Origin of the sequence: Ensifer sp. ENS11, assembly GCF_014851895.1 — a bacterium.
Lineage (GTDB): Bacteria > Pseudomonadota > Alphaproteobacteria > Rhizobiales > Rhizobiaceae > Ensifer > Ensifer canadensis.
Window position 1 is genome coordinate 1 of the sequence record NZ_JACVAN010000035.1, and the last position, 41,382, is coordinate 41,382.

The following is a 41,382-nucleotide window of genomic DNA, read 5'->3' on the forward strand; positions in this document are numbered from 1 at the left end:
GCCAAGGCGGCGGAAATGGCCGATGCCGCCGAGCGATCGGGGCTGGTGACCATGGTCAACCTGACCTATCGCAATGTCGCGCCGCTGCAGAAGGCGCGGGCGATGGTGCTGGCCGGCGACGTCGGCAAACTGCGTCATCTGGAGGCGTCCTATCTGCAGAGCTGGCTCGTCTCCAAGGCGTGGGGCGACTGGGCGACGGAATCGCAATGGCTCTGGCGGCTGTCGACCAAACACGGCTCGAACGGTGTGCTGGGCGATGTCGGCATCCATATCCTCGATTTTGCCGGTTATGGCGCCGGCACCGAGGCCGAGCGGATCTTCGCGCGGCTGAAGACCTTCGACAAGGCGCCGGGAAACCGCATCGGCGAATATGACCTCGACGCCAATGACAGCTTCGTCATGACGGCCGAGTTCGGCAACGGCGCCATGGGCGTGATCCATGCCAGCCGCTGGGCCACCGGCCATCTCAACGAGCTGCGGCTGCGGCTGCATGGCGACAAGGGGGCGCTCGAAGTGGTTCATACGCCCGATGGCTCGACGCTTCGCGCCTGCCTCGGCACGGATGTTGAAACGGCAACCTGGCGTGATGTCGATGCCGGCACGGTGCCGACCAACTACCAGCGCTTCGTCGCCGCGGTTCGGGATGCCAAGACGGTCGAGCCCGGCTTCCGCCATGCGGCAAACCTGCAGAAGGTGCTCGATCTGGCGATGGAGACCGAGGCGGAAAGGCGCGAACTCTCGGTCTGATAAACGCCTCAGCCGGCCGGCGGGGCGGTGGAGTTGCGCATGACCAGCTCCACCGGCCAGACCTCGTTGAGGTCGGCGGCCGGCGTGCCCTGAAGCAGATCCAGAACCATTTCGGCGATCCGCGTTCCCGCAGCGCGGATTGACGAGCGTGTGGTGGTGAGCGTTGGGATCAGGTTCTCGGGGCTGAGATACGGAAAGACGTCGTCGTGGGCGATCAGCGAGATATGTTCGCCGACCGTCATTCCGGCGCTGCGGATTGCCCGCATGGCGCCGAGTGCCGACATCATCGAGCCGGCCAGCACCGCCGTCGGCCGGTTCTCCTGAGCCAGAAACCCCTGCATCAGGCGAAAGCCCATCTCGTCGGTGAAATCGCCGTTGCCGAGCAGGTTGGGATCGATGCCGATGCCGCGAGCGCCAAGCGCCGCCGCATAGCCATCCTGGCGGTGTTCGGTAAAGGTATAGCCGCGATGGCCGTTGACGAGCGCGATGCGGCGATGACCGAGCGCGGTCAGTAGGTCGGTTGCCTGGCGGATCGCGCCGTAATTGTCGATGTCGAGAAAGGCGAAATTGCCTGCCGTCTCGGTTCGTCCGTGCAGGACGAAGGGCAGCCGCAGGTCTGTCAGCAGAGCGATGCGGGGATCGTCGACCGCGGGCGAATGCAGGATCACCGCATCGACGCGCTTGCTGGCTGCAAGCCGGCGATAGGTCGCAAGCTCCGCTTCCCGACTGTCGACGGTTGAAAGCAGGATATCGACGTCGGCCTGTTGCAGCCGGCTACCGAGCCCACCCATGAACTCGCTGGTGTGCGGGCCGAAATCGCCGCCGCCGCGAAAGACGATGCCGATGGTGCCGACGCGTCCGGTCGCAAGCCCAAGCGCGCTGGTGTTCGGTCGGTAACCAAGTTCGGCCGCCGCCTTCAGCACCCGTTCGCGCGTCGCCTTCTTGACTTCCGGATAGCCGCTGAGCGCGCGGCTGACCGTCGTTTGAGATAGCCCCAGCCGGCCTGCGAACTCCTTGAGATTCATTTCATTTTCCCGTTGCCGTGGAGATCATAGCCTACCGGGCTTTGCCCGTGCAACAAGGCATGGCGTCAGGGGGCAACAGTCGAGCCGACGGTATTTTCCACTGATTGGCCAAGACGACGGACCTGATTGCCGTAGTTGGCGCGGGTACGCGGGTCGAAGATCATGATCGGCGTGGACACCGCGATGCTGGCAGCACTGCCGACGGTCTGGGCGGTGCCCAGCGCCACCGCGCCGACGCGTTCGCCGAGGCCGACATCGGAATCGGTCACCGTCTGCCCGGCGATCAGCCGGTTGCCGAGCAGTTGCACAACCTCAGGGCTTTCGGCGAATTTTCCATGATTCAGCTTGTCGCCGCCCTTGAGTGCCGTCAGGTCGAGAACGGTGATACCGGCCTGTTCCAGCTGGGTGCGATAAGGCTCGACCGTCGGGTCGATCTGCCCGAGCCGATCGATATTGCCGGAGATCCGGCGCGAGAGGTTGAGCGCGCGGTCGTCGCGTGACACGAACAGCGTGAATTTCGGCCGTGCCTTGCCCATCGCCTGGATCTGCTTGCCGAACACGTCGACGTCGAGATCCGGCGAGGCGAGAATGACGTCGGTAATCTTCGGTGCAATGCGGCCGTCGCGGATTGCCATCTGTCTGAGCGCCTCGACCGTGACCCAGGATCCCATCGAGTGGGCCATGACGGTGATTTCGCCGACCTTCGGGTCGCGGGAAGCGCGGCGCAGCAAATCTTCCAGCGCATCGCGGGAATAGTTGGTGCTTTCCTTGTCGTAATTGTAGTCGAAGACGCTGGCGCGCGACGGCCAGGTGAAGATCACCGGCGCGACGTCCGTTCCTGAATCGTGGACGATCTGGGCATAACGATAGACCGCATCCTCATAACGGTTGTTGAAACCGTGAACGAAGATCAGCACGCGCCGGCTTTTCGGCAGGTTGCCCTTCAGCCAGGACTGCGCATCATCCTTGCCCTTGAGCGGCGTTACGCTGACCGTTGAAAACTCGCGTTCGGGATTGGCAGGCAGTTTCTTCGGCCATTGAACCTGACCGACCTCGCGGTTCTTGCCCGGCGGGATCGAGACGACGATTTCCGTCAATGAGAGTTCGTCCGAGCGCTCACCGCTGAAAAGCACGCCCGGCTCAGTAGAGGGCGCGCGGGTGGTGGCGACCAGCAGGTCGACCTCCGAAGCGCCGCCGGCCGTTCCCGAGGGAACGAGCACGCCGACGGGCCGGCTGGCGCAGGCTGCGAGAAAGGATGCCAGGAACAATATGCTGGCGACGCGGCTGATTTGGCCCGGTCGGCCAGCCAGAGAGAACAAACGCAGCAACAAAACCCCCAATGCCGCATCATGCGGCGTGCCGATCCGTCATCGGGACCAGGCAATTCTCTTGCCTGAGAAATGGCAGGATTTCTGCCCTCGGAATAGCTTTTCGGCCTGTTCGGGACCTTTCTGGCGTCGCACGTGCGGCAAACATGCAACATTTCGCGACAGGCGGCCCTGGGTAAAACCCCTCGATATTCATTGAAAAGGGTTTGACCTTTCAATAGCATCCGATCTTCCTTCTTTCGGTGCGGCATCGCATGCCTCATCTGATCTCCCTGAAAACATAAGGAAATCCGGAATGCAGGCGGTTTTCGATGGCCATAATGACGTGCTTCTGCGGCTGTGGCAGAACGCACGCAAGGGAAGCGACTCCGTTGCCGAGTTCGTCGAGGGTACCGATAAGGGGCATATCGATGCGCCACGTTCGAAAGCCGGCGGTCTCATTGGCGGTCTCTGCGCCATCTACGTGCCCTCCGGCGATCTGGTGCTGGCGGGGCCGGACGAGAACGGCCACTATGTCACGCCGCTCTCGGCACCGCTCGAGCATTTGCCGTCGCTCGGCGTTGCCGTCGAGATGGCCGATATTGCGGTTCGTCTCGACCGCGCCGGTGCCTGGAAGCTTTGCCGGTCGACGGCGGAGATCCGCGATGCAGCCGGGCAGGGCACTTTTGCATCCGTTCTGCACATGGAAGGCTGCGAAGCCATTGGTGCCGATCTGTCCGCACTCGAAACCTTCTACGCCGCTGGCCTGCGTTCGCTTGGACCGGTGTGGAGCCGCCACAACGTCTTTGCCCACGGCGTGCCCTTTGCCTTCCCGATGTCGCCCGATACGGCGCCTGGCCTGACCGAGGCCGGCTTCGAACTGGTGAAGGCGTGCAACCGCTTGGGCATCCTGATCGATCTCGCCCACATCACCGAGAAGGGCTTCTGGGATGTCGCCAAGACGAGCGACCAGCCGCTGGTTGTCAGCCATTCGAACGCCCATGCACTGACGGCGGTTGCGCGTAATCTCACAGACAAGCAGCTGGATGCCGTCAGCGAGAGCAAGGGGCTCGTCGGCCTCAACTACGCAACCACGATGCTGCGCGCCGACGCGCAGGAAAATGCGGCGACACCGCTTTCCGATATGGTCCGCCACATCGACTACATGGTCGAGCGCATGGGCATCGACTGCGTCGGGCTCGGTTCGGACTTCGACGGCGCGACGATACCGGAAGACATCGCCGACGCTGCGGGCAGCCAGAAGCTCGTTGCCGCGCTTAGTGGCGCCGGATATGGTGACGCCGAACTGGCAAAGATATGCCGGGAGAACTGGCTGAGAGTTCTGGGGCAGGCTTGGCACGAGGCCGCCTGATCCATGAAGAAGAGCCCCCAAAGGGCACAAACGAGGGAACTGCAAAAAAATGATGCACAAGCTCAATGGACGTCTTCGTCTTCTGACCGCTTCGGCAGCGCTGGCCATGGTGATGGCCGCGACCGCACCGGCCTTTGCCGAAACGCCGAAGGACACGCTGGTCGAAGCCTTTGCGATCGACGACGTTATTTCCATGGATCCGGGCGAAGCCTTCGAGCTGACCGCGGCCGAAATCACCGGCAACACCTACAGCATGCTGGTGCGCCTCGACATCAACGACACCACCAAGATTGTCGGCGATCTCGCCGACAGCTGGACGGTTTCCGATGATGGTCTGACCTATACGTTCAAGCTGAAGTCCGGCCTGAAGTTCGCCTCCGGCAACCCGGTAACCGCTGCTGATGTCGCCTGGTCGTTCGAGCGCGCTGTCAAGCTCGACAAGAGCCCCGCCTTCATCCTCACCCAGTTCGGCCTTACCGGCGACAACGTGACGGAAAAGGCCAAGGCCGTAGACGATACGACCTTCGTCTTCACCGTCGACCAACCCTATGCGCCGAGCTTTGTCTTGAACTGCCTGACGGCGACCGTTGGTGCCGTGCTCGACAAGAAGCTGGTGCTCGAAAACGTCAAGCCGGTCACGCCAACGGATGACTACAAGTACGACAACGACTTCGGCAACGAATGGCTGAAGACCGGCTATGCCGGTTCGGGTCCGTTCAAGCTGCGCGAATGGCGCGCCAACGAAGTCATCGTTCTCGAGCGCAACGACAACTACTATGGCGAACAGGCCAAGCTCGCCCGCGTCATCTATCGTCACATGAAGGAAAGCTCGGGCCAGCGCCTGGCGCTGGAAGCCGGCGACATCGACATCGCGCGCAACCTGGAGCCGGGCGATTTCGACGCCGTTGCGAAGAATGCCGACCTCGGCACGACCAATGCGCCGAAGGGCACGGTCTATTACATCAGCCTCAACCAGAAGAATGCCAACCTTGCCAAGCCCGAGGTGCGCGAGGCCTTCAAGTATCTGGTCGATTACGATGCGATCGGCTCGACGATCATCAAGGGCATCGGCGAGATCCACCAGAGCTTCCTGCCGAAGGGCGTGCTGGGTGCCCTCGACGAGAACCCCTACAAGTTCGACGTCGCCAAGGCGAAGGAACTCTTGGCCAAGGCCGGTCTCGCTGACGGCTTCACCGTCACCATGGACGTGCGCAACGGCCAGCCGGTCACCGGCATTGCCGAATCCTTCCAGCAGACACTCGGCCAGGCCGGCGTGAAGCTGGAGATCATCCCCGGCGACGGCAAGCAGACGCTGACGAAGTACCGTGCCCGCAACCACGACATGTATATCGGTCAGTGGGGCATGGACTATTTCGACCCGAACTCGAATGCCGAAACCTTCACCAGCAACCCGGACAACTCCGACGAAGGCAAGAACAAGACGCTTGCCTGGCGCAATGCCTGGGACGTTCCGGAACTGACGAAGAAGACCAAGGATGCCCTGCTCGAGCGTGACAGCGCCAAGCGTGCGGAAACCTACAAGGAACTGCAGAAGACCGTTCTCGGCGAAAGCCCGTTCGTGATCATCTTCCAGCAGACCGAAGTTGCCGGCTACCGCGGCAACGTCAAGGGCCTGAAGCTCGGCCCGAGCTTCGACACCAACTTCGTTGCTGGCATCTCGAAGGAATAACCCGAAAGGATAGTTCCCTTGAGCATGAGCGGAACAGAACGGATGGGCGGGCGCCGACGCGCCCGTCCGGCGAAGATCATGGGCGCCGTGTTGCGCTTCCTCGTGATCGTCGTCACCACCTATCTCGGCCTTCTGGCCGTGACCTTCTTCATCGGCCGGGTGATCCCGATCGACCCGGTGCTCGCCGTCCTCGGCGACCGGGCGCCGACGCATGTCGTCGAAAGGACGCGCGAGGCGATGGGGCTGAACCTGCCCCTGTACCAACAATTCTTGATCTATGTGCGCCAGGCGCTGACCGGCGACTTCGGTATTTCAGTGCTGACGACCAACCCTGTGATGACCGATATCCGCCGCGTGTTCCCGGCGACCATGGAGCTTGCGACGCTCGGCACCCTGCTCGGCGCCATCTTCGGCGTGCCGCTCGGTGTTCTCGCTGCCGTCAAGCGCGGCAGCATCGCCGACCAGATCGTGCGCATTATCGGCCTTGTCGGCTATTCCGTGCCGATCTTCTGGCTGGCGCTGCTGTCGCTCCTCGTGTTCTACGCCCGGCTGAAGTGGGTCGCCTATCCCGGCCGTATCGATATCGTTTTCGAATACACCTTCACGCCGATCACCGGCTTCTACCTGTTCGACGCGCTCTGGCAACGTCAGTGGGATGTGCTGTGGGACGTCTTCCGCCACATCATCCTGCCGGCATCGCTGCTCGGTTATTTCTCGCTGGCCTATATCAGCCGCATGACGCGCAGCTTCATGCTCAATGAGTTGCAGCAGGAATACATCGTTGCCGCCCGCGCCAAGGGGCTCTCGGAATCCCGCATCATCTGGGGCCATGCGCTGCGAAATGCCGCCGTGCCGCTCGTGACCGTGATTGCGCTTTCCTATGCCGGGCTGCTCGAAGGTTCGGTCTTGACCGAAACCGTCTTCGCCTGGCCGGGCCTTGGCCTCTACATCACCAATTCGCTGCAGAATGCCGACATGAATGCCGTTCTCGGTGGCACCATCGTCATCGGTTCGGTCTTCATCGGCATCAATCTGCTGTCCGATCTTCTCTATCGGACGCTTGACCCAAGGACGCGCCAGCGATGAGCACCGTCACTGAAACACGCCCGATGACACGCCGCGAATGGCTGTTGTCCGACCGGCCGCAATCGCGCACCCAGGCGCGCCTCGGCCGCGCCTACATGACCTGGCAGCGCTTTTCCGCCAACAAGCTGGCCGTTCTCGGCCTGTTGATCCTGCTGGCATTGGTGTTCGTCGCCGCTTTCGCCAACGTGCTGGCACCGCATTCGCCCTATATCGGCGACCTCGCCAATGCCCGCTTGCTGCCGCCCGGCACCCAGGGTTATCTGCTCGGCACCGATGATCTCGGAAGAGACATTCTCTCTCGGCTCATCCACGGCTCGCGGCTGACGCTTGCCGTCGTGCTTTTGGTCGCGATCATCGCCGCACCCGTCGGCCTCATCGTCGGCGCGGTCGCTGGCTATGCCGGCGGATGGGTCGATGCGGTGCTGATGCGCATCACCGATATCTTCCTCGCCTTTCCGAAGCTGGTTCTGGCTCTCGCTTTCGTGGCAGCGCTTGGCCCGGGCATCGAGAATGCCGTCATCGCCATCGCCATTACCTCCTGGCCACCCTATGCCCGCATTGCGCGCGCCGAGACGCTGACGGTGCGCAATTCCGACTACATCGCCGCGGTGCAACTGATGGGCGCGTCGCCGACCCGCATCGTCTTCCGGCATGTGATGCCGATGTGCATGTCGTCGCTGATCGTGCGCGTCACACTCGACATGGCCGGCATCATCCTGACGGCCGCGGGCCTCGGCTTCCTCGGCCTCGGCGCACAGCCGCCGCTGCCGGAATGGGGCGCGATGATCGCATCCGGTCGCCGCTTCATCCTCGACCAGTGGTGGGTTGCCACCATGCCCGGCGTCGCGATCCTGATCGTCAGCCTCGGCTTCAACTTGCTTGGCGACGGCCTGCGCGACGCGCTCGACCCGCGGGAGAGCGGACAATGAACCCGCTTCTGACCGTTGACGACCTGAAGGTCTCGTTTCCAACCCGCACAGGGGTGGTTGAGGCCGTGCGCGGGGTCTCGTTCACGCTCGGCCGCGAGCGCCTCGGCATTGTCGGCGAGAGCGGCTCCGGCAAGTCGCAGACGGGGCGGGCGATCATGGGTCTGACGCCGGCGCATGCGCGGGTCACGGCCAAGACGCTTTCCTTCGAAGGCATCGACCTGCTTTCGGCCGCGCCGAAGGTGCGTCGGGATTTGCGCGGCAAGCGCATCGCCATGATCCTGCAGGACCCGAAATACTCGCTGAACCCGGTGATGAGCATCGGCCGGCAGATTGTCGAGACCCTCAAACGCCATGAGAGCGTCAGCCGCGCGGAAGCGCGTGAGCGGGCGCTTGACATGCTGGAGGCCGTGCAGATCCGTGATCCCGGGCGCGTCTATGATCTCTACCCGCACGAAGTCTCGGGTGGCATGGGGCAGCGCGCGATGATCGCGATGATGCTGGTGGCTGGCCCGGAACTTCTGATCGCCGACGAACCGACTTCGGCGCTCGACGTGACGGTCCAGCTCGAAGTGTTGTCGATCCTCGACAAGCTGGTCGCCGATCGCGGCATGGGCCTGATCTTTGTTTCGCACGACCTGCGGCTGGTGTCGTCGTTCTGCGACCGCGTCATCGTCATGTATGCCGGAAAGATCGTCGAGGAACTGGCCGCTTCCGACCTCGCAAACGCCAAACATCCCTATACCCAGGGCCTGTTGAACTGCATGCCGGCCATCGGTTCCGATCGCCATCCCCTGCCGGTTCTTGATCGCAAACCGGAGTGGGCCCTATGACGACCGCCACCGTATCCGTCGAAAATCTTGTCGTCACCTATGACGAGTTCAAGGCGCTGGACGACGTCAGCATCGACGTCGCGCCCGGTGAATCCTTCGGGCTCGTCGGTGAATCCGGTTCGGGCAAGTCGACCTTGCTTCGCGCGGTCGCCGGCCTTGCGCCGGTGACGTCAGGCAAGGTCCGCGTGCATGACCGGGTTCTGATCGGCAACCGCCGGGACAAGGCGTTTTATCGCGACGTGCAGATGGTGTTCCAGGACCCCTATGGTTCGCTGCATCCGCGCCAGACGATCGACCGCCAATTGCTCGAACCTCTCGCCATTCACGGCGTTGCCGATGGCGAACGCCGCATTCTGAAGGCGCTCGATGAAGTCGGCCTCGGCTCGGGCTTCCGCTTCCGCTACCCGCATCAGCTGTCCGGCGGCCAGCGCCAGCGCATTGCCATTGCCCGGGCGCTGATCCTCGAGCCCTCGATCCTGCTTCTCGATGAGCCGACTTCGGCGCTCGACGCCTCCGTGCAGGCCGAGGTCCTGAACCTGCTCGAACAGGTTCGACGCGACCGAAAGCTCACCTTCATCATGGTCAGCCACGACCTCGGCGTCGTCACGCACATGTGCGACCGCCTGGCGGTGATGCAGAACGGACGGGTGGTCGAACGCCTGTCCTCGGCGGATCTTGTCGCCGGGCGGATCGGCGAAGAGTACACGCGCAACCTGATGGTTGCGAGCAAGGGCTTCCAGCGCAAGGGTGCCGCTGCCTGACTTCAAGGGTTGCACAGTTGGGCCTGACAGGGCCCGACTGTGGTCCAAGGACCCTGGAATAGTTGGGCCTCTCGTTGAGGCGCGCAGCGCGCGACGAGGAGCGCGCGTCACATATGGACGCCATGGCGCCTTTAAGCACGTGGCATTGATTTCTCCCGCAACCGATTCCGATTTTGGAAGAAAAATAAGGCGTTAGCTTGCCTTCTCCCAGATCGATGTGGCGTTGGCAATGACCTTGCGGATGTTGCGCTGCTCGCGCCACTCGCGTCCCATGTCGCGAATGACCGGCTTTCTTTCCGGCGAGAAGATGTAGTTGCGGTAGCCTGCGACGTAGCCTTCCAATGCCGGGTTGACGCCGGAATAGAACTGCTTCTCCGGGTCGCGCGACAAGTCCATCATCTCGGCGCAGCGGCGCGCGAACGTCCCGCGCAGGATAGATGGGGAGGTCGTGAATTTCGGGAAGGTGCGGAAGAGCGGGATCTTGATCCCAAGCAGGCGGCCATACTCGTTTCGCTGATGGAAGTGCCCTTTTCGGCGGATATCCCAGTTCTGATCGGCGGTGTGAAACGACACCTGCATGATCGACGGATCGGCAAAGGGGGCCAGCAGATCCTCGCCCACGTCGCGCAGCGCGACCCAGTCGTCTTCCAGATGGAAGACATAGTCCGACGTGGTCGCGGCCCATACTCTTGCGACTGCGGCGCAAAAACCCGGATGCTGCGGTTCGGAGATCGTCGCGTCGGGGAAATGGCCGCGAACGATGTCGACGCAGGCGGCATGATCCTCCGGCGAGCCGAAGACGGGATCGAGATTGAGATGGGCGATCCCCACATCAAAACGGCATAGGACCTTTTCACGGAAGCTGTTCAGCGTTGCTGAAAGCAACTCCGGTCGCCTGGTTGCGACAATGCAAAGATCGATCCTGGACATTGTGCTCCTGCCCGATGCCGTTTCCTTCGCCGTTATCGCGGATTTTGATGAAGAGTTGGCCTAAATCAAGCGGACGAATGGTATGGCGACGACGAAACGACCGCCCCAGGCGCGGATGGTGGCATTGTCAGCGACGATTTCGTCGGTCAGGTTCCAGGGAAGGATAACGAGATAGTCCGGCTTGGCCACCTCCAGGTGGCTCGGCGCATGCACCGGGATGTGGGTGCCGGGCAAAAGCTTGCCCTGCTTGAGGTCGTTGCGATCGACCGCAAAGGCGATCTCGCCGGGCTTCACGCCGCAGACATTGAGGAAGGTATTGCCCTTCGCGGCTGCACCATAGGCAGCGACCGTCTTGCCCTCGGATTTGGCGAGAGCGAGGAAGTCACGGAATCCCTGGCAGACAGCGGCGATGCGCGTATCGAATTTCGCGTAGGTCTCCATCTGCGTGAGGCCAGCGGCCTCTTCGCTCGCACGTATCGATGCCAGGCGCTCCGTCGCCGGGCGCGTGCCGGTTTCGGTCTGGGCGAAAACCCGTAGCGAGCCGCCGTGGGTCGGCAACTCTTCCACATCGAAGACCTTCAGGCCGGATGCTGCAAAAATGCGTTCAACCGCCGCCAGTGAGAGATAGGAATAGTGTTCGTGATAGATCGTGTCGAACTGGACGCCTTCCATCAGGCGCAGCAGATGCGGAAACTCGAATGTTGCGACGCCATCCGGCTTCAGCAGAATTGCAAAGCCGGCGACGAAATCGGCGATGTCGGGCACGTGCGCCAGCACATTGTTGGCGGCAGTCAGGTCCGCACGGATGCCGCGGGCAACCAGGTCCGTTGCCGTCTTCCGGCCGAAAAAGGCGACCTCGGTCGGAACGTTGCGGGTCTCGGCGATCTTGGCCGCGTTGGCTGCGGGCTCGATGCCCAGAACCGGAATATCCTTGGCGACGAAATATTGCAGCAGGTAGCCGTCATTGGACGCGATCTCCACCACCTGCGAGGCTCCATCGAGCTGGAAGCGCTCGGTCATGGCATCGGCGTAGCGACGGGCGTGATCGAGCCAGCTGCTCGAAAAGGAGGAGAGATAGGCATAGCCATCGGTGAAGATTTCATCGGCCGGCACGGTTTCCGTCGTCTGAACGAGCAGGCACTCGGAACAGACCATTGCCTTTAGCGGGAAGGCGCGTTCACGCGCGATCGCTTCCTCGGTCGGCTCCAGGAAGGAGTTGGACCAGGGGGTCGATCCCAGATCGGCGACGACGGTCTTAAGCGGGGTCGAGCAGAAGCGGCAGTTGTGGGACATTGGGTCGTCAGCCTTTCATGAATGCGTCGATCTGGTCGAGCGTCAGAGCGCGAGCGTCGCCGCCCTTGCGCCAACCGTCGTACCAGTTTGCCGTCCACGCGATCGCTTCGTCTTGCGAAAGTCGGGAGGCCCAAGAGAGAGTCATGGCGGCAAGCGCCGGATCGAGCCCGAGCGTCTGCATTTCCCGCGGCTGGTCGGTCGAGGAAACATCGCGCCATTGCGGCGGCAGGCCCATCGCGGCCTGGACCGCTGAGGCGACGTCACGGACGGGGATCTGACGCTCGGCAGGCGAGGGGCCGAAGTTCAGGGCATCAACGGCAGTCTCGCCGGCATAGAGCGCTTCGGCATAGACGAAATAGCCGTTGAGGCAGTCAAGCACATGCTGCCACGGCCTCGTCGCCATGGGGCTGCGAATATCGAGCGCCTTGCCGGACAGAGCAGCGCGGACAATGTCGGGCACCAGTCGGTCGGTCGAAAAATCGCCGCCACCGAGCACGTTGCCGCCGCGTGCTGTCGCTACCCGGATGCCGCGCTCACGCAGGAAGGCATCACGCCAGGTCGAGACGACCAGTTCACAGGCGGCCTTGGAGCCGGAATAGGGATCGTGCCCGCCGAGCGTCGCATCTTCGGGAAAGTGCCTTCCGCTTTCGTCGTTGCGGTAGACCTTGTCGGTCGTGACCACGACGATTGCCTTCAATGCCGGAGCAATGCGTGCTGCCTCGAGCAGGCGCACGGTGCCCATGACATTGACATCGAATGTTTCGGCAGGGGTTCTGTAGCTTTCTCGCACCAGCGGCTGTGCCGCCATGTGCAGGATGATCTCGGGATTGCTCTTTTGCACCGCGGCCGCGAGCGCATCGGCGTTGCGGATGTCGCCGAGATGCTCCTTGCCGTCAGCCTGTCGCAAAAGGGTGTGCAACGACGGCTCGGCGAGCGGCGCCAGCGCATAGCCGGTGACGTCGGCACCCATTTGCCTGAGCCACAGCTGCGCCCAGCTTCCCTTGAACCCGGTATGCCCGGTTAGAAAGATGCGCTTGCCCGCCCAGAAGTTCCGGTTTGCCAGGCGGCTCATGCCCAGATTTTCCACGGCGCCGAGCCCTGCTGCCAGAGCTCTTCGAGTTGGGTCTTGTCGCGCAGGGTATCCATCGGTCGCCAGAAGCCATCGTGGGGGAAGGCCATCAGTTGCCGGTCTCTGGCAAGGCCCTCCAGTGGCTTGCCCTCGAAGGACGTGCTGTCGCCCTCGATGCGATCGAGAACGCTTCGGTTCAGCACGAAGAAGCCGCCATTGATGCGGCCGTTGTCGCCGGCCGGCTTTTCCGTGAAGCTTCGCACCTCGCCGTCATGGGTCGCCAGCGCACCGTAACGCCCCGGCGGCATGACGCTGGTAACCGTTGCTTCTCTGCCGTGGCGAAGATGAAAGTCGGTCAGCGCCTTGATATCGACATCGGCAACGCCGTCCCCATAGGTCAGGCAGAACGTATCACCCAAGTGGTCCGCCACGCGCTTCAGCCGTCCACCGGTCATCGATTCCGTGCCCGTATCTACCAGTGTCACGCGCCAAGGTTCAGCCTTGTTGGAGTGAAACAGCGTTTCACCCGTCGCCATGTCATAGGTCACGTCGGATGAGTGGAGGATGTAGTTGGAGAAGTACTCCTTGATCATATAGCCACGGTAACCGAGGCAGATGACGAAGTCCGAGAAGCCATAGTGGCTATAGATCTTCATGATGTGCCAGAGGATCGGCCGCCCGCCGATCTCGATCATCGGCTTCGGGCGCAGATGGCTCTCTTCCGAGATGCGGGTCCCGTAGCCACCCGCAAGAATGACAACTTTCATACGACTGCCCCTTGACGCAGTTTACGATATAATACCGTGAAGGATTGCTCCAATAGCGCTATCTGCCGCGGACGGCCCCTCTATATCAGCAGCCGCTTGCCCGATCTACATCTGCAATCGCTTACGCAATTTCGGTTTATTGGCAGCGAGAAATCGCTTTTTTTGACGCACACTTTCGATCGATACGCTGACGAGTGGGTTCTCCAACGGGCTGCTAGGCCCTGAGAAGAAAGCCCTCCGGAGCCACGGTCACCAGAAGCTTGCCGTCAATTTCGCCATTGACGCTGAATTCGGGATGGTCCGCCAGATAGGCGCGCACGGCCGTCTTGGGGTTGTCGCCGACGTTCCACGGACGGTCATTGAAGAAGTCCCGTGGGAGGTCCTCGACGAATGTATCGAACACCACGCAGTAGCATCCCGAGGTGACGAGGGGGGCATAGGCTTCCAGTTCGGCGAGCACGTGATCGTGCGTGTGCATGGAGTCGAGGCACACCATTACCCGTTCGTATCCCTGCGCCGCCTGTTGAACCTGGTCAACGACGTCCTTGGCGATCGAGGAACCTTCGATCAGCTGGATTCTCGACGCCATTGGATGCTCTTCAATGGCCTTGCGATTGTGCTTGCGGATGTCGATATCGATGCCGATCACCTTGCGGTTCGAGACCTTCGGATCGATCGTGACGCCTTTTTCGATCGCATCGCACATATCCAGCATCGCCAGCAGCGAGGCGCTCAGAACGATCGAGCCGCCATGCGCGATACCGGTCTCGATGATCAGGTCCGGCTTTGTCGCCCAGACCAGTTCCTGCATCGCCTGGATGTCCTGCGGATACTGGATGATCGGGCGCCCCATCCAGTCGAAATTGTAGACGTAGCGTTTGTCCATGGACATCTGCCGCCATTGCGACGACAGCGCGGTGAACGCCTCGTCGGTGCCGTAGCCGGCAATGGCAGCCATGCGCTCTGCGGAGAATTGCTTGATCGGGTCCATCCGAAGTCCTTTCGGTCGATGCTGAGGATCGCCAGCGTGTTTTAAGGGGCAAACGAGAGTATGTCCGCAATTCTGTCGATAACGCGCTCTGGTTTAAACGCGAACTCGGCCCGTATGCGGTCGATGTCTATCGGTGGGAATGTGATTGTCGGAGCATGGTCGGCGACGTCAACCCGGCAGCCCGTGTGGCGAGCGAGCCCAGTCACCCAGTCAGCATTGCTGGTCTGTTGACCGCTCGCCACGTTGTAGATCGTTTCCTGTCCATTTTCGGCAATTTGCGTCAAGAGTTTAACCGCGTCGTCGATCCAGATATAGTCCTTGGCCGACGCCATACTGCTCCGCAGCGTGATGTGACCGGCCGCTGCTTCCCGACAGAGATCGCCGATGAAACTCTCCGATGTGGCCGATGCCGGCCCGACGACGTTGGACAGGCGGGCGATGCGCACATTCGGCCTGCCGGACGCATTGCAGATTGCCTCACCTGAAAGCTTGGAGAGATTGTACAGATCCGATGGGTTGCCGGGGCGAACGGTCAAAGCTGCCAATTCGTCCGTGTTCGTGCTGCCGGCATAGACCCGCGTCGACGACAAATAGAGAAACGACGTGAAGTCGCAGTCTCGCAGCAGTTCGGCGGCCAAGCTGACATGCGCCTCGATCGTATCGAAAGGTCTCTGCCGAAAGTCGGCCGTAAGCCCTATGGCGTAGATCACATGCGTGCCATGGCAGGCCTCGGTCAGGCGGGCGTCGCGTGCAGGGGCGATCACTTCGTGGCCGAGTGACGTCAGATAGGTCAACAGGTGGCGCCCGACAAAGCCGCGGGCGCCGAGCAGGGTAAATCTCAAGATCGATATCCCAGGGTTCTCAATGGATTCCCGCCGGTGATCGAATAGGCCTCGACCGTGCCGCGCACGATGCTGCCTGCCGCGATCACGCAGCCCTTGCGCAGGATAGTTCCATCGAGAAGCACACAATTGGCCCCAAGCCAGACATCGTCCTCGATGACGATACCGCCTCTGCTTTCCTGGAAGCCCTGCTCACGTATCGGGCGGCTCTTGTCGCGGAATTCGTGATTGACGGGTGCAAGCGTACAATTCGCGGCGATCAAGACATTGTCGCCGATGGTGATGCCGTGACCGCTGTAGAAAACGCATCCACTGTTGATCGTGCAGTTGCGGCCGATCACGATGTCGCCACTGCCGCCGGCCGGCTTGAACTTCACGAAACTGTCGATGACCGAGTTCTCGCCGATCACGTATTTCGAACCGCGCACGGAGGCTTCCAAATCAGCCAGGTCGCTTATCCGCGCCGTGAGGTGTGCCTCGATCATTGTTCAAGCCGTTCGCTGTGCACGGCCTGCACCAGTCGCACCCTGCAGGGTCACACTACGCTTGTCCGTGCTTGCATTTCCGCGCGTCTTATGTCCTGAGAATTTGTTGGCCGTCAATATCTGCGGGCTGGAACACGACCCTTGTTCTGCCCACCGACCCGTTCCACGAGAAAGCCGATGTCGCGTTTCAATCGTATCGCCACACCTATCCCCGATCTTTTGGTCATCGAGCGTCAGCGCTTTGGCGACGAGCGCGGGTTCCTCTCGCGCTTCTTTTGCCGCGAAGAGCTTGCCGATTTCGGCGCCGATGGCACGATCGCCCAGATCAACCACACGATGACGCACCTCAAGGGCACGATCCGTGGGATGCATTTTCAGCGTGCGCCGCATGACGAGGCCAAGTTCGTGTCCTGTCTCGCCGGCTCCGTCTTCGATGTCGCCGTCGATCTGCGCCCGGGTTCGCCCACCTACCTGCAATGGCACGGCGAGGTTCTGAGCGCAGAGAACGCGCGATCGATGATGATCCCCGGTGGATTTGCGCATGGATTTCAGACGCTCTGCGAAGACTGCGAACTGATCTACCTGCATGACAAACCCTATGCGCCGGAGGCGGAGGGCGGGCTCAATGCGTTCGATCCGAAGCTGGCGATCGGCTGGCCGTTGCCTGTCGCCCAGATGTCGGCGCGCGACCAGGCATTCACCTATATATGAAGCGATTGCTAAAATAGCGTCTGCTGCCTGATCCCTTGCATTGTGCTATCCTCTCGCGCTGGCGGCCGAGTGTCGGCGAGGCGATGGAGATGCAGCGCAAGCTGGTTGCGATCATGGTGGCGGATTTCGTCGGGTCGACCGCGGCGATGGAATCCCATGAGGAAGAAGCCGTCGAATGCGTCTCTGCGTGCCTGAAGGCCGTGGGCGACACGGTCGCGCGCCATGATGGCCGGGTCTTCAACACCGCCGGCGATGCCGTGCTTGCGGAGTTCACGAGCCCGGTCAACGCCCTTCGCGCAGCCATGGAGGCGCGCAGCTCGCTTGCGGCCATCCCCGATGCCACGCCCAACCACATGCGCTTCGGGTTGCATCTTGCCGATGTGCTTGCCGTCGGCGACGACCTCAGGGGCAACGGTGTCAATCTCGCCGCCAGGCTGCAATCGAGTGCTGCCGCCGGCGAAATCGAAGTTTCCCAAGCTCTGTACGAGCAGGTGCGGCGGGTCTCGCCCTGCGCCTTCGAAGAGATCGGCGAGCGTCGCTTCAAGGGTGTCAGCGAGCCGATGCGTGTCTATCGGGTCGGGACGACGATCGACAGGCATCGGTTTCTCTCGGCGCCGACGCGCGAGGCGCCGCCGGCCGCGATGCGGCCCAATTCGGTGATCGTCACGCCCTTCGTCGCCTTCGCTGCCGGTCAAGACGACCAGTCCTTCCTGACGGAGGGGCTGACCGACGACCTCACGCTGGAGCTCGGCCGGCTGAAGAGCCTGTTCGTCAGCTCGCGGTCGGCCTCCGTGGTCCTTGCCATCCGTGATCCCGTCGAGGTGGGGAGGGCACTGGGGGTGCGCTATGTCGTTTCGGGCTCCGTGCGCAAACTGGGTAGCCTCGTGCGGCTCAACGTGTCGCTGTGCGAGACGACCCACGGGCATCTGGTCTGGTCCGACCGGATCGAGCGGCCGTTCGAGGAGCTGCTTGCCATCATCGACGAGGTGACCGCCCGCATCGCCGCAACAGTGGCAGGACGGATAGAGCAGGCGGAGCTGGTCGCCGCGCGGCTGAAGCGGCCGGACAACATGTCGGCCTACGAGTACTACCTGCTTGGCCTCGACCACCATCGCCTGATCGGTGTCGCCGATCGGCATATCGGCGAAGCCATGCACTGGTTCGAGCGCTCGATGGATGCGGATCCAACCTTCGGACGGCCGGTCGCCATGCATGTGTGCGCCTGGAGCAACCTGCCCGATTTCGACCTTTCGGCCGGCGAGCAGCAGGTCGCACACGCGCTCGATCTCGATCCTACCGACCCGGACTCCCATCGCATCATGGGTGCGATCAAGTGCATGGAAGGCGACTTCGCGGCATCGCGGCATCATCACGAGCGGGCGATAGACCTGGCGCCCAACGATGCCTACATCGCGGGCCGTTGTGCGGCTTTCTACACCTATGCGAACGAGGCGGAGCGGGCGCTCGAGCTGCTCGACCGGGCGGAGATGCTGGACCCGTTTCTACCGGTGTGGATTGTAGAGGAGCGCGTCGCCTCGCTCTATGTGCTCGGCCGGCATGACGAGCTTTTTGCCGTGGCGCGGGCGCTTCCCTATCAGACCCGGCGCACGCTGATCTATCGTATCGCCGCGCGGATGGCGCGCGGCGATATTGACCGGGCGCGCCAGTTGGTGGCGCAGATCCAGGCGCTCGATCCAAAACTGACGGCCGGCTATATCCGCACCCAGGAGTTCTTTAGGGATCGGACGATCACCGAAGCGCTTGTCGATCGCGTGCATGCCGCGGGCTTGCCATTGGCCTGATGGCGCTGTCGGCGGATGACGCCGCCCTCGGTTTCAGCTCGCGCGCGCCAAAGCCACGGCGTCGGCCCCCGCCGGGAAATGCAGCTGTTCCGACGTATCATTTGCAGCGCGCCATACCGCGTCCGCCACATCGCTCTCCGTGGTAATCAGGGCCGGGTTTGCAAAAGCGGCAAAGATCGGCTGCGCGAAGGCCGCATAGGTTTCAGGGATCAGATCTTCGATGCGCACGCCGACATTTTGCGAAAACCGCGTGCTCGGAGCGTAGCCGGGCTCGACCAGTTTGGCGCGCACGCCGAAGGCGCGAAGCTCGTGGGTAAGCGACCCGGTAAACCCCTCGATTGCCGTCTTGCTGGCGGTATAGGCGGCGGCAAGAGGCATGGCGGCGAGCGTCACGCTTGATGTCACATTGACCACGACGCCGGACCGCCTGCGGCGCAATTGCGGGATCACCGCCTGTGTCATTGCCATGACGCCGAACGTGTTGGTCTCGAAGATCTTCCGCACATGAGCCATCGGCGTTGCCTCGAAAGCCCCGACCACGCCGATACCGGCATTGTTGACGAGCGCATCAATCGGACCGCTTACCTCCAGTGCCACCGAAATGCTGTCGGGGTCGGTGACGTCAAGCTGCACGATACGCATGCGCTCCGACCGGGGCAGGATATCCTCGCGCGGCGTGCGCATGGTCGCGACCACGTTCCAGCCGTTGGCGTGAAAGAGGCGGGCGGTTTCGAGGCCGTAGCCGGACGAGCAGCCAGTGATCAATACGGTTTTCATGACAATTTCCTTGTTCGGTTCAGATGGTGTCATGATACCGAGCGAAAACCGGACGATATATAATTGAAAGTCCGTATTTGATTTGCGATAGTCCGGAAATGATCGATCCACTCTCGGAAATCATCACGCTGCTGCGACCCCGCGCAGTGTTTACGAAAAGCATCAGCGGTGCCGGCCGCTGGGGCGTGCGTTATTCCGATTTCGGTCATCCCGGCTTCTGCACCGTTCTCGAAGGTGCCTGCCGTCTGGCGGTCGACGGTCAGGACGTGCTGGCGCTTGAGGCGGGCGATTTCGTCCTGCTGCCGACAACGCCGGGCTTCACCATGTCGGGCTTCGAGCCGGTTACCCCTGAATTCATCGACCCGAAGGCAACACCTGATCCGGGCGACGAGGTTCGCCACGGCGACCTCGATGGACCGCCAAGCGTGCGGCTGCTCGGCGGCTACTTCGTCTTTGCAACGGAGGATGCGGGATTGCTGGTGTCGCTGCTGCCGGCGCAGGTGCATGTGCGCGGCGCCGAGCGACTTTCGATCCTGGTTCGGCTGTTGACAGAAGAAGCCGCCGAACAGCGCGCCGGTCGCGATCTGGTGCTGGCGCGCCTGGTCGAAGTGCTGCTCATCGAGGCGCTGCGGCTGACCCAGCGGCCGGACGCTCCGCCGGGATTGTTGCGCGGGCTCGCCGATCAACGGCTGGCGGAAGCGATCAGGGTGATGCACGGCAACCCGGCGCGCTCCTGGACAGTGGCCGAGCTTGCGAAGGCGGCCGGGCTCTCTCGTTCGGCGTTCTTCGAAAGGTTCACGCGCAATGTTGGCCTGGCGCCGATGGAATACCTGCTCGCCTGGCGCATGGCGATGGCAAAGGACCTGCTGCGCAGCCACAACGCCGAAATCGCCGATGTCGCCGAACGGGTCGGCTACGGCTCGGCCAGCACCTTCAGCACCGCCTTCAGCCGGCACGTTGGACAGGCGCCGGGACGGTATGCGCGGGCGGGTGCAGAGGGGTAGTCGCTCGGCGCCAGCCGATATGCTGTGCCAATCTCCCGATGCGTATCGATAGATTTGTTCTGCCCTTGAGTGTTTTGGCTCGCTATAGCCTTGGGTGTCGTGCAGCGCGGCTCAGTGTCGGAGTAATCGGGACGGCAGAAGGGATTTGGTTTCCAACGTTACTTGGAAATCAACTCGTTGCGCGCTTCCTGGTGTCCTGCTGACCATGGCCACGATGATCTCAAAGAGTTCGTCTTGCGCCTGCTGAGCGGTGATTTCTGCTGTCGCTGCGGCATGGGACAAGGCGTCGGCGGCGCCCAGCATCGCCCAGAAGCTGGACTGCATGATACCTCTAGGCTGAAAGCGTCGGATGCCCGGTGCTTTCTCCCGCGCAGAAAGAAGATCTCGTAGAACTTTCCCACGGCGAACGCTCTGTTTTAACACCGCCATGACGCGACAGGGCAAGCCCTTTAAGGCGCAGGCGACACACATCGCGCTAACACGATGAGGGGGCTCTTTCGCCCATTCCTGAAAACGTACACGCTAACCAGTGGTCGCTGAGCCAAAGTACGCTCCACCCTCAGTCGTCCAGAGCATTCATGATACTCCGGCCCCGCAGGACGATGGGCCGCCAAGGAGGGGGCGAACGCCGTAAGTTACCGTAACGTACTTGCTACTACGGAGCTTTGCGAAAAGGCTGCCTCGGGCGGGCATCACCCACGTGAGCCGTTAAATAAAGCAACGGGAGAACACCATGAACAGGCACGTGATCGGTCTGTCCCTAGGACTAGTTTTAGGGCAGTCAGCGATGGCTCAGGCCGCGCAGCCCGCTCTTACCGAGGCAGAGGCGCACTCTATTGCCGTGGACGCCTATGTGTATTTCTACCCGCTGTTGTCCATGGACATCAGCCGAAAGACATTCACCAACGTCGAACCCGGCAAGGAATTCGGGAAGGGTCCGATGAACGTCTTCACCAACGTTCCCGAGTATCCTCCGGCGGATTTCAAGGGTGTGGTCCGCCCAAACTTCGACACGCTGTATTCCTCCGCGTGGCTCGACATGACGAAGGAGCCCGTAGTCATCAGTGCTCCGGATACCGACGGACGCTATTACCTGCTTCCGATGCTGGACATGTGGACGGATGTTTTTGCGTCGCCGGGTTGGCGGACCACGGGCACAACCGCAGGGACATTCCTTGTCACGCCGCCGGGCTGGAGACCCGACTTGCGCGACAAGTTCATTGAGGAGTTCAAGCTCCCCGAGAACACCCAGCGAATTGAAGCGCCGACGACGCATGTCTGGGTTATCGGTCGGACAAAGACCGACGGCCCGGCTGACTACGATGCCGTACACAAGATCCAAGCGGGGTACAAGGTTACGCTCCTATCGGACTGGGGCAAGTCAGCGAAGCCGGTTGAGGTTAAAATCGATCCCAGCGTCGACATGAAGACACCGCCAAAGATCCAGGTCGATACGATGGACGCTGGCAAGTATTTCGCATATGCCGCCGAACTGCTCAAGGTCGAGCCGCCCCACCTGACCGATCAACCGATCCTCGCGGAGATGAAGAAGATCGGCATCGAACCCGGCAAGAGCTTTGACATGAGCAAGCTCGATCCGACCGTACAGAAAGCCTTGGAGAGCGCGCCGCAAGTCGCCCAGAGACTGATGGAATGGAAGCTGGCGACGTTGGCGAGGGTAGAGAACGGCTGGTCGATGAATACCGATACGATGGGAGTATACGGCAACTACTATTTGAAGCGGGCCATTGTTGCGCAGCAAGGCCTTGGCGCGAATCTGCCGGAAGATGCCATCTACCCTCTCAATCTCGCCGACGAGTCAGGGCAGCCGCTCGATGGCGCGAATAAATACACGATAGCGTTCGAAAAGAATGCCATGCCGCCCGTCAACGCTTTCTGGTCGATCACGCTGTACGACGCAGCCGGATTTCAGGTTGGCAACAGCCTCGAACGTTTCGCACTCAGTAGCTGGATGCCGTTCAAAGACAACGCAGATGGCTCGCTTGATCTCTACATTCAAAACGAGTCCCCCGGTCCGGATAAGGAGGCCAACTGGCTGCCTACACCGAAGGGAGCGTTCACTCTGACGATGCGCATGTACGCTCCGAAATCCGAAGCGCTGATCGGAAAATGGAATCCGCCGCCCGTCAGGAAGGTGCAGCTTCCGGCCCTGGCTACTCAGTGAGTTTTCGAACAGCAAACCTCGGCTGGGAGACAACTCGGGCTTGAGATGTGTTTTGCCAGTGGCCGTGTGAACGGCTACTGGCAAAAACCTAGTTTGTGGCAATCCGCAACTCTTCAACCAACAGCTCGAATTTTCGGCGGTCTTCGTCTGACAACCGAAAAGCGCTGGCAGATAGTCAGCAAGACCTTTTTCGACTACAGTTGATTATAGCGTGAGCACAATCCACGAAGTTCGATGGAGCCACTGGGCAGGAAAATTTCCAAATGCCAGCGGGCGATTGCTTGAGCCCGACTCGATCCCGGCCTCCTTTTCGGCGTCCATGGAACTCGGGAAGGAGCGCCCGCTTTGCCGATGCAAAATTTGTGAGTGGGGCACAGAGGTGGAACAGAACTCGGAGATCGGCCCAGCCGGGCCTGACGACTTCCCTGCCATTCGAGCCTTGTGCAACAGCTTCATCGACTGGTGCCGGTCACGCTACGGCGAAAACGCTTGGTTCGTCGACCGCTATTACACACCAGAAGAATGGGCCGCGCTCCTGGACAGCCTGCCGAGGATCCACTCGGCTCCACATGGCGAGATCCTTGTTGCCCGCCTGAACGGAAAGGTGGTCGGTTGTGTTATGATGCAGCGGATCGATGAACACACATGCGAGATGAAGCGCATGTTCATCAGCCCCGAGGGCCGAGGCTTAGGGCTGGGCCGCCGTCTCGCCGAAAACATCGTGCGCGTGGCTGCTGAGCGGGGCTACGCGACCATGCGGCTGGATACCGGCCGCAACCACGATGAGGCGCTGAGCCTCTACCGCTCTCTCGGATTCCAGGAGATCGCGCCTTATTACGACGCACCTCCTGAACTGTGCAACCATCTCATCTTCATGGAAGCCCCTCTGGCGGGATAGCTTCTTGGCACGCCATGGCCGCAGATACCGCGTTTGTATCAACTCGGCGACAACACGAGGACAAATGGCAGCGGCTGGCGGTAACGAGCGGGCTCGCAGAGGATCGTCTTCTTGAGGGGGTGAGGATGCTCAAGGCGCGCGAGCCACGTCAGCCTGTCACGGACATACTGGCTGGGCAGTTCATGACGTCTTCGGCGGAAATACGGCCCTGGGCAACTGATAGAAGGAAAACGTCCGGTCGGCGGCGGGCGCGGACCTAGCACCATCATTGTTCTGGAATGGTGGAAAGATGGCGCACCCGACAGGATTCGAACCTGTGACCTTTGGAATCGGAATCCAACACTCTATCCAGCTGAGCTACGGGTGCATCCGTTTGCAGCAAGGCCGCCGAAGCGGACTGTGAGCGGTTCATAGCTTAGCTTGCGCGTCGCTTCAATGGTGAAATGACGGAGTTCGCAGGGGAATTTGCGAGCGGCTCACAAATTGATGCGGAAGCCAGCCGATGGTCGAGCTTTGGAATGGGCCTGATGTGGCTGCCGGGCGGGGCGGGACAAGCTGTGCCCTTTGTGTCAGGCATGGCGGTGCGGGTGAGGGGAAAGGTCGGGCATGCAGAATGGATCAGTGGGGATGTCGAGGTGGTCTGCACCGGAGTCGAACATGACTCGTAAAGCGAGCTGAAGCCCTTGAAGCTTGCTACTCGGTTCCGCTTAAACCGATGAAACACATGGCCCGGCGATTGCCGGGCCATGTGGCGTCGTTGGTTAGGCGGTCTGCATGGCGCCGGGGCCGGGGATCGCCTTGGGCGGGACCTTGCCCATGATGATCATGCCGAGCACCTCGTCCTTGGTCACATCCTCTGTGCGGGCCTGGCCGACGACCTGGCCGTTCTTCATCACCGAGACGCGGTCGGCGAGGTCGAAGACGTCGTGGATGTCGTGGCTGATCAGGAAGATGCCGATGCCTTCGCGCTTCAGCTGCTTGATCAGCTCGCCGACCTGGGCGGTTTCCTGGGGCCCGAGGGCTGCCGTCGGTTCGTCCATGATCAGGATGCGGGCGTCGAACAGGATCGCGCGGGCGATCGCCACCGACTGCCGCTGGCCGCCCGAAAGCGCCTTCACCGGTTCCTTGAAGCGCTGGAAGTTGGGGTTGAGACGCCCCATGACTTCGCGGGCCTTGGCCTCCATCGCCACGTCGTCGAGCGTGCCCCAGGGGGTGCGCAGCTCGCGGCCGAGATAGAGGTTGGCGGCCGCATCGACGTTATCGGCGACGGCAAGCGTCTGATAGATCGTCTCAATGCCGTATTTCTTGGCGTCGCGCGGGTTGCTGATGTCGGCGGCTTCGCCATTGATCAGGATCTCGCCGCCGTCGCGCTTGTAGGCGCCCGACAGGATCTTGATCAGCGTCGACTTGCCGGCGCCGTTGTGGCCGAGAAGCGCCACGACCTCGCCGGGGTAGAGGTCGACGGAAGCGTTGTCGACCGCATGGATGCCGCCGAAGGAGATGGAAATGTTCTTCATTTCCACGAGCGGAGTGCGTTGGTCTTTCATTGGTCGGACTCCTTCTTACTTGGCACGGGCGCGGTAGATCGTGTCGAGCCAGACGGCGACGACAAGAACCACGCCGACGACGATGCGCTGGAACGGCGAGTCGATCCCCAAGAGCACCATGCCCGACTGCAGCGATTGCATGACGAGTGCGCCGATCATCGCGCCGGCGATCGTGCCGACGCCGCCGGCAAGCGACGTGCCGCCGATGACCGCGGCTGCGATCGTGTAGAGCTCGTCGAGCTCGCCTTGCGCGTTAGTTGCGGCGTTGAGGCGGGCCGTCGAGATCGCCGCGGCGATGGCGCAGAGCACGCCCATCAGCATGAAGATCTTGACGGTGACCCAGCGGGTCTTGATCCCCGCCAGTTCGGCTGCCTCAGGATTGCCCCCGAGCGCAAAGACATAGCGGCCGAAGCGCAGGCGAGTGGCGATGAATGTCATGACGATGCCGACGGCGATGGCGACCAGCACGGGGATGGCGATACCGTGCGAGATGAGCAAGCCGCCGTCCGGCCAGGCGATGCCGTTGGCGTCGGCATATTTGCGAGCAATGTTGACCGGCCAGTAATAGTGGTTGGCGATCGCCACCGCGCCCATCACCAGGATGCAGCCGAGGATGCCGAGGAAATATTCGGCCCAGACCGGGCGCAGCGGAAAGCCGAAGCGCTTGCGCTGCTTGCGCGAGTTGAGGATGGCCCCGACGATGGCGATACAGGCGATGATGCCGACAATCCAGCTGGCTGTCGCCCCGATGGACCCCTCGGTGCCACCGCCCATCAGGCGGAAGGTGGAATTCATCGGTGCAACAGTCTGGCCGCTGGTGACGAACCAGGTGGCACCGCGCCAGACGAGCAGGCCGCCGAGCGTGACGATGAAGGCCGGCACGTTGAGGAAGGCGATGATCGAGCCCTGGAGCGCGCCGATCGCGGCGCCGACGGCGATGCCGCAGGCAAGCGTGATGATCCAGATGGCGGGATGCTCGAGCCCGAGATATTGCGGCAGGACCTTGACCTGCATGACCGCCATGATCATGCCGCAGAAGCCAAGCACGGAGCCGACCGACAGATCGATGTTGCGGGTGACGATGATCAGTACCATGCCGGTCGCCATCACGGCGACGGACGAGGTTTGAACCGTCAGGTTCCAAAGGTTTCTCGGCGTCAGAAACAGGCCGCCGGTCATGATCTCGAAGCCGAGCCAGATGATGGCCAGCGCGCCGACCATGCCGAGCAAGCGGGTATCGATCTCGGTGGCGCGGAAGAAGCGCTTCACCGGGTTCTCGTCCGCGTTGCGGGCACGGTTGGCCTGGCTCTGTGTCTGATTGCCTTGTGTGATGTCGGCCATGGACGTGCCTTCCCCCCACTTTCTGTTGATGTCACCGCATCCGCCGGCGCCAAAGACCGGAATGGGACGCGACAAGTCTGATGATGAAGACAGTTGTCGAGCGCTTCTCTCGTTCGTGCCAACGCGTGCCTGAAGGTCTTACAGCGCCGCGTGTGAAATATGACGCGCTAAGGACGCTGTAAAACTTCAAGCATGCTTCATGATCCTCTCCTCAGATCGCTTCCGATTTAAGGGATCATGCAGCGGGCATTGTCCGCCCCGGTCACACCTTGCGCAAGCGCCGCAACGGGTTGCGTTGCGGCGCTTGTCGAAGGTTAGAGCTCAACTCTGTCCGGGCGGCTTATTTGCACGCAGCGACGTCGCCCTTGACGCCCTGGCAAGCTTCGTCCTTGGAGATCCAGCCGGCGTCGATGACGACGTTGAGGTTCTCCTTGGTGATCGGAAGCGGTGCGAGGAAGACCGACTGCATGGCGACGCCCTTGGGGCCGCCATTGAAGGCCGTCACGCCGGCGATTTCTTCCATCTTCTTGCCGCTCGCCAGTTCGGCGGCGATTTCGGCTGCGCGCTTGCCGAGTTCACGCGAGTCCTTCCAGACCGAAACGGTCTGGGTGCCGAGGGCGACGCGGTTGAGGGCTGCCTTGTCGGCGTCCTGGCCGGAGACCGGAACGGAGCCGGCGAGGCCCTGGGCATCGAGGGCTGCAATCGCACCGCCAGCGGTGCCGTCGTTGGAAGCGACGACCGCGTCGACCTTGTTGTCGTTTGCGGTCAGGAACTGCTCCATGTTCTTTTGGGCATTTTCCGGCTTCCATCCGTCGGTGTAGGCTTCACCGACGCTCTTGATCTTGCCGGCGTCGACAGCTTCCTTCAGCACTTCCATCTGTCCGGAGAACAGGAAGTCGGCGTTCGGGTCGGCAGACGAGCCCTTGATGAAGACATAGTTGCCTTCCGGCTTGACCTTGAACACTTCGCGAGCCTGCATGCGGCCCACTTCCTTGTTGTCGAAGGTGATGTAGAAGGCGGCCGGATTTTCGATCAGGCGGTCGTAGCCGACAACCGGAATGCCTTCGGCGGCAGCCTTTTCGATGGCCGGGCCGATGGCGTCGCTATCCTGTGCAAGCACGATCAGAGCGTTGGCACCCTGGGCGATCAGCGACTCGACGTCGGTCAGCTGCTTGGCAGCGGAAGACTGGGCGTCAGCGGAAATGTACTTGTCGCCGGATGCCTCAAGTGCTGCCTTGATGGCGGCTTCGTCGGTTTTCCAACGCTCTTCCTGGAAGTTCGACCAGGAAACGCCGACCACCAGATCCTTGGCGATGGCTGCGGAATGCATCGACGCGATGATGGCAGCCCCTGCCATCAGCTTCAAAACGGATTTCATTTCATCCTCCCGAGTGGCGGCCGGCTGAGCGTGCGAACCTCCCGCACCATCCTCGACCAGCCTTGCAACGCTGTCGAAATGCCACCGTAAACATCGTCCGGTTTTATTTTCTCGACAGTCGAGAAAATGAATGTCAGAGAATCCACGGCCTGTCAACACGGCCGACCCGGTTGCGTATGGACTGCCGATGCGCCGGTTTCCTGGGCTCGTCACCGGGGGTGCGGTGAGGGTCCGGGTGAAACGGACGCAGGCGGGAAGGGGATTGTTGTGTCATTTCAACAGTTCCGGCCGCCAAGCTCGGGTCGGGTGCCGCGTGATTTGCCGGCGACCCCGCTCGGTCTTGATCAATGGCCGTGCGTTTCAGCTCTGATGACAGCCTTCTCGCTCAGCGCCGAGCAAGTTCATTGCCACTCATCGCTGCCGGAAAGGGTCTGTGGATTATTTCTCGACAGTCGAGAAAATCAATGGCAGAGATTGACGAGGTGTCGACAAGGCGATCAGTGCCTTGCCTCGCCGTGCAACAGATGCTTTGGGAGGGCATGTGTTCGAAGGACCCGCCACCGGCAAGGACGTATGATGCTGACCAAGTCCAGCACTGAGCTCGTGCGTCAGCAGAACAGTGCGCTGGTCCTTGCCGCGCTCCGGCGCGCCCGCAATCTCTCGCATACCGAAATTTCCGCCGCAACCGGGCTCGCCTCGGCGACGGTGTCGGCGATCACGGCCGAGCTCGAGCGCGCCGGAGTGATCGCCAAGGCGGAACAGCATGTGCAGGGCGGACGAGGGCGCCCGCGCGTCCTGTTCACGCCACGTCGCGACTGCGGTTACATCGTCGTCGTGCGTATCTCTTCGGATGTGGTGCAGTATTCGCTGACCGACTATGGCGGCACGCTGCTCGACCGCTTCGAGGAGGGCCGCAATCACGACCAGCGCGGCACGGACGCGTTTGCGCGCACCTTCGTCGAGGCGCTGGAGCGCCTGCTGCAGCGCTCGCGCCTGACGCGCGACCGCGTGCTGGCCATCTCCATCAGCAGCAAGGGGCTGGTCGACGCCGATACGGACGCGGCACGGCTGCTCTGGTCTCCGGTGTTCGGCAGCGAGCAGCTCGACTTTGCCGCGTTGCTTGCGCCGGAATGGCGAGCGAGGGTGATGCTCAACAATGAGACCCTGCTGGTGGCACAGGCGCTGGCGGCCGAAGCGGAGCGCGCGCCGGACGGCGGATTTCGATCGCTTGCCGCCATCTCGCTCGGCCACAGCATCGGCCTCGGCGTTGCCCGCAAGGGCAGGTTCGGCGAGATCGACGTGACGGCGCCGAATTTCGGCCACATGCTGCATGCGCCATCGGCCGGACTGTGCCGTTGCGGCGCCTATGGCTGCATCGAAGCGGCTGCCGGTTTCTACGGCATTCTGCGGGCCGCCTTCGAAGTGCCGGCCGACACGATCCCGGCGAAATTCGTGCCAATTGCCGAAATGGACAAGATCGCAGCGAGTGCGCGCCAGGGGCATCGCATGGCCGGCTATGCCTTTCGCCAAGCTGGCATCGCGCTCGGCAACGGCGTCTCGCGCATGCTCAGTCTTTACGAGCGTATGCCGATCTACGTTACCGGCCCCGGCACGCGCTACTTCGATCTCTTGCGCGGCGGGTTGGAGGAGGGCGTATCCCAGTCACTCCAGCTCAGGCTTCAGGGCGCGCCCGAGATATCGGTCGTGCTCGACGAACAGCGGCTCGTGTTCGACGGCCATCTCGAGCGTGCTCTGGGCAAGATCGACAGCGAGATTGCTACGGCCGGATCGCACTAAGGAACAGCCGCTTTGGCGAGACGGGCGAGGCAACCATTTTTGGGGTTGTATCAAGGGCGAACAAACCAGCTAATACAATTTACAGTTATTTAGCAACTCCTTGTCAATGTGACATTGACGCGGGAGACGATGATGTTTTCAGTGATTGCATGCATACGCGATGATCACGATTGGCGTCTGGTGCTGGTGGCGGCCGTGGTTTGCCTGGCCGGTTGCGTCGCAACCATGCTGTTGCTGCTGCGTGCCCAGCGAAGCGAAGGCAGTCAGCGCGGTCTTTGGACCGCCGTCAGTGGTTTTGCCTGCGGCATCGGCGTCTGGTCCACTCATTTCATTGCCATGCTCGCCTATGATGGCGGGATGACGGTTTCCTATGGCGCCTGGGGGACGACGCTTTCGATCGTTCTCGCGATCGCGGCCGCCTGGGTTGCTTTCACGGTCGGGCTTGGCGCTCGCTCGCACTACGCCCTTGCATCTAGCGGTGTCATCCTGGGCGGCGGCATTGCCGCCATGCACTTTACCGGCATGCAGGCGCTCGAGATGCCGGGACACATTGTCTACGATGCAAGGTTCACGGTTTTCGGCATCGTCGCCGGCACCCTGCTGGCGATGGCAGCGCTGCATGCGTTTCATGTGCTGCGCAACGCCCGCAGGCTTGTCGTCTCGACGCTGCTGCTCGTCGTTGCCATCTGCGTCCTGCACTTCACCTCGATGAGTGGCATCACGCTGGTACCGGCGCCGGATATTCCGGCAGCCGATACCATCCATCCGGCCTGGCTTGCCGGCGGGGTCATTGCTGCCTCGACCATGCTGATCATCCTGGCCTTCGGCGCGCTGTTCGTCGATCGGCATCTGACCGACCTGCGCGGGCTTGCCAATGCATCGCTGGAAGGCATGGCCATCGTGCATGAAGGCCGCATCATCGACACCAACGAGCGTTTTGCGCGCCTGACGGGATGGAAGGTTTCGGAGCTCACCGGCCGAGATCCGGCGGAGGTTTTCGCCTTCGGTGAGGAAGGGCTGCAGAGCCATCATCGCGGCGACGGCCCCGGCGAAATCGATCTGATCAATGTGGCCGGCCAGTCCGTGCCGGTCGAGTTCATGTGCCGGACGGTCGAGTATCGCGGCCGCGAATGCGAGGTGATCTTCGTGCGCGACCTCAGCGCGCGCAAGGAAGCCGAGCGCACTATCGAGCATCTGGCCCACCACGATGTGCTGACCGATCTTCCCAATCGTGGTTTCTTCGACCGGCGCCTGGCCCAGGTCATGACGGTGGCGGCGGCGAAGAACGAGCAGCTTGCCATCCTTTGCCTCGACCTCGACCGCTTCAAGGCCGTCAACGACATTTTCGGCCATGGCGAGGGGGACCGCATCCTCATGAAGGTCGCCGACATCCTGCGCAAGGCGGTCGGCGAGGGGGATACCGTCGCCCGGCTGGGCGGCGACGAGTTTGCCATTCTTCAGGTGGGTGGCGAACAGCCCGACGCGGCGCGTCACCTGTCGGACCGCATCCTGACTTATTTTGCCGCCGAGATGGATACGAACCGCGATCCGACCGCCGTCGGCGTCAGCATCGGTGCTGCGATCTACCCTGCTGATGGCGACACGGCTGACCGGCTGCGCAACAATGCCGACACCGCTCTCTACCGCGCCAAACAATCGGGCAAGGGGATCGCCTGCTTCTTCGACACGGAAATGGACGAGACCGTGCGCACGCGACGGCAGATCGAAAACGACCTGCGCCATGCCGTGCTTCGCCGGCAGCTCTTCCTTGAATATCAACCGCTTGTCGATCTGCGCGGCGATCGGATCCTGGGCTACGAGGCGCTCTTGCGCTGGATGCATCCGGAGCGTGGCCTCATCAGCCCCGATGTCTTCATCCCGATCGCCGAGCAAAGCGGTTCGATCATCCAGATCGGCGAATGGGTGCTGGAGCAGGCCTGCAGGGAGGCGGCGAAATGGAACGAGCCTCTACCGGTTTCGGTCAATATCTCGCCGGTGCAGTTCCTGCTTCCCAATCTTTTCGATCAGATCTTTGGTATCCTGCGGCGAACGGGGCTGGAGCCGCGCCGGTTGGAGCTGGAGATCACCGAGGCGGCCCTTCTGCACAATCGCGAAGACGTTCTCGCCACCCTCGGACGACTGAGGATACATGGGGTGCGCATCGTCATGGATGATTTCGGCACCGGGCATTCCTCGCTCAGCAACCTGCAGACGTTCCCGTTCGACAAGCTGAAGATCGATTGCAGCTTCACTGCCGTGATCGACAAGGACCCTTCGGCGCACGCGATCGTCAGGGCGATCATTGCGCTTGGCAACAGCCTCAACCTGCCTGTCGTAACCGAAGGCGTGGAAACGGAGCGGCAAAGGCAGATCCTGGTCGACGAGGGCTGCCTCCAGGTTCAGGGCTTTCTCACTGGCAGGCCCGGCGTTGCCCCGAGCACCGGGCAGGAGGAGCAGTCAGGCGGATGGGAGAATGCGCCATTGCGCGCGGACGGCTGAGGCAATGAACTGAAACACGAAACGGCCGGGCGTGTCGCGCCCGGCCGTTTGTCTTTGCCAAACGGAAACCCGCTTCGCACTTTTCCTCGAAATGCTTTACGCGACGCTGATCTGGCGCTTTTCGATGACCGACTTCACGGCTGCGTCGGCAAGCGCGAGCGCTGCCAGGCCATCCTTGCCCGACGGGGTGATTTCCGTGCCCTTTTCGATCGCGGAGATGAAGCTCTCGATCTCGTTGGCATAGGCTTCGGTGTAGCGGGTCATGAAGAAATCGTGCAGCGGCGGGCGGGTGTAGCCTTCGCCATTGGCGATCTCGATCGACACCGGGCGCTGGTTTTCCGCCGAGACGACACCCTGGGAGCCGTGAACCTCGATGCGCTGGTCGTAGCCGTAGGTGGCGCGGCGCGAGTTGGAGATGATCGCCTGTTTGCCGGAGGCGGTCTGCAGGATGACGGACACACTGTCGTAGTCGCCGGCTTCGCCGATTGCCTTGTCGACGAGGACGGCGGCGGTCGCCGTTACCGATACGGGCTCTTCGCCGAGCAGGAAGCGCGCCATGTCGAAGTCATGGATCGTCATGTCGCGGAAGATTCCGCCCGAGCGCTTGATGTAGTCGACCGGCGGCGCGCCGGGATCGCGCGAGGTGATCGTCACCATCTCGACGTCGCCGATCTTGCCGGCGTCGATTGCCTGCTTGACGGCCATGAAATGCGGGTCGAAGCGGCGGTTGAAGCCGACCATCAGCTTGCCCTTGGTCTCGGCCACCACCTTCATGCAGGCCCGCACGCGATCGACATCGAGATCGATGGGCTTTTCGCAGAAGATCGCCTTGCCGGCGCGGGCGAAACGCTCGATCAGGTCGGCATGGGTATCGGTCGGCGTGCAGATGACAACGGCGTCGATATCGGCCGATTTTTCGATTGCCTCGATGGTGCGGACCTCGCAGCCATAGGCCTTGGCGATGGCATCGGCGGCGGCCGGAAAGGCGTCGGCCACGGCGACGAGCACGGCATCGGGATTGCCGCTGACGGCCTTTGCGTGAACCTTGCCGATGCGTCCGGCGCCCAGAAGACCAAATCTCACTGTCATCTCTGTCTCTCTCGAAATCCGGTCCTCGACCGGGAAGGTGCGTGATGATCGGCGCTCATCGCGCAAAGGCGCCGCGGAGGGGCAATTCCGCGATTGGGTTGCAAGGTGGTTGTCAGCGATGGTGCCCGAGCGGATGCCGCGCGCTTTCCTCTCCCTTGCCCGACCGTTTCTTCCGTGCGGGCGTCCGGCGCCATCTGTTCGGAATGAAATGGTCGAAGAAAACAATTTCGGAATTTTTATTCTATTTTCATGGTGCCCGTCAAGGGCGTGATGCGGTCGCGGGCTTGCGGCGGCCGGTGGATTTCCCCTACAAGACATCCGTTGCCGATCACGAGCGCAAGCACCCAGAGGACAGGATGATCAAACTCATCGACCCGGACCACGCCTTTTACCGTCCCTTGTGGCGGCGGGTTTTGATCTTTTTAGTCTGCGCCGGCTGGGCGGCGCTCGAATTCTATCACGACCAGCCGTTCTTCAGCATCATCGCTCTGGCGATCGCCGCCTATGTCGGGTCCTCTCTGCTGCTGTTTTACAAGCCGACAGACAAGACTGCCGGTGCTGAGGGCTCGGCGTCAAAAGACGAGACGCCCAAGGCTGACAACGACGCGTGAGCGGCGGTCAGGCCGCCTGCAATTGGCGCGACGCCTCGTCGATGAGCATGTTGGCGAGTTTCATCCGGACCGTCGCATTGGCGCGGTAGTCCTGCGGCAGGCGATCGGGATGATTGGCGGCGGCGAAGCTTCGCCGCTTGGCAGCGAGCGTCGTCAATGTCTCCCCTTCACCAAGGTCAAGTTCCTCGGCGACTTCGGCAAGGCTGATGCGGTTGAGAAATTCCGGCATCGGCTCTATCGGCGGCGGCTCGACGAAGGACGCATCGAAATAGGCTCGCTCGACGGCGCTGCGCGCAGCAGACGCGCTGTCGGCGCCGCCGGCGACGAACGTGGTTGCGAACAGAGGCGTGCGCGACGTCGCGAAAACCTCCGCATTGGCGGTCTCTTCCTCGTCTTCTTCCGTCTTCAGCCGCTCGAGCACGGACTGAAACACCGACATTCCGAACATGCAGCCTCCGCTATCCCGGCGCAAAATGCCGGATGGAGATTATCCCAGGCTGATCAACTTGATCATGCCCAGGCTGATCAACCAATGCTGGCTGATCATGCTCGTCCCTGTTTGAGAATGAGGTCGTAGAGCAGCTTGGCGCTCGGCGGCAGCGCGCGTCCCTCGGCGGTGATCAACCCATAGGGCTTGATGCGGATCGGGATCTCGGTTTTGAGGATGCGGATCTCGCCGGCCGGCGTGCCGTTGTCGGCGATCAGGTTGGCGACATCGAGCGCCACCGGCGCAATCGCATTGGTGTTGCGCACGATCGACAGCGTCAGGATGATCGACGAGGTGTTGATGACGGTCGCCGGTAGGCGCACACCCGCGGACATGAAGCTGTCTTCGACGGCGCGGCGCAGCAGCGTTCCCGGCGGCTGGAACACCCAGTCGTAGGCGGGCAGATCTTCGGCGCCGGCAATGGGCTTGTCGAGCAGCGGATGGCCGTCGCGCACGATCAGGCAGACCTCCTCGTAGCCGATCTCGACCATGTTGAAGAGCCGCGGGCTGAGATCGTCTGGGATGCGTCCGACGACGAAGTCGTGGCGGGCGGCGAGCAGCTCGCGCGTCAGCACATTGCTGTTTTCGATCTGGATGTTGATCTCGATGCCGGGATAGGCGGTGATGACCTGGCGGATTGCCGGAACGGCGAGGTTGAGCGCCGGCCCGGTCACCGAGCCGATCGACACCGAGCCGCCGCTGCCGGTCTTCAGTTCGCTGATCTCGCGCGAGGCCTCCCGCAGTTCCAGAAAGATCGTGCGCGCCCGCCGCGCCAACGCCTGGCCGTAGCGGGTCAGTTCTACGCCGCGTGCCACTCGCTCGCAGATCGGCGCCTTCAGGATCGTCTCGATCTCCGCCAGCATGCGCGAGGCGGCGGGCTGGGAGATGCCGAGCGTCTCGGCGGCCGCACTGATGCGACGATGATCGTCGATCGCCAGGATCAGCCGGAGGTGATTGATCTTCAGCCCTGAGCGAAAGAGCCCGCTGTCGAACTGTTCGGCGGCAATCCCTGTCGTGCCGGGCTTTCCTTCTTTCATCATCGTGGGCAATCCAGTTTTCAGGATGTTTCAAAAATCACACTGTTTTCGAGTAGTATATCAATATTGGTATGGTAGCAAAGCGATATTGTATTTGACAGTTATGGCTTTTGATTCCAGTTTTTCCCCATGTGCCAGTGCATGTGGGAGCATGCGGGCGGGGAGGACTTCCTTCACCTGGATCCACCGCCGGAGACGCGATCTCCGGGCCGGTGGATCGCTGCGCATAGGACGGGGAGGCTGCGGGCCTGCCGGCTTCAACACTTTTGGGAGAGACCAGATGAAATTGATTACTTCGCTTCTCGCAGCGGCCGCGATCTCCGTCGCGTCGTTTGCTGCGCCCGCCTTCGCACAGGACAAAGGCACGGTTGGCATTTCCATGCCGACGAAGACCTCGACCCGCTGGATCTCCGATGGCGAGACCATGGAGAAGCTGTTCAAGGAAGCCGGTTACACGCCGGACCTGCAGTTTGCCGACGATGATATTCCGAACCAGCTCGCCCAGATCGAAAACATGGTGACCAAGGGTGCCAAGGTTCTCGTCATCGGCGCCATCGACGGCACGACGCTTTCCGACATCCTGCAGAAGGCCCATGACGCCGGCGTCAAGGTCATCGCTTACGACCGTCTGATCCGCGATTCGGGCAATGTCGACTACTACGCCACCTTCGACAACTTCCAGGTCGGCGTGCAGCAGGCAACGTCGCTGGTGCAGGGCCTGAAGCTCGACGGCGCGACCGAGCCGAAGAACGTCGAACTCTTCGGCGGTTCGCCTGACGATAACAACGCCTTCTTCTTCTACGACGGTGCGATGTCGGTCCTGCAGCCGCTGATCGACAGCAACAAGATCGTCGTCAAGTCCGGCCAGAAGGGCATGGACCAGGTCGGCACGCTGCGCTGGGATGGTGCCGTTGCCCAGGCCCGCATGGAAAACCTGCTGTCCTCCAACTACACCGATGCCAAGGTCGATGGCGTTCTGTCGCCCTACGACGGCCTGTCCATCGGCATCATCTCGGCGCTGAAGGGCGTCGGCTATGGTTCCGGCGACATGGCGATGCCTGCCGTTACCGGTCAGGACGCCGAACTGCCTTCGGTCAAGTCGATCCTTGCCGGCGAACAGTATTCGTCGATCTTCAAGGACACGCGCGAACTCGCCAAGGTCACGGTCGGCATGGTCAATGCGATCATGGAAGGCAAGGAGCCGGAAGTGAACGACACCAAGACCTATGACAACGGCGTCAAGGTCGTTCCGTCCTACCTGCTGAAGCCGGTCGCGGTCGACAAGTCCAACATCAAGGATGTGCTGGTCTCCTCCGGTTACTACACCGAAGATCAGATCAACAACTGATAGGATGACGCACCTGAGGGTCCGCGATCCATCGCGGACCCTTTTATCCCGGTGAGGGAGCCTGTACTCTCTTGCCGACTGCCGCTGGAATGACTGAACATGGACAATATCATTCTCGAAATGCGTGGCATCACCAAGACGTTTCCGGGCGTCAAGGCGCTGGACAATGTCAGCTTCAAGGTTCGCGAAGGTGAGATCCACGCTCTGGTCGGTGAAAACGGTGCCGGCAAATCGACGCTGATGAAGGTACTGAGCGGCGTCTATCCCGCCGGCACCTATGACGGCGAGATCTACTACGACGGCGAGCCTCGCCGCTTCTCGACCATCTCTGACAGCGAACATCTCGGCATCATCATCATCCACCAGGAACTGGCGCTGGTTCCGCTGCTGTCGATCGCCGAAAACATCTTTCTCGGCAACGAGATCGCCACCAATGGGGTGATCCATTGGCCGCAGACCTTTGCCCGCACGCAGGAACTTCTGAAAAAGGTGGGCCTGAGCGAGCCGCCCGCCACGCTGATCACTGACATCGGCGTCGGCAAGCAGCAGCTGGTCGAGATCGCCAAGGCGCTGTCGAAGAAGGTGCGGCTGCTGATCCTCGACGAACCGACCGCCTCGCTCAACGAAAACGATTCTGACGCGCTCTTGAAGCTCTTGATGGAGTTTCGCGCGCAGGGCATGACTTCGATCATCATTTCGCACAAGCTGAACGAGATCCGCAAGGTCGCCGACCAGATCACCATCCTGCGCGACGGCGGAACCGTTGAAACGCTCGACTGTCAGACCGAGGATATCGGCGAAGACCGGATCATCAAGGGCATGGTCGGTCGTGCGATGGAAGATCGTTACCCGCCGCGCGAGCCCAAGATCGGCGAGACGCTCTTGGAAGTGAAGAACTGGAACGTCTTCCACCAGCATCACCGCGACCGGCAGTTCCTGCACGACGTCAATTTTACCGTGCGCGCCGGCGAAGTCGTCGGCATCGCCGGCCTGATGGGGGCGGGGCGAACCGAAACGGCGATGAGCATCTTCGGCAAGTCCTGGGGGCACAAGATCACCGGCGACGTCCTGATGCGCGGCAAGCCGGTCGACGTCAGCACCATCCCCCGCGCCATCGACGCTGGTCTCGCCTATGTCACCGAAGACCGCAAGCAACTGGGTCTCGTGCTGATCAACAACATCAAGGAGAACACCACGCTCTCCAACCTGAAGGCGGTGGCGTCCAACGGCGTCATCGACGATCGCAAGGAGGTCAAGGTCGCCTCCGACTATCGTTCGAAGCTGCGCATCCGCTCGCACTCGATCTATCAGGAAACGGTCAATCTTTCCGGCGGCAATCAGCAGAAGGTGGTGCTGTCGAAGTGGCTGTTCACCAATCCGGAAGTCCTCATCCTCGACGAGCCGACACGCGGTATCGATATCGGCGCGAAGTATGAGATCTACACCATCATCAACCAGCTTGCAGCCGAGGGCAAAGGCATCGTGATGATTTCATCGGAGATGCCGGAACTGCTTGGAACCTGCGACCGCATCTACGTCATGAACGAGGGCCGCATCGTCGCCGAGCTTTCAAAGGCCGAAGCGAGCCAGGAATCCATCATGCGTGCCATCATGCGTTCAGGGGAGAAACACTAATGGTCGCCGATACGAGCACCCAACCGAACAAACCCTCGATCGGGGACTATCTCAAGAACAACATCCGCGAATACGGCCTCCTGGTCGCGCTCGTGGTCATCATGCTGTTCTTCCAGTTCGTCACCAACGGCGTGCTGTTCCGCCCGGTCAACATCACCAACCTGGTGCTGCAGAACTCGTTCATCGTCATCATGGCGCTGGGCATGCTGCTGATCATCGTCGCCGGACACATCGACCTTTCGGTCGGCTCGATCGTCGCCTTCATCGGGGCGATATCGGCGATCATGCTGGTCAAGTGGGGCCTGCCGGCCTTCGTCGTCATTCCTGCCTGTCTTGTTGTCGGCGGCATCATGGGGGCGGCGCAGGGTTACTGGGTCGCCTATCAGAAGATCCCGTCCTTCATCGTCACGCTTGCCGGCATGCTGGTCTTCCGCGGGCTCACCTACGTGGTGCTCGGCGGCCGGCCGATCGGTCCGTTCCCGAAGGAGTTTCAGCTGCTTTCGACAGGCTTCGTTCCGGATTTCCTCTACTTCCTCAATCCGAGGCCCGACCTCATCCAGAACATGGTGGCGCTGGTGGCGGTGCTGGCACTCGTCGGCTACGCCATCTATGCGGGCGTGCGCAATCGCCGGGTCAACGAGCAGCACGGTAGCGAAAACGAGCCCTTCGTCTTCTTCGCCATCCAGATGGCGGTCATCGCCGTCGTTGCGCTGTTCATCGGCTATCAGCTTTCGACCTATCGCGGCCTGCCCAACGTGCTGATTGCCATGGGCGTGCTGATCGCGCTCTATACCTTCGTCACCACGCGCTCGACGATCGGCCGTCGCATCTATGCCATGGGCGGCAACGTCAAGGCGGCGAAGCTCTCCGGCATCAACACCGAGCGGCTGACGTTCTACACCTTCATCAACATGGGTGTTCTGGCCGCACTTGCCGGCATGATCATCACCGCCCGCCTCAACTCGGCAACGCCGAAGGCCGGCCAAGGCTTTGAACTCGACGTGATTGCGGCCTGCTTCATCGGCGGCGCCTCAGCGTCCGGCGGCGTCGGCAAGATCATCGGCGCGGTGATCGGGGCCTTCATCATGGGCGTGATGAACAATGGCATGTCGATCATGGGCATCGGCATCGACTACCAGCAGCTGATCAAGGGTCTGGTGCTGCTCGCTGCCGTCTTCTTCGACGTCTACAACAAGAACAAGGGCTGACCAGCGACCGAACGGCCCGGATCGAACCAGTACCATTGAACGGGCAGCTCCGGCTGCCGGGAGTGACAGCCCGGACTGTCAGGATTGGGTGGCGAGAGCCACCCGAGGGGCCGCGGTTTGCCTGAGATCAGGCGCGAGCAAGGCCCGAACGATGCAAGGAAGGACAGGATCGTGCTGATTTCTCAGATCAGGAACGAAGACGGATCGACAACGGTCGCGGTACGCGCGCCGGGCGAGGTTGCCCGCGCAGTCAACGGCGCGGCGAGCGTCTATGCACTGGCGATGGACGCGGCCAATGCCGGGCGTAGCCTCAAGGACACGATCGAGGCAAAGGGTCTTGGTGCTGCCGTCGATCTCGAAAAGGCCTATGCCGAAGGCCGTCTTCTGCCGCCGATCACCCACCCCGACCCCGCGCACCTGCATCTGACCGGAACGGGGCTGACGCATCTTGGTTCAGCCGCGACCCGCGACGCCATGCACAAAAAGACGACCGAGGCGGCGGAGGAGACGCTGACCGACTCGATGAAGATGTTCCGCATGGGCCTTGAAGGCGGCAAGCCGCAACCGGGCGAAACCGGCGTGCAGCCGGAATGGTTCTACAAGGGTAACGGCACCTCCGCCGTCGCGCCCGGTTCGGCGCTCGTCTCTCCGGCCTTTGCCGAAGACGGTGGGGAGGAGCCGGAGATGGCCGGCATCTACGTGATCTCTGACAAGGGCATGCCGTTCCGTATCGGCTTTGCCGTCGCCAACGAGTTTTCCGATCACAAGACCGAGCGGGTCAACTATCTCTGGCTCGCGCATTCGAAGCTGCGCCAGGCGAGCTTCGGGCCGGAAATCCGCGTCGGCGCAGCACCCGACGATATCAGAGGCACCTCGCGTATCCTGCGGAGCGGCAAGGTTCTGTGGGAAAAGCCGTTCCTATCGGGCGAAGCCAACATGTCGCACAGCTTTGCCAACCTCGAGCATCACCATTTCAAATATGGCCTGTTCCGCCAGCCGGGGGACATCCACGTCCACATGTTCGGCACGGCGACGCTCTCCTTCGGCGATGGTATCCGCACGGAAGAGGGGGATGTCTTCGAGATCGAGGCTGCCGAATTCGGCCTTCCCTTGCGCAATCCGCTCGCAATCGCCGCCGCCGAACCGGTCGCCATACATCAGCTCTGACATATGCGGTATGCCAGTGGCAGGCCGCGACAGGCGCGGTTGCCCGCGAAAAGTAGATGAAGGAGGCTGAGGCCCATGACATTGCACCAAAACCTGATTGCCGGCGAATGGGTTGGCGGTGATGGCGTTGCCAATATCAATCCGTCCGACACCAACGACGTGATCGGGGAATATGCCCGCGCCTCGGCCGAGGATGCGAAGGCGGCGATTGCTGCGGCCAAGGCGGCCTTTCCGGCCTGGTCGCGCTTCGGCATCCTCGAGCGTCATGCGATCCTTCGAAAGACCGCCGACGAGATCCTGGCGCGCAAGGACGAGCTCGGGCGACTGTTGTCGCGCGAAGAGGGCAAGACGCTGGCGGAAGGCATCGGCGAGACCGTGCGCGCCGGCCAGATCTTTGACTTCTTTGCCGGTGAGGCGCTGCGATTGGCTGGCGAGGTCATCCCCTCGGTGCGCCCTGATATCGGCGTCGAGATCACCCGCGAGCCGGTCGGCGTCGTCGGCATCATCACGCCATGGAATTTCCCGATCGCCATTCCCGCCTGGAAGATCGCGCCGGCGCTCTGCTATGGCAACACCATCGTCTTCAAGCCGGCCGAACTGGTGCCCGGTTGCTCCTGGGCGATCGTCGATATTCTCCATCGCGCCGGCCTGCCGAAGGGCGTGCTGAACCTGGTGATGGGCAAGGGCTCGGTCGTCGGCCAGACGATGCTCGACAGCCCCGACATCCAGGCGATCAC

Annotated in this window: 36 protein-coding genes, 1 tRNA gene and 1 pseudogene; 20 read left to right on the forward strand and 18 right to left on the reverse strand. The window is 61.9% G+C overall.

Annotated elements, in window-relative coordinates; all coding sequences use genetic code 11:
* The coding region (locus IB264_RS33150; RefSeq protein ID WP_192435200.1) for a Gfo/Idh/MocA family protein at positions 1-747 on the forward strand (747 nt) is incomplete at its 5' end.
* Between the two features lie 8 nt (positions 748-755).
* Here the strand turns inward: IB264_RS33150 and IB264_RS33155 are convergent.
* Both IB264_RS33155 and IB264_RS33160 read right to left on the reverse strand, forming a co-directional pair.
* Positions 756-1,772 (reverse strand): substrate-binding domain-containing protein, encoded by a 1,017-nt coding sequence (locus tag IB264_RS33155; RefSeq protein ID WP_025428077.1) that lies wholly within the window; start codon positions 1,770-1,772, stop codon positions 756-758.
* 65 nt (positions 1,773-1,837) lie between these two features.
* Complete coding sequence (locus IB264_RS33160) at positions 1,838-3,061, reverse strand: alpha/beta hydrolase (protein ID WP_239637579.1); 1,224 nt, start codon at positions 3,059-3,061, stop codon at positions 1,838-1,840.
* 334 nt (positions 3,062-3,395) lie between these two features.
* On the opposite strand from IB264_RS33160, the gene IB264_RS33165 reads away from it, so the two are divergent.
* The 6 genes from IB264_RS33165 to IB264_RS33190 are packed head-to-tail and all read left to right on the forward strand — an operon-like array spanning position 3,396 to position 9,747.
* Positions 3,396-4,451, forward strand: a complete 1,056-nt coding sequence (locus IB264_RS33165) for a dipeptidase (protein WP_025428075.1) — start codon at positions 3,396-3,398, stop codon at positions 4,449-4,451.
* A 49-nt stretch (positions 4,452-4,500) separates the two neighbouring features.
* The gene (locus tag IB264_RS33170) at positions 4,501-6,141 is read left to right on the forward strand and encodes an ABC transporter substrate-binding protein (protein WP_025428074.1); all 1,641 of its coding nucleotides are present in this window, start codon (positions 4,501-4,503) and stop codon (positions 6,139-6,141) included.
* A 42-nt stretch (positions 6,142-6,183) separates the two neighbouring features.
* Positions 6,184-7,227, forward strand: a complete 1,044-nt coding sequence (locus tag IB264_RS33175) for an ABC transporter permease (RefSeq protein WP_025428073.1) — start codon at positions 6,184-6,186, stop codon at positions 7,225-7,227.
* A complete protein-coding gene (nikC, locus tag IB264_RS33180; RefSeq protein ID WP_025428072.1) occupies positions 7,224-8,156 on the forward strand; it encodes a nickel transporter permease in 933 nt (310 codons plus the stop codon). Before IB264_RS33175 ends, nikC begins: the two co-directional genes overlap by 4 nt.
* Positions 8,153-8,986 carry an ABC transporter ATP-binding protein gene (locus IB264_RS33185; RefSeq protein WP_025428071.1) on the forward strand — a complete coding sequence of 278 codons (834 nt, stop codon included), beginning with the start codon at positions 8,153-8,155 and terminating at the stop codon, positions 8,984-8,986. The genes nikC and IB264_RS33185 overlap by 4 nt, the downstream gene beginning before the upstream one ends.
* Positions 8,983-9,747 carry an ABC transporter ATP-binding protein gene (locus IB264_RS33190; protein ID WP_025428070.1) on the forward strand — a complete coding sequence of 255 codons (765 nt, stop codon included), beginning with the start codon at positions 8,983-8,985 and terminating at the stop codon, positions 9,745-9,747. The genes IB264_RS33185 and IB264_RS33190 overlap by 4 nt, the downstream gene beginning before the upstream one ends.
* Positions 9,748-9,939: 192 nt before the next feature.
* On the opposite strand, the gene IB264_RS33195 is transcribed toward IB264_RS33190, so the two are convergent.
* The 7 genes from IB264_RS33195 to IB264_RS33225 all read right to left on the reverse strand — a co-directional run bounded on the left by IB264_RS33195 (position 9,940) and on the right by IB264_RS33225 (position 16,067).
* The gene (locus tag IB264_RS33195; RefSeq protein WP_038576354.1) at positions 9,940-10,677 is read right to left on the reverse strand and encodes a hypothetical protein; all 738 of its coding nucleotides are present in this window, start codon (positions 10,675-10,677) and stop codon (positions 9,940-9,942) included.
* Between the two features lie 60 nt (positions 10,678-10,737).
* Complete coding sequence (locus IB264_RS33200) at positions 10,738-11,970, reverse strand: class I SAM-dependent methyltransferase (protein WP_025428068.1); 1,233 nt, start codon at positions 11,968-11,970, stop codon at positions 10,738-10,740.
* Between the two features lie 7 nt (positions 11,971-11,977).
* Complete coding sequence (rfbG, locus tag IB264_RS33205; RefSeq protein WP_025428067.1) at positions 11,978-13,042, reverse strand: CDP-glucose 4,6-dehydratase; 1,065 nt, start codon at positions 13,040-13,042, stop codon at positions 11,978-11,980.
* Positions 13,039-13,806 (reverse strand): glucose-1-phosphate cytidylyltransferase, encoded by a 768-nt coding sequence (gene rfbF, locus IB264_RS33210; RefSeq protein WP_025428066.1) that lies wholly within the window; start codon positions 13,804-13,806, stop codon positions 13,039-13,041. Before rfbF ends, rfbG begins: the two co-directional genes overlap by 4 nt.
* A 214-nt stretch (positions 13,807-14,020) precedes the next feature.
* The gene (locus tag IB264_RS33215; protein ID WP_025428065.1) at positions 14,021-14,797 is read right to left on the reverse strand and encodes a cephalosporin hydroxylase family protein; all 777 of its coding nucleotides are present in this window, start codon (positions 14,795-14,797) and stop codon (positions 14,021-14,023) included.
* Positions 14,798-14,838: 41 nt separating this feature from the next.
* A complete protein-coding gene (locus IB264_RS33220) occupies positions 14,839-15,639 on the reverse strand; it encodes an NAD(P)-dependent oxidoreductase (RefSeq protein ID WP_025428064.1) in 801 nt (266 codons plus the stop codon).
* Positions 15,636-16,067 (reverse strand): DapH/DapD/GlmU-related protein, encoded by a 432-nt coding sequence (locus IB264_RS33225; protein WP_239637559.1) that lies wholly within the window; start codon positions 16,065-16,067, stop codon positions 15,636-15,638. The genes IB264_RS33220 and IB264_RS33225 overlap by 4 nt, the downstream gene beginning before the upstream one ends.
* A 234-nt stretch (positions 16,068-16,301) precedes the next feature.
* Between IB264_RS33225 and rfbC the strand changes: the two genes are divergently transcribed.
* A complete protein-coding gene (rfbC, locus tag IB264_RS33230) occupies positions 16,302-16,835 on the forward strand; it encodes a dTDP-4-dehydrorhamnose 3,5-epimerase (protein ID WP_025428062.1) in 534 nt (177 codons plus the stop codon).
* Positions 16,836-16,924: 89 nt separating this feature from the next.
* Positions 16,925-18,637 (forward strand): adenylate/guanylate cyclase domain-containing protein, encoded by a 1,713-nt coding sequence (locus tag IB264_RS33235; RefSeq protein WP_038577375.1) that lies wholly within the window; start codon positions 16,925-16,927, stop codon positions 18,635-18,637.
* Positions 18,638-18,670: 33 nt separating this feature from the next.
* On the opposite strand, the gene IB264_RS33240 is transcribed toward IB264_RS33235, so the two are convergent.
* Positions 18,671-19,414, reverse strand: coding sequence for an SDR family oxidoreductase (locus IB264_RS33240; RefSeq protein WP_025428061.1), 744 nt, complete (start codon positions 19,412-19,414; stop codon positions 18,671-18,673).
* Between the two features lie 98 nt (positions 19,415-19,512).
* Between IB264_RS33240 and IB264_RS33245 the strand changes: the two genes are divergently transcribed.
* Positions 19,513-20,418, forward strand: coding sequence for an AraC family transcriptional regulator (locus IB264_RS33245; protein ID WP_025428060.1), 906 nt, complete (start codon positions 19,513-19,515; stop codon positions 20,416-20,418).
* Between the two features lie 192 nt (positions 20,419-20,610).
* Here IB264_RS33245 and IB264_RS35705 read toward each other — a convergent pair.
* Positions 20,611-20,751: pseudogene (locus IB264_RS35705) on the reverse strand (TetR/AcrR family transcriptional regulator); the annotation flags it as partial.
* Between the two features lie 400 nt (positions 20,752-21,151).
* Between IB264_RS35705 and IB264_RS33255 the strand changes: the two are divergent.
* Positions 21,152-22,603: a DUF1254 domain-containing protein gene (locus IB264_RS33255; protein ID WP_025428058.1), complete on the forward strand. Its 1,452-nt coding sequence runs from the start codon at positions 21,152-21,154 to the stop codon at positions 22,601-22,603.
* A gap of 211 nt (positions 22,604-22,814) precedes the next feature.
* Positions 22,815-23,501 carry a GNAT family N-acetyltransferase gene (locus tag IB264_RS33260; protein WP_309141688.1) on the forward strand — a complete coding sequence of 229 codons (687 nt, stop codon included), beginning with the start codon at positions 22,815-22,817 and terminating at the stop codon, positions 23,499-23,501.
* 290 nt (positions 23,502-23,791) lie between these two features.
* Here IB264_RS33260 and IB264_RS33265 read toward each other — a convergent pair.
* From IB264_RS33265 to xylF, 4 genes are all read right to left on the reverse strand, one after another.
* Positions 23,792-23,868 (reverse strand) — tRNA-Arg (locus tag IB264_RS33265).
* Between the two features lie 394 nt (positions 23,869-24,262).
* The gene (locus IB264_RS33270) at positions 24,263-25,048 is read right to left on the reverse strand and encodes an ATP-binding cassette domain-containing protein (RefSeq protein WP_025428054.1); all 786 of its coding nucleotides are present in this window, start codon (positions 25,046-25,048) and stop codon (positions 24,263-24,265) included.
* Between the two features lie 15 nt (positions 25,049-25,063).
* Positions 25,064-26,389 carry a sugar ABC transporter permease gene (locus IB264_RS33275; RefSeq protein WP_025428053.1) on the reverse strand — a complete coding sequence of 442 codons (1,326 nt, stop codon included), beginning with the start codon at positions 26,387-26,389 and terminating at the stop codon, positions 25,064-25,066.
* Positions 26,390-26,729: 340 nt separating this feature from the next.
* On the reverse strand, positions 26,730-27,767 hold the full coding sequence (xylF, locus tag IB264_RS33280) for a D-xylose ABC transporter substrate-binding protein (RefSeq protein WP_025428052.1): 1,038 nt from the start codon (positions 27,765-27,767) through the stop codon (positions 26,730-26,732).
* Positions 27,768-28,343: 576 nt separating this feature from the next.
* Here xylF and IB264_RS33285 point away from each other — a divergent pair.
* Both IB264_RS33285 and IB264_RS33290 read left to right on the forward strand, forming a co-directional pair.
* A complete protein-coding gene (locus tag IB264_RS33285; RefSeq protein WP_025428051.1) occupies positions 28,344-29,564 on the forward strand; it encodes an ROK family transcriptional regulator in 1,221 nt (406 codons plus the stop codon).
* Between the two features lie 132 nt (positions 29,565-29,696).
* The gene (locus tag IB264_RS33290; RefSeq protein ID WP_025428050.1) at positions 29,697-32,063 is read left to right on the forward strand and encodes an EAL domain-containing protein; all 2,367 of its coding nucleotides are present in this window, start codon (positions 29,697-29,699) and stop codon (positions 32,061-32,063) included.
* A 96-nt stretch (positions 32,064-32,159) separates the two neighbouring features.
* Here IB264_RS33290 and iolG read toward each other — a convergent pair whose 3' ends face one another.
* The gene (iolG, locus tag IB264_RS33295; RefSeq protein ID WP_025428049.1) at positions 32,160-33,152 is read right to left on the reverse strand and encodes an inositol 2-dehydrogenase; all 993 of its coding nucleotides are present in this window, start codon (positions 33,150-33,152) and stop codon (positions 32,160-32,162) included.
* A gap of 44 nt (positions 33,153-33,196) precedes the next feature.
* Here iolG and IB264_RS35475 point away from each other — a divergent pair, with 44 nt between their 5' ends.
* On the forward strand, positions 33,197-33,763 hold the full coding sequence (locus IB264_RS35475; RefSeq protein ID WP_309141689.1) for a hypothetical protein: 567 nt from the start codon (positions 33,197-33,199) through the stop codon (positions 33,761-33,763).
* Between the two features lie 7 nt (positions 33,764-33,770).
* Here the strand turns inward: IB264_RS35475 and IB264_RS33305 are convergent, their stop codons facing one another.
* Positions 33,771-34,211 carry a hypothetical protein gene (locus IB264_RS33305; RefSeq protein WP_025428047.1) on the reverse strand — a complete coding sequence of 147 codons (441 nt, stop codon included), beginning with the start codon at positions 34,209-34,211 and terminating at the stop codon, positions 33,771-33,773.
* A 95-nt stretch (positions 34,212-34,306) separates the two neighbouring features.
* Positions 34,307-35,287, reverse strand: coding sequence for a LysR family transcriptional regulator (locus tag IB264_RS33310; RefSeq protein WP_025428046.1), 981 nt, complete (start codon positions 35,285-35,287; stop codon positions 34,307-34,309).
* 280 nt (positions 35,288-35,567) lie between these two features.
* Here IB264_RS33310 and chvE point away from each other — a divergent pair, with 280 nt between their 5' ends.
* From chvE to IB264_RS33335, 5 genes are all read left to right on the forward strand, one after another.
* Positions 35,568-36,635: a multiple monosaccharide ABC transporter substrate-binding protein gene (gene chvE / locus IB264_RS33315; RefSeq protein ID WP_025428045.1), complete on the forward strand. Its 1,068-nt coding sequence runs from the start codon at positions 35,568-35,570 to the stop codon at positions 36,633-36,635.
* A gap of 99 nt (positions 36,636-36,734) precedes the next feature.
* Positions 36,735-38,270, forward strand: coding sequence for a multiple monosaccharide ABC transporter ATP-binding protein (gene mmsA / locus IB264_RS33320; protein ID WP_025428044.1), 1,536 nt, complete (start codon positions 36,735-36,737; stop codon positions 38,268-38,270).
* Positions 38,270-39,478, forward strand: a complete 1,209-nt coding sequence (mmsB, locus tag IB264_RS33325; RefSeq protein WP_025428043.1) for a multiple monosaccharide ABC transporter permease — start codon at positions 38,270-38,272, stop codon at positions 39,476-39,478. Before mmsA ends, mmsB begins: the two co-directional genes overlap by 1 nt.
* 171 nt (positions 39,479-39,649) lie before the next feature.
* Positions 39,650-40,645, forward strand: a complete 996-nt coding sequence (gene araD1 / locus IB264_RS33330; RefSeq protein ID WP_025428042.1) for an AraD1 family protein — start codon at positions 39,650-39,652, stop codon at positions 40,643-40,645.
* Between the two features lie 75 nt (positions 40,646-40,720).
* A partial coding sequence (locus IB264_RS33335) for an aldehyde dehydrogenase family protein (RefSeq protein WP_192435202.1) occupies positions 40,721-41,382 on the forward strand: 662 nt, incomplete at its 3' end.

Excerpts from the sequence above, each read along its gene's own strand:
- rfbG (WP_025428067.1), bottom strand. The coding sequence starts at position 13,042 with ATGAGCCGCCTGGCAAACCGGAACTTCTGGGCGGGCAAGCGCATCTTT.
- IB264_RS33290 (WP_025428050.1), top strand. The coding sequence starts at position 29,697 with ATGTTTTCAGTGATTGCATGCATACGCGATGATCACGATTGGCGTCTG.
- IB264_RS33195 (WP_038576354.1), bottom strand. The coding sequence starts at position 10,677 with ATGTCCAGGATCGATCTTTGCATTGTCGCAACCAGGCGACCGGAGTTG.
- IB264_RS33155 (WP_025428077.1), bottom strand. The coding sequence starts at position 1,772 with ATGAATCTCAAGGAGTTCGCAGGCCGGCTGGGGCTATCTCAAACGACG.
- IB264_RS33285 (WP_025428051.1), top strand. The coding sequence starts at position 28,344 with ATGCTGACCAAGTCCAGCACTGAGCTCGTGCGTCAGCAGAACAGTGCG.
- IB264_RS33170 (WP_025428074.1), top strand. The coding sequence starts at position 4,501 with ATGATGCACAAGCTCAATGGACGTCTTCGTCTTCTGACCGCTTCGGCA.
- xylF (WP_025428052.1), bottom strand. The coding sequence starts at position 27,767 with ATGAAATCCGTTTTGAAGCTGATGGCAGGGGCTGCCATCATCGCGTCG.
- IB264_RS35475 (WP_309141689.1), top strand. The coding sequence starts at position 33,197 with ATGATCGGCGCTCATCGCGCAAAGGCGCCGCGGAGGGGCAATTCCGCG.
- IB264_RS33275 (WP_025428053.1), bottom strand. The coding sequence starts at position 26,389 with ATGGCCGACATCACACAAGGCAATCAGACACAGAGCCAGGCCAACCGT.
- rfbF (WP_025428066.1), bottom strand. The coding sequence starts at position 13,806 with ATGAAAGTTGTCATTCTTGCGGGTGGCTACGGGACCCGCATCTCGGAA.
- IB264_RS33185 (WP_025428071.1), top strand. The coding sequence starts at position 8,153 with ATGAACCCGCTTCTGACCGTTGACGACCTGAAGGTCTCGTTTCCAACC.
- IB264_RS33255 (WP_025428058.1), top strand. The coding sequence starts at position 21,152 with ATGAACAGGCACGTGATCGGTCTGTCCCTAGGACTAGTTTTAGGGCAG.
- IB264_RS33175 (WP_025428073.1), top strand. The coding sequence starts at position 6,184 with ATGGGCGGGCGCCGACGCGCCCGTCCGGCGAAGATCATGGGCGCCGTG.
- IB264_RS33310 (WP_025428046.1), bottom strand. The coding sequence starts at position 35,287 with ATGAAAGAAGGAAAGCCCGGCACGACAGGGATTGCCGCCGAACAGTTC.
- IB264_RS33240 (WP_025428061.1), bottom strand. The coding sequence starts at position 19,414 with ATGAAAACCGTATTGATCACTGGCTGCTCGTCCGGCTACGGCCTCGAA.
- IB264_RS33245 (WP_025428060.1), top strand. The coding sequence starts at position 19,513 with ATGATCGATCCACTCTCGGAAATCATCACGCTGCTGCGACCCCGCGCA.
- mmsB (WP_025428043.1), top strand. The coding sequence starts at position 38,270 with ATGGTCGCCGATACGAGCACCCAACCGAACAAACCCTCGATCGGGGAC.
- IB264_RS33190 (WP_025428070.1), top strand. The coding sequence starts at position 8,983 with ATGACGACCGCCACCGTATCCGTCGAAAATCTTGTCGTCACCTATGAC.
- rfbC (WP_025428062.1), top strand. The coding sequence starts at position 16,302 with ATGTCGCGTTTCAATCGTATCGCCACACCTATCCCCGATCTTTTGGTC.
- mmsA (WP_025428044.1), top strand. The coding sequence starts at position 36,735 with ATGGACAATATCATTCTCGAAATGCGTGGCATCACCAAGACGTTTCCG.
- nikC (WP_025428072.1), top strand. The coding sequence starts at position 7,224 with ATGAGCACCGTCACTGAAACACGCCCGATGACACGCCGCGAATGGCTG.
- IB264_RS33215 (WP_025428065.1), bottom strand. The coding sequence starts at position 14,797 with ATGGACCCGATCAAGCAATTCTCCGCAGAGCGCATGGCTGCCATTGCC.
- IB264_RS33270 (WP_025428054.1), bottom strand. The coding sequence starts at position 25,048 with ATGAAAGACCAACGCACTCCGCTCGTGGAAATGAAGAACATTTCCATC.
- IB264_RS33305 (WP_025428047.1), bottom strand. The coding sequence starts at position 34,211 with ATGTTCGGAATGTCGGTGTTTCAGTCCGTGCTCGAGCGGCTGAAGACG.
- IB264_RS33235 (WP_038577375.1), top strand. The coding sequence starts at position 16,925 with ATGCAGCGCAAGCTGGTTGCGATCATGGTGGCGGATTTCGTCGGGTCG.
- chvE (WP_025428045.1), top strand. The coding sequence starts at position 35,568 with ATGAAATTGATTACTTCGCTTCTCGCAGCGGCCGCGATCTCCGTCGCG.
- IB264_RS33165 (WP_025428075.1), top strand. The coding sequence starts at position 3,396 with ATGCAGGCGGTTTTCGATGGCCATAATGACGTGCTTCTGCGGCTGTGG.
- iolG (WP_025428049.1), bottom strand. The coding sequence starts at position 33,152 with ATGACAGTGAGATTTGGTCTTCTGGGCGCCGGACGCATCGGCAAGGTT.
- IB264_RS33200 (WP_025428068.1), bottom strand. The coding sequence starts at position 11,970 with ATGTCCCACAACTGCCGCTTCTGCTCGACCCCGCTTAAGACCGTCGTC.